We start from the raw sequence: 57,671 nt of genomic DNA, 5'->3' as shown, positions 1-57,671 counted from the left end.
CGGTCCACAGACATGGTATACTGGGTCAGGTCATTGGTGCCGATGCTGAAGAAATCCGCTTCCTTTGCAAAGATATCTGCAATCAGGGATGCAGCCGCGGTCTCCACCATGATACCTACCTGAATGTCCTTATTATACGCAATGTTCCGGCCGTCCAGTTCCTTCTTAACCTCTTCCACCAGGGCCTTTGCCTCACGCAGCTCCTCGATACAGGTTACCAGGGGAACCATGATCCTGATGTTGCCGAACGCGCTGGCGCGTAGCAGTGCACGCAGCTGCGGCTTGTAGATGTCCTCCCTGCGGTCCAGGCAGAAACGGATCGCCCTGTAGCCCAGGAATGGGTTCTCGTCCTTTTCCAGGCCCATGTAAGGGATTTCCTTGTCTCCTCCGATATCCAGGGTACGGATAATCACCGGCTTGCCCTTCATGGCGGAAGCAACCTGTTTATATGCCTCAAACTGTTCTTCCTCTGTGGGCATGGCAGTCCGGTCCATGAACAGGAATTCGGTGCGGAACAGACCGATCCCCTCTCCGTCATACTGGAGAACCTTGTCCGTATCCTCAGGCTTGCCGATATTGGCCACAATCTCCACCTGCACGTTGTCCTTTGTCACGGAAGCCTTTCCGATATACTGCTCCAGCTCTTTTTTCTCCTTTAGGAACGCTTCCCGCTTAACCTCATATTCACTCTTAACAGAGTCTTCCGGGTTTACATGTACCTCGCCGGTGCTGCCGTCCAGAACAATGGCATCCCCGTCCTTAACACTGTCCATAAAGCCTGTTACGGCTACCACTGCGGGTATCTCCAGCGCCCTTGCAAGAATGGCGCTGTGGGAGGTCCTGCCCCCCAGTTCTGTGACGATACCGGTCACATTGGCCGGATTAATGCCTGCTGTCATGGAGGGAGTCAGATCCTTTGCAACAATGATGCTCCCCTCTGCCAGTTTGGAGATATCCACGGACTGGATCCCCATCAGGGTCCTCTGCATACGTGTCTTGATGTCGCGCATGTCCGTTGCCCTCTGCTGCATCAGCTCATCTCCCATGGAAGCGAACATGTCCGCATACATATTGCACACGTTCTCAATGGCAAATTCACTGTTTACCCCATCGTTCTTAATGGAATTCTCAATCTCACCTGTAAGCATGGGATCTGCCAGCAGCATCATATGCCCCTGCATGATCTCAGCTTCCTTCTCCCCCACTCTGGTGGCCAGATCTTCAGCCAGACGCTCCGTATCCTGAATGGTCTGCTCCAGCGCTCCCTTAAAACGCTCTACCTCAGCTTCTCCATCACTCACCGACTGTCTGGTGATCACCAGCTCAGCTTCTTCCACAATTACAGCTTTTCCAATACCAATTCCTGCAGAAGCGCTTGTTCCCTTGTACATACTCTTGTACCTCCTTATTAACATTCATTTATACTCACAGCCTTCGGAAGATCAGATAGCGGTCGTTTTCCTCAGGCTGCGCCTTACTCTCCTAATCCGTCCTCCACAATCTTCACCATGGCTGCCAATGCTTCCTTCTCATCTGGTCCCTCGCAGACGAATGTGATCTCGTCTCCAGACTTCACACAGGCGCCAAGCACACTGAGGACGCTTTTGGCATTGGCCGTGGTGGTGCGTATCTTAAAAGATACCTTTGATTTATAGAGCAGCGCCTCCTTGCAGAGGATACCTGCCGGTCTCAGATGCAGACCGGACGGATTCTTTATAACTGTTGATGCACTTACCATGTTACCTCTCTCCTTGTACGCCGCACCTCTTTGTGCAGCGCCGCTTTATTCTGATACTGCCCATGGGCTTACTATGTTTCCCCCATGTCTTAAGCCCCTGTTGTCTCCTTTGGGGATTCCTCATCTTCTGTTTCCGGCTGGCTTTCCCCCTGGGTGGTTTCCCCTGTCCCGGAAGGCCCCTTTTCCGTGACCGTTACCTGGATGTTGTTGCTGCTCATGAGTTCATAGGCGTCTCCCAATACAAAGGAAACAACGCCTATGTGGATACCGGGTTCCATGCCGCTCACATCCATCTCTGCCTGTATATCGGCCGGCGTCAGCTGGTCCAGGTCCTCCTTCAGGCCCCGGATGATGACATTGACCGAATCCCTGTCATACTCATATTCATACTGGCCGGACGCCCCCACCTGTTGGATCTGGCTCACAGGAAGTTCATAGGTTCTGTTTTCCAGCGCCTCCACCTTGATCACAACCTTGATCTCATTGCTGTCCGGATCAGCCAGCGTAACCCCCTCCGGAAGATACTTATTCAGGTCGATCGTAACTTCCTTGTCGCCTGTGGCTCCGTCCATATTAAGCTCTGTCTTTGGTATGGTGACAGAATTCGCTCCCGCCAGATCAGATTTAAGGCCATTTACCTCCACGGAATTACTGCTGCTCTCAATTCCGGTATACCGATAGCCCTCGGCTACCTTTCCCTCTGTCTCAAAGATCAGGGTCAGGTTCTTTTTCTTAAGGATGGGCAGGGTATAGTCAATCTCGGAACGGCTGAAGGTGACCCTGTCGTCCAACTGGGTAAGCTCATTGTCGTTTGCGTCAAAGCAGCGCACCTGTTCCGTGCCGGAAAGGTCGCTGTTGGCTCCTTCCGCCTTGATCCTGATTCCCACTGTACTGATACGGCCCACCACGGATACAGGACCGCTCACATACACATAGGTGGGGGAAATGGTAGGTATGCCGATGTCATAACCGCTTTCAGGCTCACCCTCTACCTTGACCTCCAGATCAAACGGCTTTCTCTGCAGATCCTCCGTATCCACCCTGATCACACTGGGCTTGGCAACCACCGACTGCACCTTATTGTTCTTTACTTCCACTTTTACCGGTACGGCGCCTGTGGGTTCATACATATCGGCCAGGTCAATGTAGGCCCGGAAATCGGTGGGTTTTATATTGGCACTGTCCAGTGTCCTGACTTTATAGCTGATGGTGACCGTACTTCTGTCCCCCATCAATTCATATGTCTTACCGCTGGCTTCGAGAACATCATCATTGAGGATTTCCAATGTCACTTCCTGAGACCCGGGTTTTTCCGGATTGGATATATTCACCACCGCCAGCCATACAAAGAATGCCAGGAAAACGGAAAGTATCTTAAGCCCCAGGTTATTAGACAGCTTTTTTTCCATTCTTCAGTCTTCCCTTCCATAATTTAAAACGGTTCAATGATACACTTTCCTCCTTGATGGAAGAAAGAACATTTTTTAAACCTTCCGCGTCAGAGATCCTGGTCAGGTAACCTTCCGCCGCCACGGACACCCTTCCTGTCTCCTCTGAGACAACGATTGTCACACTGTCCGTCACCTCGCTGACGCCCACCGCCGCCCTGTGGCGTGTACCCAGGTCCTTGCTGATGGTCATATTGTCGGAGAGCGGCAGGTAACAGGTTGCCGCAGTGATACGGTTTCCGCGGATCACAACAGCCCCGTCATGAAGCGGGGTATTATGCTCGAAGATATTGATCAGAAGCTGGCTTGTAACCAGACCGTTGATCTCGATCCCCGTCCTCTCGATCTCCTTTAAGGAGGACCCTCTCTCGATCACCATCAGGGCGCCGGTCTTAACCTTGGCCATCTCAAAGGTTGCCCTTACCAATTCGTTGATGGTCTTATCGTTAAAGTTCTGGCTTTCCTTGCCCTCATCAAAGGACAGGATATTGGATAAAATATTGTGGCTTCCCAGCTGCTCAAGGGCTTTCCTAAGCTCAGGCTGGAAGATGACCAACAGGGCGGTGACTGCAATGGTTGCAGCATTTTCCATGATCCATAATATGGTTGTCAGGTGCAGCACGGCGGCAAATACCACAAATATCAGAATGACCACAAGACCCTTTAACAGGTTCCAGGCCCTGGTATTCTTAATCCAAAACAGGATTTCGTAAACCAGAAAAGAAATAATCCCGATCTCCAGTATATTTCCCAGTGATATCCTTGGCAGCAAAGACAGCCATGATGACATCTGTCCTAGCATTTCCGCCATGTCCCCACCTCCTTACATTCAATCTTTTTCATTAATACACGTTTCTCTCCCTTGTGCTGCGTTTTCTGGTACTTATTTTCTGTACCTTTACATCAGGTGTGCTCACATTCATCTTGGGCACTGCTTTTACATAATAATAATAATCATCGTCCTCAAACTGGACATGTTCCGTCCTGGTATAATCCACTGTGAAAATGAAGAAATTATATACTGCCGCAATGACGGCTGACAATAGTATGCCCAGAATCAGCTGTCCCACAGCAACGGTGACCCCAAAGACGAAATCTCCCACAAAGATCACCAGAAGCTCCGCAACGGAACCGGCTGCTATGGCCACGATCCATGAATAGTCCATGGAAAGCCTGCGGATCAGGTACACAATGATAATGCCCACCGCACAGGTAGCGATCATCACCATCATGGTCTGGTTAAAAATCACTGATTTTAAAATCTGACTGTACTTTTGTACAATGTCCACCGCGGCGTCATTGGTCAGGACGCCTGCGTTCTGTTTCACATACATGATAAGGTAATACAGGAACACGCCGCATCCAACCGGGATGAAGGATGCCAGGCTTCCCCCCAAGCCCACCAGCAGCGGAACCGCATAGGGGATCTTAAACAGAAATGCCAGGGGTGTAAGCACGATCAGGTAACTGTCCCCGGGCTTAAAGCCGTAATAGAGAATGGCAACCGTCAGGATCAGGACCAGTGTGATCAGGGCCATCTCCAGGGATACCGCGTATACATGGGCCACCAGCAGGCAGCCGGCCAGGAACACAATGGCTCCGTATGGCAGCAGGGCGCTTACCAGGCACACCAGGATCACCACCAGAGGATTCTTAAGTTTATTCATATAGCCTATGTTGGCATTCAGACTTAAGAACGTACACAGTGCGAACAGGAAGCGGATCACCGGCTGTACGGCGTAACTGTACCTGTTGTAAAAACTTTTTAAATGCTCTTTCCACAGCAGAAGACTTGTCATCGAGCTCTTCCTCCTCTGTTATCCCTCTTTCTCTCGGGCCTTTCTTTCTCGTAACGCCTCATCAGGTGCTTTAACTTGGAGGTGTACATGGTCTGCGACCGGGCCGCGTAATCATACCGCTTGGAGTACACGATCCAGGTGACGATCAGGTAAAGCACAAGGCCCGCCGCATAGATAACGCCCCACTTTTTTGCGGCATCCAGTATCTCATCAATGCTCATCTCATTGAGCAGCTCGTCCAGTTTGTAGAGGACCCACATCAGAAGAAACAAAAGGTAACAGAAGGTATACCCAAAAAATGAGCGGAACATCTGTCCGCCTACATAATCCTTTTTAAAATAGCGGTTAATGGGAAATATCTTTTTGCCCACCCTTTTTTCAAATATGGCCAGCTGCGTCATATATCTGACCTTCTCTTCATTCAGCATACAGGCACTCCTTATGAATCTCATAACATATCAATTTAGTATACCACAAGTTCTTCTGTTTTGCGACACCTTAAATGAATTTTTATGATTTTGTAAATAATAAGATGATTTTTTTTATTTTAGCATACGCAAAAACAGGCATCTGATGGACCGTCCGTCCTCCTTCATCAGATACCTGTTTTCTATATTCTTACGTCCAGTGCTTCATCAGACCGGAAACCATGGAGCACTAGCGTGTGTTTGAAAATTGCTTTCTGACAGCTGTACGTTATACTTTGTGGGAGATTTGGCCCCGATGAAGGAGGCGTAGTGGGCTACGCTGACTGAATTGGGGCCAAGTATGCCGCGAAGCGGGGCGTGCTTTGTCCTAAGGGGTACCGGGCAGAGCCTGGGGGATTCCTTAGGGCAGATGGCGGGAATGAATTTTCAAACACGCTCTAGTACAGCTTTGCGCCTGCGGGTATCCGGTCATCCACCATCAGCAGATTCAGACCCTCATGTCCGTCTTCCTCATGCACTGCGGAAATGAGCATACCGCAGGAATCAATTCCCATCATCTTCCTGGGAGGAAGATTTACAATGGCGATGGCTGTCTTTCCGATCAGCTGTTCCGGCTCATAGTACTCACGGATGCCGCTTAAGATCGTGCGGTCTGTTCCGCTTCCGTCATCCAATGTAAACTGAAGAAGCTTTTTGCTCTTAGGCACTGCAACACAGTCTTTGATCTTTACAGCGCGGTAATCGGACTTTGCAAAGGTTTCAAAATCCACCATCTCCTCAAACAGAGGCTCAATTTTAACCTTGGAAAAATCAATGGGCGCAGCTGTTTCCCCTGTCTTTGCAGACAGTTCTGCAATGGCATCGGTTTTTTCAGCCTTCTTGGAAGGCTCCCCGTTGCCGATGGTCTTCATGGTTGGGAACAGCAGCACATCCCTGATCGCCGGTGAATCGGTAAGCAGCATGACCATACGGTCAATACCGAATCCGATTCCTCCCGTAGGCGGCATACCCACTTCCAGGGCGTTCAGGAAGTCCTCGTCCGTATGGTTTGCCTCCTCGTCTCCCTGTGCCAGAAGCTCCTCCTGGGCTTTAAAGCGCTCCCTCTGGTCAATGGGATCATTAATCTCTGAGTAGGCGTTAGCCATCTCCCAGCCGTTCATAAAGAACTCAAAACGCTCCACATAATCGGGATTGCCCGGTTTTTTCTTGGTCAGAGGGGATATCTCCACCGGATGATCCAGCACAAAAGTAGGCTGTACCAGATGTTCCTCCGCAAACTCCTCAAAGAACAGGTTTAAGATATCGCCCTTCTTATGGCGGGCTTCAAACTCAACGCCCTTTTCCTTGGCAATGGCCCTTGCTTCTTCCAGGGTGTGGATCTCATCAAAGTCCACGCCCGCATACTTCTTAACAGCTTCCACCATAGTGATACGCGCAAAGGGCCGGCCCAGATCCATCTCCACACCCTTATAGGTAATGGTTGTGGTGCCCAGGACTGTCTGGGCCACATGGCGGTACAGGTTCTCCGTCAGCTCCATCATACCGTTATAGTCCGTATATGCCTGGTACAGCTCCATCAGGGTAAACTCAGGATTATGGCGGGTATCCAGCCCCTCGTTGCGGAATACGCGGCCGATCTCGTACACTCTCTCAAGTCCGCCCACGATCAGTCTCTTTAGGTAAAGCTCCAGGGAAATGCGCATCTTCAGATCCTCATCCAGCGCATTAAAGTGGGTTTCAAAGGGCCTGGCCGCAGCGCCGCCTGCATTGGCAACCAGCATGGGGGTCTCCACCTCCATAAAGCCCTGGCCGCTTAAATAGGTGCGGATCGCAGAAATGATCCTGGAACGCTTGATAAAGGTATCCTTTACCTCCGCATTCATGATCAGATCCACGTATCTCTGGCGGTAACGGGTATCCGTGTCAGTCAGTCCGTGGAACTTTTCCGGAAGCACCTGAAGGCTTTTGGTGAGAAGGGTCACCTCAGCGGCATGAATGGAGATCTCACCTGTCTTGGTTGTGAACACAGTTCCTTTAACGCCCACGATATCTCCGATATCCATCTTCTTAAAATCTTTATAAGGTTCCTCGCCTATGCTGTCCCTGGCAACATAGACCTGGATGGTTCCCTGCAAGTCCTGTACATTGCAGAAAGAAGCTTTGCCCATCACACGCTTGAACATCATACGTCCTGCGATGACTGCTTCCTTTCCTTCCCACTGCTGGTAATTATCTTTCACATCCATACTGTGGACAGTCACATCATATTTTGTAATCTGGAAAGGATCCTTTCCAGCTGCCTGAAGTTCGGCCAGTTTCTCCCGGCGCGCTTTCAGCACATGATTCAAATCCTGTTCCGTCTGGTTAACCTTCTGCTGCTCTCCCACGTTTCGCACTCCTTTGTGTTCGTCTATTCTTAAACCGTGTCCTCTATGACACTCTCTGGATCTCCAGTACCTTGTACTGGATATCTCCTGCCTGTGTCTCCACGTCAACGCAGTCTCCCACTACCTTGCCTATAAGGGCACGGCCCACCGGAGACTCATTGCTGATCTTATTCTGCAGGCTGTTGGCTTCTGTGGAACCTACAATATAGAATTCCATCTCCTCGTCATACTCCACGTCCAGAAGCTTTACCTTGCAGCCAATGTTGATCTTGTCAAGGTCAATCTCGTCCTCAACCACAACCTCTGCATTCTTAAGCAGCTTTTCCAGCTCCTCGATACGAAGCTCGATATCCCTCTGCTCATCCTTAGCCGCATCATACTCAGCATTCTCGGACAGGTCGCCCTGTTCCCTTGCTTCCTTGATCTTCTGCGCAACTTCTTTTCTCTTTACAACTTTCAGATTCTGCAGCTCATCCTCATACTGTTTGAGTCCGGCATAGGTTAATATGTGTTTCTTATCCGCCATCTTACCTGCTTCCTTCCTTTACTTCATATAATTTATGTTTGATTTCACTTAAGTATCTCTCTCAATGTCCACACATTCTGTGTATTATATAAGAAAATATGATGATTGTCAAGAATGGTTTCCATCTTTTCCCCCTGTATTTACCGGGATCCTCTGATTCAGCAGTTCGGCAAGCCCTTCCAGGGTTTCCACCTGGTTGATCTCATTTCTCAGGGCCGCGGAGTGAGGCATCCCTTTGGTGTACCATGCCATGTGTCCCCGCATCTCACGCATGGCGGTGGACTCCCCCTTATACTCCACCAGCATACGGCCATGGCGCAGGACCATTTCGCGTATCTCTTCTATAGAAGGTTCAGGCAGAAGTTCCCCTGTATCCAGGTAGTGGTTGATCCGTCTGAATATCCATGGGTTGCCCTTGGCTCCCCTGGCGACCATCAGGCCATCGCAGCCTGTTTCCTCCATCATGCGCTTGGCGTCCTGGGGAGTGAAAATGTCCCCGTTTCCGATTACAGGGATCTTCACCGCCTCCTTCACCCGGCGGATGATATCCCAGTCGGCCCTGCCTGAATAGTACTGCTCCCTGGTCCGCCCGTGGACAGCCACTGCAGCCACCCCGCAGCTCTCAGCCATCCTGGCAAACTCCACCCCGTTGACGCAGCTGTCGTTAAACCCTTTCCGGAATTTCACCGTCACCGGCTTTTTCACTGCCCTGACCATGGCTGTAAGGATCTCACCCGCCTTCTTGGGGTCCTTCATCAAGGCGGAGCCCTCCCCATTATTTACGATCTTCGGCACAGGGCATCCCATGTTCACGTCAATAAAATCATAGGGCCCGTCCTCGATCCTGGCAGCGATCTCCCCCATGATCTCCGGGTCGGAGCCAAACAGCTGTACGGCTGCCGGACGTTCCTGGGGATGGATCTGCAGCAGTTCCTTTGTATTCCTGTTATTGTAAAGGATAGCTTTGGCGCTGACCATCTCAGTCACAACACAGCCGGCTCCCTGCTCACGGCAGAGCAAACGAAATGGCAGGTCCGTCACTCCTGCCATGGGCGCCAGTATTACATTATTCTCAAGAAGGGTGTTTCCAATTCTTAATTTCATCTATTCTTCCCCATCTTCATCCGGCGTGATCTCTTCTCCCAGGAAAAATGTCCTGTAATACAGTTCCAGAGCCTTAAGCAGCTCCCTTTTTTCTTCCTGATACTGCTTGATCTTAAGGACACTTCCGATCTCGTCAAAGAGGTAGTCCTCCTCAGGAGCCGTCACCTTGAATTCCAGGCTGCCGCTGTCGTCAAACTCCATGGTCAGGATCCCGCCCACATCCTCTGTGTACAGGACGCACATGATGTGCAGCTCGTCCTGTATGGACTGTGGAAGGGAGGAAAAATCCTGGTTGAAATAATATTTCTGCTCATAGGAATTGGCTCCGCAGAGCACCTTTGTATCCATCATCTTATCTCTCCACAAAAGTCCGCTGCCCCCATAATCATTTCAGAGGCGCGGACCTTCCATTCTCAATTATTCGGTTTTTCTCATCATCATACAGACTATCTAACAAGCATCTTAGCGATCTCATACTGTTCTTCCGGGATATCCTTTGACATGTTCAGGGCTTCCTGAATATCGTAGTCCACAAACTCACCGTGCTTATATGCCACCAGACGGTTGCTCTTGCCCTCTGCCAGAAGTTCTGCCGCCTTGGCGCCCATGATGGATGCATAGACTCTGTCCTTACAGGTGGGTGTGCCGCCGCGCTGCATGTGTCCCAGGATCGTTGCCCTGGTCTCAATGCCGGTAGCTGCCTCAATGCGCTTTGCCATGGAACCGGAATGGCCGATCCCCTCCGCATTGATAATGATATTATGTTTCTTGCCCCGCCTGCGGTTGTCAATGATCCTGTTGATCAGGGCCTGCTCATCCCCGTCATAGCGTTCCGGAAGCAGAATGTCCTCAGCTCCGTTGGCAATACCGCACCACAGGGCGATATAGCCCGCGTTCCTTCCCATAACCTCCACGATACTGCACCGCTCATGGGATGTGGAAGTATCACGGATCTTATCAATGGCCTCCATGGCAGTGTTCACAGCCGTGTCAAAGCCAATGGTGTAATCTGTACACGCAATGTCCAGGTCAATGGTTCCCGGAAGCCCGATGGTATTGATCCCAAGGGAGGAAAGCTTTCCTGCGCCCCGGAAGGAACCGTCTCCGCCGATCACAACCATACCGTCAATCCCATGCTTGCGGCAGATCTCAGCCCCCTTTTGCTGACCTTCCGGTGTGGTAAATTCCTTGCATCTGGCTGTGTAAAGGATGGTACCGCCGCGGTTGATGGTATCAGATACACTTGTGGATTCCATGTCCACGATCTCTTCTTCCAGGAGTCCTGCATAACCGCGCATGATCCCCTTTACTTTAAGTCCCTTGTTGATTGCCACACGAACCACTGCGCGGATCGCCGCGTTCATACCCGGCGCATCTCCGCCGCTTGTGAGTACTCCAATGGTTTTCACTGCCTTTGCCATAGCAATTTACCTCCTTGTATTAAGCACATGCTCTCATCTGCCTGTGCAATGTCACTCTTATTCATTCTCTCATGTTATGCCCAACGCTATTCTAATGCATTTTTCCCAGCTTTTCAAGACCTTTTTCTACCACTTTGACATTTTTTTCACCAAGTTCGGTTTTAAGTTCAGCTACGAGCCGGTCCGTGACCTGGACGCTCCAGGCGGCCGGAAGCATCTTTTTCGCCCTCTCTTTTTGAAGGTAAATGATGACCCGGTCCTTTCCCTCGCTGGTCTTAAGCACATTCAAAAGCCTGGGTTCACTGGCCTGATATCCTTCCTTGTCCTCATACTGAAGCCAAAGCTCCTTGGGCGTATGTTCAAAGGGCACAACCTGTTCACACACCAGCTTTCCCACCGGGTCATCCCCGATGGATACACGGCCCCGGATAAAGAGCTTGGCATCCTCTGTGAACAGCTCCCGGTTGGCTTCGTAATCCTTGGGGAACACAATGACCTCCACCGAGCCCATGAGATCCTCCAGGGTAATGAAGGCCATCAGCTGGTTGGTCCTGGTGGTCTTCACCGTCTTTCCGGCCACCAGTCCTCCTATGACAGCCCGGGTGCCGTCCTCCACCCCGGCTTTCTCCGTCTCCTCGTCCACGATAAAATCAGCCGAGGTTGCCGATATGTTCTTACGCCACGCCTCCTCATAATCGTCCAGGGGATGGCCGCTGATGTACACGCCCAGGATCTCCTTTTCAAATGCAAGAAGTTCTTCCTTTGAGTATTCCCCCACATCGGGAAAGGTAATCTGGTATTCGCTCCTGTCCTCCTCGCCCGCTATGTCAAACAGGCTCAGCTGGCCCTCAAACATGGACTTGCGCTCCCTGGCCTTTTCATCCAGCATGGTGGGCGCCACCGCCATCTTCTGGCGCCTTGTTCCCGGCAGGGTGTCCAGCGCTCCCGACTTGATAAAGTTCTCCAGTGTCCGCTTGTTCACCTCTTTCATGGTCATCCGGCCCACAAAATCCTCCATGGAGCGGAAGGGACCATCCTTCTCCCGCTCCGCCAGGATGGCATCCACCACCGGCTTTCCCACGCTCTTAATGGCGGACAGGCCGTATCGTATGGCGTCCCCGGACACGGAAAAACCGCTCTCTCCCTCATTGATATCCGGCGGAAGCACCGGGATATTCATCATCCTGCGGCAGGTGAGGATATATTCGGAGAATTTCCCCACATTGTCCATGACCGATGTCATCAATGCCGCCATGAACTCCCGCGGATAATAATACTTAAGGTAGGCCGTCTGGTAGGAAACCACCGCATAGGCCGCTGCGTGGGACTTGTTAAATGCGTACTTGGCAAAGTCGATCATCTCGTCATAGATGTGATTGGCCGTCTTCTCGTCAATGCCGTTGTTCACGCATCCCTTTACGCCCTCCTCCTCATTGCCGTACACAAAGTTGTGGCGTTCCTTTTCCATGACCGATGTTTTCTTTTTACTCATGGCGCGGCGGACCAGGTCGCTCCGCCCCATGGTATATCCCGCCAGGTCACGCACGATCTGCATTACCTGCTCCTGGTACACGATACAGCCGTAGGTGGGGCTCAGTATATGTTCCAGCTGGGGGCACTCATAGGTGATGCTGGCCTTATCGTTCTTGCCCTTTAAGTATCTTGGGATAAAGTCCATGGGACCCGGACGGTACAGGGAGATGCCTGCAATAATATCCTCCAGGTTCTCGGCCTTAAGCTCCTTCATGAAGCTCTTCATCCCCCCGCTTTCCAGCTGGAACACGCCCTCCGTCCTGCCTGTGCCGATGGATTCCAATACCTGCCTGTCATTAAAATCAATTTGGTCAATATCTATGGAAATCCCGTAATCCTTTTCCGCCAGCCTGACCGCGTTCTGGATCACGGTCAGGGTGCGCAGGCCCAGGAAATCCATTTTAAGAAGCCCCAGCTCCTCTATGGTGGTCATGGTAAACTGGGTGGTGATGGTACCGTCCGCCGCCCTGGAAAGGGGTACGAACTCATCAATGGACCTGCTGCCGATCACCACGCCGGCCGCATGCATGGAGGTATGCCTTGGAAGCCCCTCCAGACGCTTGGACATATCGATCAGATAGCGGACCTGCTGGTCCTCATTGTACGCCTTTTTAAGGTCCGGATTCATGGTCAGGGCTTTTTCCAGTGTCATACCCAGATCATTGGGGATCATCTTGGCGATGGTGTCGCACAGGGCATACGGAAGGCCCAGGACCCTTCCCACGTCCCTGACCACACCCTTGGCAGCCAGGGTACCAAAGGTGACGATCTGCACCACCTGGTCCTTGCCGTACTTGCGCACAACATAGTCAATGACTTCCTGGCGTCTCTCGTAACAGAAGTCAATATCAATATCAGGCATGGATACCCTCTCCGGGTTAAGGAAACGCTCAAACAGAAGGCTGTAGCGCATGGGGTCGATGTTTGTAATGCCCAGTGTATATGACACCACGCTGCCGGCAGCTGAACCGCGGCCGGGCCCCACCATGATATCCTGCGAACGGGCGTAGTTGATAAAATCCCAGACGATCAGGAAATAATCCACATACCCCATGGTACGGATCACATCCAGCTCATAATCCAGGCGCTGGCTCAGGGTCCCGTCATCATCCGGGTACCTGGTCTTAAACCCCTCCCGGCACAGATGATTTAGGTATCCCCAGGAATCAAAGCCCTCAGGGACCTCATACTTGGGGAGCTTTGTTACCCCGAACTCAATGTCCACATTACAGCGCCGGGCAATCTTATGGGTATTGTCCAGGGCCTCGGGAGCGTAGGGGAACAGGGCCCGCATCTCTTCCTCGGATTTGCAGTAGAACTGCCCGCCCTCATAGCGCATCCGATCCTCATCCTCCACCTTTTTGCCGGTCTGGATGCACAGCAAAATATCATGGGCCTTCTCATCCTCGGCAAAGGTGTAATGGATATCATTGGTAGCCACCAGTTCCAGGCCTGTCTCCTTGCTCATACGCATCAAGCCCTGGTTGACCAGCCTTTGGTCCGGCAGGCCGTGGTCCTGGAGTTCCAGGAAAAAGTTATCCTTTCCAAATATCTCCACATAACGGCCGGCGGCCCGCACCGCTTCCTCATACATCCCTCTTGCAAGGTTGCGCTGCACCTCCCCTGCAAGGCAGGCGCTGAGAGCGATCACGCCTTCATGGTAGGTTGTCAGCACCTCATAGTCCACCCTGGGCTTATAGTAGAATCCATCCACAAACCCCTTGGACACGATCTTCATCAGGTTTTCATATCCTTTGTTGTTCTCAGCCAGAAGCACCAGGTGGTAATAGCGGTCCTCGCCGCTGACCGTCTCCCTGTCAAACCGGGAGCTGGGAGCCACATAGACCTCGCACCCCAAAATGGGTTTGATCCCCGCTTCCTTTGCTGCTTTATAAAAATCAATCACACCATACATCACGCCGTGGTCCGTGACAGCCATGCTGTCCATGCCCAGCTCCTTTGCCCTGGCGGTCAGCTCCTTGATCTTACAGGAGCCATCCAACAGGCTGTATTCCGTATGGACGTGTAAGTGGGTAAATGCCATCTGCCATCTTCTCCTTATCCGTAATACATGTCATATGTGTTATAGTTTAGCATAGAATCCGCCAAATGAAAAGAACCAGGCAAAAGTGATGCGCCTGGTCCTGCTGTTATCTATGATTATACTCTGTACAAAGGGATGGTCATTCCTGGTTTTTTAAATACTTCTCAATCTCAGAAACCGCCAGCTCCTCATCCGCACCCTCAGCCTCTACCGTAATGGCCTTGCCTGCAGTCAGGCACAGCGTCATCATACCCATGATGCTCTTGGCGTTCACACGCTTAGCCTCGGCTTCCAGATAAATCTTGCTCTCATACTGGCTTGCCACCTGCACCAGCATTGCTGCCGGCCTTGCTTCCAGTCCTGATGACAATTCAACTGTGATCAATTTCTTTACCATAATTATCCTCCTCATTCCTTTGAATGGTACACAGCCGGCCGGAACCATGCTACGGTTCCCACAGCTGCCATTCCGGTGCCCATACTGAATTGTACTTAATGATACATTAATGAATACACGCCGTACTACTTCCCCGGCAACTGCTGCCGCATATCATCTGCGATCTGGCTCAGTTTCCTCAGCCGGTGATTGACCCCCGACTTGCCCACGGGCGGCTCCAAAGCCTCCCCCAGCTCCTTCAGGGTCGCTTCCGGACGTTCCAGCCTTATACGGGCCATATCCTGAAGTCCTTCGGGAAGCCCCTCAAGACCTATGGTGTCCTGGATATAGCGGATATCCTCCATCTGCTTTACCGCGGCAGACACCGTCTTATTGATATTGGCAGTCTCACAGTTCACCTGACGGTTCACGTTCCCCCGCATCTCCCTGAGAATACGGATATTCTCAAACTCCATCAGTGACACAGGTGCTTCCATCACATTAAGGATGTCCACAATCTGGTTCCCCTCTTTGATATAAACCACATAGTACTTTTTCCTCAGCACGATCTTTGGTTCCATATCAAAAGCGGCTATGATGCCTTTAAGCTGCTCAGCCTTTGCCATGGAAGAGCATGTGATCTCAAAATGGTAAAATTTCTCCGGGTCGCTGATGGACCCTGACGCGAGAAATGCTCCTCTGATAAACGCCCTTCTGCAACAGGCATTCTGAACCACCACATTGCGCACCAGTGAAAGGTTCTCCCGAATCTCCCCCTGGTCATCAATGAGCTTGGCCGCCTGAAGTACCTTAAGTGCATCATCATGTTCCCTGACTGCTACAATATATGTCCGGTTTCGCGAAAGATTCCCACCTCTGCGAATTGAAACATCAGTACTTATATTAAATGTTTTTTTCAATAATGTAAAGTACTTTCTTGCAACTGCCACATTTTCCGTATGGATTTCAATGGTAAAATGGTCGGATGCCGATATTTTCACACGCCCGCAAAGGCTTAAAATTGCGGCTGTCTCAGCGATCTGGCAGTGTCTCGCTGCCGGAACCTGTCTGGAAAGCTCATCTTTTACTCTGGAAGAAAACGACATTCTATCACTGCTTCCTTTTATTGTCTTTGTCAATGTCTCTGTGTTCTATTTTGATCCCATACTCCCCAAACGCAGCAAGGTGCCCGTAAAGGGCATTGGCCATGGCAACGGAACGGTGTTTGCCCCCGGTACACCCCACCGCGATCACCAGCTGGTTCTTCCCCTCGCCAATATAATTGGGCAGCAGAAAATCCACCATATCGTACAGCTTGTCCAGAAACGCCTGTCCGGTCCCGCCCTGCATCACATAATCACGGATGACCTGGTCCTCCCCGGTAAGGGGGCGCAGTTCCTCCACATAGTAGGGATTTGGAAGGAAACGCACATCAAACACCAGATCCGCATCCTCGGGTATCCCGTACTTGAAGCCAAAGGACAGGACCGTGACAAACATGTTGCTGTACTCCCTGTCCTGAAGAAAAATCTTCTCCAGCTCCTGCCTCAGTTCCCTGGTAAGGAGTTTGCTGGTGTCAATGATAAAGTCCGCGTCCTTTTTCAGGAAAGCCAGCTTGACCCGTTCCTTCTCAATCCCCTTATCCAGCCGTCCCGTGCCTGCCAGCGGATGGCTGCGGCGGGTCTCCTTATAGCGTTTGATCAGCGTTGCGTCATTGGCGTCCAGAAACAGGACCTGGAAGTCCAGGCCCGTGTTTTTCCATCCCCGCAGGATCTCGTCCAGATGGTTCAGCTCCTCGCCGCTTCTGATATCGATCCCAAGGGCGGCCTGGGCGATATCTCCGCCCCCTGACACAAGCTGGGCAAATTTATCCACCAGGGATATGGGAAGGTTATCCACGCAGTAAAATCCCATATCCTCCAGCATCTTTAAAGCAATTGTCTTGCCTGCCCCGGACATTCCCGTTACAATCACAAGCTTCATCTTTCTACCTCAGTCATCTCATTACACTCCGGATCGTCAAAATTCACCCCAGCGCTTTACTTCCATTTCCAGCTCCACACCGGATATCTCCTTCACGGTCTTCCTGATATGGCTGCAAAGTTCCATCACATGGCCGGCTGTGGCATGATCCTTGTTGATCACAAACCCGCAGTGCTTTTCAGACACCTGGGCTCCCCCCACCTGATATCCCCTGAGTCCTGCATCCTCTATGAGCTTTCCGGCAAAATACCCCTGGGGCCGTTTAAAGGTGCTGCCAGCGCTGGGGTATTCCAGGGGCTGCTTTTCTCTTCGCCTGGCTGCCAGTTCCCTCATCCGTTCTTCAATGGCGCCCCTGTCCCCGGGCCTTAGTTCATAGACAGCTTCCAGCACAATATATCCGCGGGAAGGAATGCAGCTGGTACGGTATCCCAGTTCCAGATCCCCGGCGGGCAGGTCAAGTATACGGCCCTCACCGGTCATCACTCTGGCCGACTTCAGTATATCCTTCATCTCTGAACCATATGCCCCCGCGTTCATCACCAATGCGCCGCCTGCGCTTCCCGGTATCCCTGCGGCAAACTCCATTCCGGTCAGGGAATGCTCCAGGGCCAGATGGGCCGCCCGTCCCAGGAGCTGCCCCGCTCCTGCCCGCAGCAGATTCCCATTTACCCCAAGTCCGCTCAATTGCTCCGTGGAGATGACCACACCTTCACAGCCCTTGTCACTGACCAGAAGATTACTGCCATTTCCCAGGATCCTCCATAAGACCCGGCTCTCCCTGCATATACGCAGGACTTCAGCCAGATCCTCCTCCACGGCAGGGCACACAAACAACTCGGCCGGTCCCCCAATCCGAAAAGAGGTGTGCCTGCTCATGGGTTCCATGGGCATGCACACGGATTGTTTTGACACAAATGCGTCTTTTATTATTTGTTCCAAATTCAAATTCCAGTCCTCGCTAAACATTCATATTAATTAGTCTTCGCTGGCCTTGCCAAGATTGGCCTGCACTCTCTTGTACAGTTCCTGGGCAGCATTATAGCCCATCTTCTTCTGACGGTAGTTGACAGCCGCAGACTCCACGATAATAGCCAGGTTGCGTCCCGGACGGATCGGTATGGTATGGCACACCACCTGGTTGCCCAGGAATTCCGTATAGTTGTCTTCCAGACCCAGCCGGTCATACTCTTTATCCTTGCTCCAGTCCTCCAGCTTAATGACCATATCAATGTTCTGGGTATCCTTAACGCTCTCCACACCAAACAATGTCTTCACATCAATGATGCCGATACCGCGCAGTTCAATAAAATGCTTTGTGATATCAGGCGCGCTTCCCACCAGAGTGTCATCGCTGACCTTGCGGATCTCCACCACGTCATCTGTCACAAGGCGATGGCCTCTTTTGATCAGCTCCAGGGCAGCCTCACTCTTGCCAATGCCGCTCTCGCCCATGATCAGCACGCCTTCACCAAATACATCGATCAGCACGCCGTGAATGCTGATGCAGGGAGCCAGCTTAACATTCAGCCAGCGGATGATCTCCGCCATCAGGGCCGAAGTCGTCTTATCGGACACAAGACAGGGCACGCCGTAGTAGTTGCAGTATTCCAGCAGGTCCTCATCCGGCTCCTGGCTGCGGCTGAACACCAGACAAGGGATCTGGCTGGATGTCAGCTTATCATACATCCTGCGCTTCTGCTCCCGGTCCATAGTATTAATATATGCTTCCTCCACATATCCAATGATCTGAACCCGTTCTCTGTCAAAATGATCAAAGAATCCTGTCAGCTGCAGGGCCGGACGGTTAACATCCGGATGGGTCAGTACGATCTTGTCCGTATCAATATCCGGAGTGGTGTTGCGCAGCTTCATCTTTTCAATTAATTCCGTTATGGTTACTCCATGCATGGTAATACCCCCTTAGGCTGGTTCTATTTCTATCATACTATCACAAATTGACCTGGTTGTCATGTGTTTTCTCTCCTGCACATTTCCATATTCTGGATATTTCTATTCATCAGCAGGTTTGTGAAAAAAGTCATACACGGCCTGGGCAGAGCGCCGGTTCATCTGGGGAGCCTGCTCCAGCTCCTCCACCCCTGCCCCGCGGACAGACTCAATATCCTTAAAATGGCGCATCAATGCTTTTCTTCTGGCCGGGCCGATTCCGGGAATGTCGTCCAGGATGGATCTCACCTGCCCCTTTCCTCTCAGGCTTCTGTGGTATTCAATGGCAAACCGGTGAGCCTCATCCTGTATTCTTGTGATCAGGCGGAACCCCTCGCTGTGCCTGTCAATGGGAACTTCTATATTATTGAAATAAAGCCCTCTGGTCCTGTGGTTATCGTCCTTGACCATACCGCACACGGGAATGGAAAGACCCAGCTTGTCAAGGACCTCCAGGGCAATGTTTACCTGTCCTCTTCCGCCGTCCATCATGATCAGGTCCGGGAACCGGGTAAAGCTTCCCATACTGAGGTCGCCGCCTTTGTCCTCCAGCTCCCTGACCTCCCGCATCCCGTGGGAAAAGCGCCTGGTGAGCACCTCCTCCATGGAAGCATAATCATTGGGTCCCTGAACGGTCTTGATCTTAAATTTCCTGTAATCGCTGCGCTTTGGCTTTCCATCCTCATACACCACCATGGAACCCACGGACTCCACTCCGCTGGTGTTGGAGATATCAAACGCCTCCATACGCCGGATTCCCCCAATGCCGATCAGCTCGCCGATCTGGTTCATGGCGCCGATGGTGCGCAGCTCCTCCTTCTTGATCCGCTCCTTATCCTGGGACAATACAAGCTCCGCATTCCTTGCAGCCAGTTCCACCAGGCGCTCCTTCTCCCCCTTTTTCGGCACCACAATACGCACCTTCTGGCCCCGTCTGGCAGTTAGCCACTGGCTGATCACCTCCTCATCAGCCAAAGGATGCTGAAGCCACAGCTCCCTGGGAATAAAAGGCGTCCCTGCGTAAAACTGCTTGACAAAGCTGTCCAGGATCTCCCCCTCGTTCTCCGCCATGGTGGCTGATACATGGAAATGGTCCCTGCCGATGAGTTTGCCTTCCCTGATAAAGAACACCTGTACCACCGCATCCTTTTCGTCCTTTGCCATTGCCACAATATCCCGGTCTTCCATACTGCTGCTGGTGATCTTCTGCTTCTGGGCCACCTGCTTCACGCTGCTAAGGAGCTCCCTGTACTCAATGGCCCTCTCGAAATCCAGGTTTTCCGATGCATTCTGCATCTTTTCCTCCAGGGTTTTGATCAGGGGATCATATTTTCCGTTAAGAAAATCCAGGGCCAGGCTGAAGTTGGCCTGGTAATCTTCCCTGGAAATATAGCCCTGGCATGGGGCATCGCACTGCTTGATATGGTAGTTGAGGCAGGGCCTGTCCTTTCCGATATCTTTGGGCAGGCTTCTGCTGCAGGTGCGGATGCGGTACAGCTTGTGGATCAGGTCCAGGGTGTCCTTCACTGCGCCAGCACTTGTATAAGGCCCAAAGTATTTGCTTCTGGAATCCTTTTTCATATCCCTGGCAAATAAAAGGCGCGGATAGTCCTCCCCTGTGGTGGCCTTGATATAAGGATAACTCTTGTCATCCTTTAGCATGGTGTTGTACCTGGGCCGGTGCTCCTTGATCAGGTTGCACTCCAGCACCAGGGCCTCCAGCTCCGAGTCCGTGAGTATATATTCAAACCATGCGATATGGGAAACCATCTGTTCGATCTTGGCTGTTTTGTTGCGGCTGCTCTGGAAATACTGGCGCACCCTGTTCTTCAGGCTGATCGCCTTTCCAATATAGATGATCTCATCCCTGTCATTATGCATAAGATAAACTCCCGGGCTGGCCGGGAGTTTCTTCAGTTCTTCTTCTAAATCAAACAATGCTGTCCTTCCTCCATCTGAATCTTTTCAAAACGGTACCGCTGCCCTGTCTTCTGTTTTTACCGGGCCGCGGGATCCTGTGACGGTCCGCTTTCCGGCCCCTGTGTCTCCGTATCCGGCAAACCGGCGTTCTCCGGCGCCTTAGATGCCCTGGACTCCTCTATGGCCTGCTCCTCTGCCGCTGCCTCCTCCGGGGTCAAAAGGCCTCCGTAGTGATAGGAAACGCCTGCATCCCACAGGATCCACTCATCATATCCGGAATCATAGACTGCCTGTATCTGCTGACGCACCTCTTGATCCCCATAGTTCATATAATCCTTAAGATAGGATGCGGTAAAATCCTGGAGCCACGGGCGTACAACCGCCTGTTTCTTATGTTCCTGTCTGGATTCTGCCAGAAGCTCGATGGAATCCTTAAGCGCATGCCTGATCGTATCATACGGCTGTTTGTCCGGATTTTCAATACCAAAATTTCCCGGCCCGTAATGGGAGGGATAGATCATAGGACAGATATAATCCAAATGTTCCGCCATATCCCCATACTCCTGCCCCACAGCCGCGGCATCCTCCTCGCTTCTCATGATGGTTCCAAACACATCCGCAGACACAAAAAGTCCCTCTTTGGCCAGCTCGTCATATGCGTAGCTGACAAATTCCGTGATCGCCTGCGTCTTGTCCCGTCCCCTGGTATCCGCCTCGTCAAACACCACATCCTTCATAGTCCTGTCCACGGCAAAACGGATATAGTCAAACTGGATTTCCTTAAATCCCATTTCCCCGGCTTTTTTGCCTACCTCTACCAGGTAATCCCACACTTCCTGTTTATATGGGTTTACCCACGCAAGGCCCTTGTTATCCCGGTAAATGCTTCCATCCTCCACATGCAGGCTCCACTCAGGCTTCTGTTCAGCCAAATACGGATCCCGGAATGCAACCACCCTTGCAATGGGATAGATGTCATGTTCGTTCAGCTTCCGGACCAGCCCCGGCAGATCACCGATAAAGGGCTGACAGGCATTGATCTCATTGACCGTGGGCGAATCCATGGCAAAGGTGATCCTTCCCTGATCGTCCTTCACATCAATGACCACTGCGTTGAGCTCCGTTTTGTCGATCTCCTCAATGATCCGGTCCATCATATCGCCAGTCCCAGCCACATAAGCCGACACGTAGATGCCTTTTACCTTAACCGGATTCCTGGGAGGATAGGATGATATGGAAATCACCTCCGCCTCCGCGGGAGCCGCTTCTTCTGTGGCCTCTGTCCGTACTTCGGCTCCTGATTCCGAAGTGCTCTCCTCCACCCTTGTCATCTCTTCCGATGGTTCATATCTGGTGCACCCGGTGAGAACCAGTGCGATCATTCCTGCTGCTATCCACCTTTTCATACGTAACCTCTGTCTTTCTCTTTCCTATCTCTTTACCCCAGCTGACAAGGTGGGCTTGTGTGACCTTGTCCCCTTAGGTATCTATATGTAAAAGGCAAACGCCTGTCAATCCGGTGAAGCCGGCAAAACTTCAAGTTCGTTCCCACTATAATAGCATATCCTTTAAGTTTTGTACATAAAATATGACATTTTTGTTACGTTTTGATTAATTTCTCCCACTTTCTGTAAAAATATGAGACTAAAAATCCCGGCGGGAAGTGATCATCACTCCGGTCTGCCGGGATTTCTTTCTGGACCCTTCTATGAGCCGTTCTATGGGACATTCTCTGTCTTATTATCTATCGAACCTCTGCCAAATGCTTTTTAAGGGCTGCCCTTACGGCTCCTTTTCCTGCGATCAGTTCAGTGAATATGCTCTCCACATATTCTCCCAGGCCGGCCTCATACAGATCCACGCCGAATATTTTGGCATCGCTTAAAATGGGCTGCAGGACCATGTGCACATCGCACGCTTCTCCGATCCTGACACTGCTAAGCTTTGACGCCAGACCTTCATACATAGGATCCGGGCTTACGGTAAAGGCATTTCCTTCATCATCCACGCCCAAAAGATAGCGGCACCATCCGGCCTGCACCATGGGGATGAATTTGAGGGATCTGACATCCAGCTCAGGTCTTGCCATATATTCCTTAATGGTTTCCCCAAATCGGATGGAAAGCTTCTGTGAGGTGTCGCAGGCAATCCTCTGTGGCGTGTCAGGCATGAATGGGTTCGGCACACGGATCATCAGAACCTCATCAATAAACTTCTCAGGTGAAAGGATGCCCGGGTCTGTGACCACGGGAAGGCCCTCCTTGTATCCGATGATCTTCACCAGCTTTACCAGATCCTCGTCTTTCATTTCCTCGCTGATTTTGGTGTAGCCAAGAAGGCATCCGTACACAGCCAGGGTGGTATGCAGCGGGTTCAGGCAGGTACATACCTTCATACGCTCCACCTTTTCAACCGTATCCCTTGTGGTGAACATGACTCCGGCCTGCTCCAGAACAGGGCGTCCGTTTGGAAAAGCATCCTCGATCACCAGATATTCTGCCTCCTCCGCATTGACAAAAGGAGCCACGTATGTATTTTTGCTTGTGATAATGCTCTCCGTATCTGTAAATCCAGCTTCCTCCAGCATTTTCTTAACGCTGTCATCAGGACGAGGAGTGATCTTATCAATCATGCTCCATGGGAACGATACCTTTGCAGGATTCTCAATATATGCCAGAAATCCTTCTGCCGCCAGTCCCTTCTCATCCCATGCCTTGGCATAGGCATCCACTGCTGCCAGCAGTTTGTCGCCGTTATGGGAGCAGTTGTCCATGCTAACCAGGGCCAGGGGTGCCCCGCCGTGGGTGTATCTCCAGTGGCACAGGGATACCAGCTTGCCGATATAGCTGTCCGCCTTGTCAGGACCTGCTTCAAAATCAGACAATACATCCTGGCGGAAGGATCCATCGGCGGCAGTGATGCTGTAACCCTTTTCCGTAATAGTAAAGCTGACCATCTGGAGTGTGGGACTGGCAAAAATGTCCTTTAAACGGCTCCAGTCCGCCTCGTCCTGGCGGTCCACTGTCAGGGATTCGGCCAGACTGCCGATCACGGTCTTTTCAATGGTTCCGTTAGCCTTCAGGGTCACCAGCAGGCTTAAGTCATCCTGGGGCCTGTATGCCTTTTTAATGATCTCATAATCATATCCTTCAGCCACAATGATACCTGTCTTTTCAACGCCCTTATTCAATAGCTTCTGCTGCAGAGCTGCCGGAAATGCGCGGAAAATATTCCCCGCTCCAAAATGGATCCACTGAGGGCACTCCCTGGTTGCTGCTTTCATGGCTTCCCTGTCAAACTCCGGCAGTTGAATGCCGGCAGCTTCCCACTGTGCCCCGTTCTTCAGTTCACTGTCTAATAAATGCATGATCTTTCCCTCCTGAATGAATGATATTGCCCACTGTTGTATTGCCCACTGTTGACTTTTTAAACCTTTTTGTATTTCATGACCCTATCTTATCACCCAAAAAGCCAATAATCCATGTCCCTTTTTGCCGACTACATTGCAAAACTTGCTGTCACCGGGATAATGTCCGCTGCCCCATCCCGTGAATACCCACGATCACCTTATCAAGTATAAAAGAGACACCGCCCTCTTGACTTTCCTGAACATAAAAGGAGGCCGTGGCGTTATGACCGGTCTCCTTTTACTATGTTGCCTTTATTATGTTGTTTTTCTTGTGTTACTTTTCCTTTTGTTGCTTTCCTTCACTTAATCACTGATGAAACACTGGAATGTTCCTTCTGGTCAAACATACCCTCAGAACTGGCCGCTGCCGCATTCACCATGATCAATAGTGCCGCCAGCAATACCCATGCAAAACTGCCCAGAACCTTTCTAATCTTCATCTTACTCCGCCTCCTGGATTCGATTCATAAGCTGCATCTTCCACGCTGCTTAGTCTCAGTCCGTTATCTTATTATACAAACTTTTCGGAAAAATGCAAGTCCTATTCCTCTTACTCTGTCTTACATTTTCCTTAAAAGAGAAGATGTTTTTTTATCCATACTCAAGGGGAATCCCCATTATTTCTCCGTTCTCTATATAGAAGCTTATGAAATAAGGCTTTTTTCACCTTTTTTTGCGGTAAATTCCGCACCCTTTGAGCCAGAGGACTATTTTATACGTTAAACTTGATTATAGTTTTTTAAGCGACTATGGTCATATTTTTAGCCGTATTTTATTCTATAAATATATCACAAGAAGAGAGGATACACCGTGATTACATATGAACCTTTTTGGACCACTTTAAAACATTCTGAGGAATCTACCTACACTCTGATTTATAATCATAATCTATCAAGCTCCACCATTGACCGGCTGCGCAAGAACAAACCTCTGAGCACAACCACCATCAATGACCTGTGCCGGATTCTGGACTGTGATATCAATGACATTATTTCCTATCAGCGGTCGGAAAACGATCAGGTGCTTTAGACAGCACTTCTTTCTGCTATCTCAACCGCCATCTTTGCCGCTGAATCCACCGCATCTTTGGCATCATCCTCCCAAAGTGCATATCGGATCCCGCCATGCTCCCATGTGGCCAGAACGCCATGTATATCAGAATTTTCTATGGTAACCTCCAGGGTGATCTCAATCCTTGCCCCATCTTTTGCCGTAGCCATCCAAGTCTGCTTCTTTTGCTCATCAAACATATAATAAAAGACCGATGGATCTCCATCCTCTGTCCTGCATGCCCGGACAATGACATCTGATCTTGAAAACTCATCATAGAACATGACCTGGCGGACGCCGCCCTCCTCCGTGCTGTACACCGGATCACTGTACCAGTTTTCATTCATCGGCAGCCCAATCTTTATCTCCTGCATTTCATGGGAGGAAAGAGCCCCACTGTCATCCGCACCTGGCGCTTCGCCGGACTGTCCTGACGCTTCTTTTGGCAGATCCCATAAATCGCCGGCGGATTCCGGCTGTTTTGAGCCTGACTGGTTGGCAGACGTCTCCTCTGATGGCAAAGCAGTCTCCTCCGTTGGCAAAGCAGTCTCCTCCATTGGCATATTCCTCTCCTCCGTTGTCACCGCTGCCGGCTGCGCAGACTCGGTCTTTCCCGTCCCTGACTGGCAGGCAGTGAGCATTAAACCTGTACACAGTGCAGCGGACAGGATCCTCGTTTTTATCCGAATTTTCATTAATACCTCCTCTTTTTCCGTTTCCCGGGACCACATTATGATTCATATTTTAGCATATAGCCCGGTTAATTGCAAAAGAAAGGATATGGCCCAAAGCCATATCCCCGGAATACCTCTGCTTATAATACCTCTGCTTATAATTCTTCTGCTTGTAATACCTCAGCCCATCGCGTCTCTACTCATATATAAATCCGGATAGATCATACAGATCAACGCATCCTGAACATGCTCCATCTGCCCGGATGCTTCCCTCCATCCCATATACTCTGGTGGTAAAGACTTCCTCCCCCCCGTTGACAAACACTTCCAGGGATGAAGTGTCGGAAAACACCTGAAGTTCCCTCAGATCATCAACCATTACGCTCCTGTTTGTCCTCCCGCTGCCCTTCCCCCCCATATCCAGGGTCAGCAGACGGTTTTCATAGTTCAGGGTAACTCCGGCGCGGAGGGTCAGGGTCACCCGGTCACATGCGCCAAACTGAAAGCATGCCTCGTAGACGATCTCTTTTTCCCCGGCCTCATTCAATTGTCCCAGATCATATGTCCTCCCATGGCAGCGCATGTGTTTCAACTCCTCCACCGGGGTCTGGATCAGGCGTCCCCCGGCCCAGTGAAGGACACGGGGAATGGTCAGGGCATGCTGCCAGCCGGCCTGTGTGGTGGGGTTGGTATAATCCGCATCCGGTATCCCCATCCATCCAATGAGGATGCGTCTCCCCGTTTCATCCTCAAAGGTTTGGGGAGCATAGAAATCAAAGCCCCTGTCCACCATGGATATTTTTTCTTGGTTGTCCTCCAAGCGATTCATACGATAAGTATTTGCCCCAAAATCATAATCCAGCCCCATAACCGTACACTGGTGCACATTCCAGAAGTCCACGCCTCTAGGAGCTACTCCCTGGGGGCAGCAGATCAGGCACAGCTGGCCGTCCAGCCAAAAGAGGTCCGGGCATTCCCACATATAACCAAAGGGCGCCTCTGTGGTGATCCTGTTATAATATTCCCAGTCCTTCAGGTTCTCCGACCGGTAAAGGAGGACCATCCCTTTGCTTTCCTTATCCCTGGCTCCAAGAGCCATATAGTAAGCGGATCCGTGATAAAAAACCTTAGGGTCGCGTATATGACAGCTCATATCCGCAGGATAGTCACGGTTGGTCATCAGGACCATTTTTTCCGAAAATTCGTATCCGTCCCTGCTGCTAAAATAGATGGTATTGCTCTCCCGTCCGCTCATAATATAATCATGATCATCCCTGTCAAAGCATTTCACATTACCTGTGTAAAAATAGTGGATAGTGCCGTCCTCCACAAAGGCAGAGCCGGAATAAACTCCATGGGCATCAAAATCATGGTCAGGAAATAGTACCGGTTCCTCGCTGGTATAACGGACAAAATCCTTTGTGGTATAATGCCCCCACAGCTTGATCTCGCCGGTGGGTTCAAAGGGGGTATATTGATAATAAATATGGTACAGGCCATGGAGCTGGCACAGCCCGTTGGGATCATTGAGCCAGCCGGTCTCCGGCATCAGATGGTATGCCAGACGGTTCGGGTCAGACTTTACCCGGTCCCTGTATGCCTGATGTTCCCCATACCATTTTTCATAATCCTCTTTGTTAACCTTATGATACTTTTTCAAAGCAAACTCCTCCTGGCGCCTGTGCTCCGACTGTCTGCAGTCATTTTTATTTATATACGGCAACCGCCCTGGTATCTTTGTCTACCTGTGAATCAGCGGATCGCCGGATCCTCAGACCTGCTCCCTCAGGTAATATCATCATGGTCTGTGGATTCAGCCCTTTTTCCCGGATGAGATCCAGGTCTGCCAATATCAGCTGATCCCCCTGCTTTACAGTGTCTCCCTGAGCCACATAGGCTTCAAAGCCCTGGCCGTCCAGCTGTACGGTGTTGATCCCTATGTGAATGAGGACCTCCACACCTGATTCTGTCCTGATACCCACGGCATGCCTGGTGGGGAACAAAAGTGTGACCGTTCCGTCACAGGGAGCATACACCATGCCGTCCTCCGGGTTGATCGCCACTCCATCTCCCAGTGCCTTTGAGGCAAACACCTCATCTTCGGACCGTTCAACGGGAATCATCTCCCCTTTCATGGGCGCATAGAGTACGGCTGTCTGGGTATCCGGTGTCTCAGGTGCCGGTAACCCTGATACAGGCGCAGCCTTTGTGCTGTCCTGTTTCTCAAGCCCAAACTTTTTCCAGAATACAATGGTCAATGCAAAGGATACTCCCATGGAGAGAATGATCCCGATGGCAAAGTTCATATAATGATCCGGTTTCATGGAGATGAATCCGGGAAGGCCGGCTGCTCCCAGTGCCTGTGCCAAGGTCTTGGTCGCCGCCAGATAGGCGCTTCCCACTGCGGAACCTGCCATGGCCGCATAGAATGGATATTTTAACTTAAGGGTCACACCAAACATGGCCGGCTCCGTGATCCCCAGAAGTGCGGATATGCCGGAGGCGGAACAGATGGATTTGATCTTGTCATTCTTTGTCATCAGAAGTACGGCCAGCACAGCCGCGCCCTGAGCCACATTGTTCATGCTGGCCGTGGAGAAGATGAAACTGCCCCCGGTATGAACGCTGTCGGCAAGAAGCTGTGTCTCGATGGCAATAAAACTGTGGTGCATTCCCGTCATGGTAATGGGTGCATAGGCAAAACCGAATAAGGCTCCGCCCACAGGCCCCAAGGTATTATAAAGCCATGTGATCCCGGCCGCCAGCAGATTGCCCGCCTCCCTCAGGACCGGTCCCACGAAAATGAACGTAAGAAAGGAGGTTATAAGGATGGATAGCAGCGGCGTGGTCAGGTTATCCAGCCAGGACGGCGTCACCCTGCGCAGTCTCTTTTCAATATTTGCCAGGATCCATGAAACTGCAAGTACGGGAAGCACGGTTCCCTGGTATCCGATGGCCGCTATCTGAAATCCGAATATATTCCACATGGGAGGATCCGCGATTCCGATCTGGTAAGCGTTCAGCAGATCCGGATGGACCATGATCATTCCCATGGCGGCTCCCAGAAACGGGTTTCCCCCAAATTTCTTTGTGGCGCTGAAGCCTATGAGTACGGGCAGGAATACAAAGGGTGCATTGGCAAACGTATTAATGGCAGTGGCCAGTCCCTGCCACTGGGGAAACAGGGCAATGACCGCCTGGCCGTGGATCAGAGGTGATGTCAAAAGGTTGTTAAGGCCCATCAGCAGACCGCCTGCAACAATGGCCGGAATAATGGGTACAAAGATATCACTGAGCATTTTAATAAATCTTTGAACCGGATTTCCCTTTTCCTCATTCTTATCCTCCGGCTTTTCCTCCATGACACCCAGCTGCTTCTGTACTTCTGCGCAGACCAGGTTTACGGTGCCCGAACCGAAAATGATCTGAAACTGTGACTGTGTGAGGAATACTCCCTTCACCCCTTCAATATCACTGATGGCCTCCTCGTTGCGCAGTCCGTTATCTCTCAGCTGAAATCGCAGCCTTGTAGCGCAGTGGGCAACTGATCTGATGTTCTCTTTACCGCCTACATACTGAATTACCAGACCTGCTATTTTTGCGTAATCCATAATCTTTCCCCTTCCTTTACATTCAATCGTCCTTGGCGGATCTGCGCGGGCGTCCGTCATGCGTCCATGACATGATTCCCCTGAGGCGTTCTGCCCATCCTCCGAAGGTTTTTGGTATCGGTTCCATACTTAAATATTAATACCTTTTGCCCTATATGTCAATTGAAATTTGGCACCGGTTCCATTTTTATGTGTAAAAAAATGCAGGGCTTTTTTGTGCACATTGTACAGTCATCAATGATACGCAAAAAAGTCTCTGCACTCATTTCCTTTTTTTTACACTTCCCCCCTCAATCATATGGTAATCTACGATCTGTTTTTTCGGCACCGGTTCCTCCTTTATAATCTTAAGAAGGGTCTCCGCCCCCAGGTATCCCAGACCGTAAGAGTCAAATTTCAGGGTTGTAAGTTCCGGCTTTAAAAGGGTACTTTCATCATAACCGCCAAAGCCCACCACGGATACATCCTCCGGCACCCTGAGCCCGCGCTGGTCCAGCACCCTGTACGCGCCAAAAGCCAGACGGTCCGTGGCGCATATCAAGGCGTCAAGGGGACCCTGGTCCAAAAGCTCCTCAGTCATCCTGATTCCGCTCTCATAGCTGTAATCCCCCGACACTGCCGATACATTGTCCACGTTCCACTCTCTCAGGCCGTCCAGCACTCCTCTCTTCCTGGTAATGCCCACGGCCTCATCAGACTCATACACCCCCAGATATCCCACACGCACAGGATGTTCTCTTCCGATATAGGAGCCCATGGCCTTCCCTGCCCCATAATCATCATAGACAACACAATTTCCCTGGTCATAATCCTGGGCCAGCACCACCACCGGTATGGGACTGTTCCTGATCAGTTCCCTGTGTTCCTCTGTAATGGTAATTGCGCTGAGCAGAATGCCATCCACCTTCAGGGTGATAAGGCGCTGTATGTTCTTTAATTCCAGTTCCACACTGTGATCCGAATCTTTGATCAGCGCCTCATATCCCTGTTCCCTTAGAAAGCGGCCGATGCTTGTGACCACCCTGCTCGTGATCTTGGAGTTCAGGGTGGGGAGCACCACGCCTATTACATTGCTTTCCCTTGCCTTCAGCCTTGCAAACGCATTGGGCTCATACTTGTACTCCTCTATGATCTCCTGGATCTTTACCCTGGTGGACTCTTTTACGCTTCCTCCGTTAAAATACCTGGATACCGTACTTTTGGTGACACCTGCCATGGAGGCGATATCATCCATGGTAATCTTCCCCGGCATATCCAACACCCTCTTCCTGTCAATCTCCTGTCAATAAAGCCGGGCGGTGTGCTGCCCGGCTCCCTTCTATGTGCTAGTATAGCAGAAATGCATCTGAATGTCCTCTGTTTTTTGCCGGAAACAAAAACCGGAAGCAAAAATCATCAGTCCTTTATACGACCCGGCTACCAAAGGGCATCAGCGCCAGCTTTGCCAGCTTAAACTGCTGCAGCCCGAATGGGATCCCCACAATGGTCATGCACAGCAGTGCTCCGATGATGGCTGATTCAATAGCCAGGGGCAGACCCGATACCACCAGCCAGATAATATTGAGCAGCAGAGAACCCGCCCCTCCTCCGTATACGACTTCTTTTCCAAAGGGAAAGAAGCTTAATCCCGCGAACTTAAAGCATTGCATACCCACCGGTATTCCTATGATGCTTATGCACCACAAACACCCTGTGAGGAGCCAGCTGAGACCGCTGATGCAGCCTCCGAATATAAACCATAACACATTTCCCAGACAACCCATTATTCATCCTCTCCTTTCTGTGGATCAGCCAACGATGACTGAAGATCATACAGCTGGCCGCGTATACGTGTTACCCTGTCCACAGCCTCACGTACCTGGTCTGATGCCTCGTTGATCTTGGACTGTACCATCCAGTCAGCCACGATTCCGTCAAAGAAATAGTCTGCGAATGTCAGAAAATTCCCCACATCCAGTTTAAATTCCCCCGGAAGGTCCACATCCAGCAGTTCCCGCTTCAGCCTGCGCAGCTGCAGCCTGGCGGACTCCATGGACTGCCTTGCCTCATCCATTCTGGAATGCTTCATAAAGGTGCCAAACAATCCTCCGCCCAGCATATCCCATATGCCCCAGCCAGCTGCCTTTGACAGGTACTGCCTTGCCTCCTCCAGGCTTGCCAGCGCCCTGTTGGCCGCCGCGATCGCCTCCGGTATTTCCTTGTACATGTTCTTTTTCTCCATAACAATCTCCTTTCTGTCATCTGACACTTAAAACATGTGCGCGGCAGATGGTGTTAGGATTCGTTTACGATATTTAAAAAGACTTCTATCGTGGTCGGCATCTGCCACAATAAAAGTCTTGCACATTTCATTTTATACGGGTGCTTCTCAGCACCAAGAAGACGATTTAAAATCCACCTGTGAACATCTGCTTCCAACTGGTCATACAAAGGTGGTTCGCTACTCCCTTTTATTAGAATGTATTATAACATTGCTTTCATACGGTGTCAAATACAAAACTTTGAATATTATATTAACATTTTGTGACAGTTCAGGACAGCTTTTCCCATTGGTGGTTGGTCCGGCCGTCCACGGCAGCCCCCGCTCTCCCGTCAGCTTATATAGAGGATGGGGACCGGGCCCAGAATCCGGTTGATCTCAGCCCTTAGAAACAGTTCCGCATCCGCCCTTGCCTCATTGCGGTAACAGTACCTGCCTCTGCCGCGCCCTGTCATCATGCCGCTGTCATACAGGTCCGGGGCATTGGGAAATGCCTCGCTGTTTATGGCTCTGTGCACATAGGAGTAGGTCATCAGGATAACTTCCAGGAACATCTGCTTTTTCATGCGTTCTGTCAGCCCGGCCTCCAGTTCCTCCAGCAGGCCGGTATAAAGTTCTCTCCAGTTTTCCGTAAGGATGACCGGCGCGATCAGAAGTCCGCAGGGATACCCATGGTCACACATGCGATTGACAGCCTCTATGCGCTGGGCCAGGCTGGATGTGCCTAACTCGATCCGGCTGATGACGGACTGGGGATTCACGCTCATGCGAAAGATCACCTTTTCCCTGTGATCCAGATCCAGGATCGGATCCACCATATGAAACTTCGTGGGAAATGTAAGCTTACCTGCGCCCTCCAGTGCAAAACGGGAAATGGTATACTGCAGATTGCCCGTAATGGTATTTTCCAGCACCAGGTCGCTGTTGCTCCCTATCTCAAAGGTAAGGGGCTGCTCGCTGGTCCTGGCCCGTTTAAGGATACGGTCAAGCATCTGCTCTCTGTTTACGAACAGGCGCAGATAGGCACATTTGTTGTAATTGCACACCAGGTAGCAATACAGGCACATGGCCGTACAGCCGGAGGAAGTGTATGGCACAAGATAATCCGACACCTTGTGATTCTCCACATATTTGTGTGTCTTTCTTATACCGATTATCAGGTTGCGCTTCATATGGCCAAACTCTGCATTTGGTTTTTCCTGCATTTCTTTAATGGAATTATGGCTCTGGATGGGGATCCAGGGCAGGTCCCCAAAATCATCCTTTAACTTCTGTCCCAAAGGGTAGGAAAGACTGTCCGGTTCATAATACACTGCGTCAAATTTCATGATCTCACCTTTCATCGCATGGATTTATCCCTGTTAGTATGCTCCGGATGAATCATGATTATCTTATCTGTCGGCGATTTTATTTAAAAATCTCCGGATTCCCTTCCCATCCCCGACTGTGCGGATATCAGCCGTCCGCATGTCGTCATTTTCCCAACTCCTTTTTCAGATCCCTGATATATGCGCTCTGCTGCTTTTTCAGATACATTTTTGCAAAAGGTTTCATGACTGCCTTTTTAACAGTCACCTGTTCCGTGAAATCAACAGTTGTCTGCCCGCTGTTTTCTGAGAATATGCCTATCCAGTGCCCGCTTATGTTATCATTTTCCATATCAAATTCCCATCGCTCCATGGGTATGCATGCGGTCACTGTAAAGACAGTGGAATACCCGCTTTTTGTATGCTCTATAAAAGTCTTATCATCCTGTATCTCTATCCTGTCCAGATCTCCTCTCCATTCATAATGGTCCAGGGAGGTCACAGTGTCCCAGACCCTTTTTATATCCCGGGGCAGCACTGCTTTTATAGTTGACTCCGTCATATCGGTCGCTCCTTTCCAACTGTCACCGGCAGCCAATATTCATATTGGGCATGGTCAGGATCAGCATGTATGTAAAGTTCCACATCCGGGGCTGTTCCGTATTCATAACCGGAATTCGGAAGCCATTCCGTTACCACACGGCGCTCCAGATCCTGTAATGTGCGGTTGGTACCCTCCCCCGGAAATATGGCCCACATGGAGGAGGGGACCGTGTATTCCTCAAATCCATGGCCCGTCCGTGTGGTGGGAACCGCAATATAGTATTTCCATACCTCGCGGCTGCCGCAGGCTGTCAGCCCCAGCAATCCTCCCGGTTCCCGGTCCATGATTGAAAACATCCTGTCAATGGTACCGTCCATTACTGCCCGGTCCCACATATCCGGCACGGTCTTAAAGTTCTCCTCCATATCTCTAGCCAGCACTCTGGATATACCGGCAACCCTAAAGCAATCCCTGCGCTCGATCCTGTAATTCAGTTCCTCCGTCCCCTTTACCACCAGCTTAAAACTCAGGGGCGGATATGTCTTTAACATCACCCCCTCCTGTTTTGCCCGGGAGGGTGCCATGCCATGGACCGTACAGAAGGCGCGGGTAAAGGCCGTGGGGGAGGAATAACCGTACTTCAGGGCAATGTCAATGATCCTTCGTCCCCTCTGCAGATCCACTGCTGCCAGGGACATTTTCCTGCGGCGGATATATTCAGATAAGGGGATATCGCTCATAAACGCAAACATTCGCTGGAATTGATAGGCGGAACAGCACACGATTCTTCCAAGGGCCTCGTAGTCAGTCTCTTCTGTAATATGTTCCTCAATATACTCCATCGCCTGGTTAAACCTGCCCACCCATTCCATAAATATCCCGCTCCTCTATCATACGAAATTTTAGTTCCTTTATCCTCTCATTTCATGCACAAAATTGAGAGGCGCCCTTACCTTTGGTAACAGCCGCCTCTTAAATCATGCTCTTCTATTATAATGCATTAGATCCAAAGGGGCAAGCCGCTTTGGTATCCTGGCAAATATCCATGGATTTTAACCGTTTTCATTTGCAAACTGGCTGTTATACAGCTTTGCATAAAGACCATCCCGGGCTATCAGATCCCCATGGGTCCCCACCTCCTTAATATCCCCTTCCTGCATGTATAAGATCATGTCCGCATCCTTGATGGTGGAAAGCCTGTGGGCGATCACAAAACTGGTCCGCCCCTTCATCAGGACTGCCATGGCTTCCTGGATCAGTACTTCCGTGCGTGTATCCACGGAGCTGGTCGCCTCATCCAGAATCATGATGGGACTGTCTGACAAAATAGCCCTGGCAATGGTCAGAAGCTGCCGTTCACCCTGGGCCAGGTTCGCAGCTCCCTCCTGCAGTACAAACTGATACCCGTCCGGCAGGGTATGGATAAAGGTGTCCGCCCTGGCCGCCCTGGCCGCTTCCATCACCTCTTCATCCCCCGCATCCAGTCTGCCATAACGGATATTTTCCATGATGCTGCCTGTAAACAGCCACGTATCCTGGAGGACCAGGCCAAAAACAGCCCGAAGATCCATACGCCGCATCTTTTTGATCGGAATGCCGCTTACAAGGATCTCTCCGTCATTCACATCATAGAAACGCAGCAGCAGATTAATCAGCGTGGTTTTGCCCGCGCCGGTGGGCCCCACAATAGCGACCTTGCTTCCTGGTTCCACCCTAAGGCTCACATCATGCATCAGGGTGTGATATGGCAGATATCCGAATTTTACATGCTTAAATTCCACGGAGCCGTCCACTGATTCCAAAACCACGGGGTGTTCAGGATCCGCGACTTCCTCGGTCTCATCCATAAATTCAAACACCCTGGCCGCTGCCGCTGCCGTGGACTGGAGGACATTGGCGATCTGCACCGTCTGGTTAATGGGCTGTGAAAACTGTCTCAGGTATTGGATAAATGACTGGATCATACCGATCGTCATTCTGCCGTCAATTGCAAAGGCACCTCCCACGATTACCACAAACACATACCCAAGGTTTGCCATTCCCTGGGTAACCGGCATCATGGTGCTGGACATAAACTGGGATCTCCAGCCGCTGTCATACAAGGTCCTGTTAGTTTCCTCAAATTCATCAATGGTCTCTTCCTCCGTGCCGTAGGCGCTGACAATGGTATGACCTGTGTACATTTCCTCCACATACCCGTTCAGTTCCCCCAAGGTCTCCTGCTGGTTCTTAAAATATTTCTGTGAAGCCCCTGCTATCTTCATGGAAAAGACAAGGGCAAGGGGTACGGTCACAATACCGATCAACGTCAGGATCGGGCTGATAAAGAGCATCATGGCCAGAATACATAGGACGGACGTCACAGCTGTGACGATCTGCTCCAGACTCTGCTGCAAACTGTTGGATATGGTATCCACATCATTGGTGATGCGGCTGAGCACATCCCCGTAGGTATTTGTATCAAAATAGTTCAGGGGAAGCTTTACAAACTTCCGGTCAATGCCGTTCCTCAGATCGCGGATGGTCTTCTGGGAAACCCTCACCAGGATGACCGTACTGATATATTTAAAAACAGCGTAGAGAATATAAATGGAAGCCAGAAGGATCAGTATAACAGCAAACCTGCGTATCTCACCGTAGACCGGCTCCCCTCCTGTTACAAGTCCTGCCAGGGCATCCGTTGCCATTCCCAGCACAAATGGGCCGAAACTGTTAAAAAGGGATGAGAGGATGATAAAGACAACCGAGACGGCCAGACCTTTGCGATAGGGTCCCATAAAACGAAGAAGGCGCCTGAAAACAGCATTGGGATCCGGCTTTTTATTATGGCTGCTTGGTTTCATTTTTCCCTGCCTCCTCCTGGGTGAGCTGGGAATACACAATCTCCCGGTATACCTCGCAGCTCTTCATCAGTTTCTCATGCCTGCCCTGGCCAACACACCGGCCATCCTCCAGCACCAGGATCCTGTCCGCATTTTTAATGGTACTGACCCGCTGCGCCACCAAAATCACAGTGGCGTCACCGGCTTCTGTCAACAGAGCCGCTCTCAGGGCCGCGTCTGTCTTATAATCCAGCGCTGAAAAGCTGTCATCAAACAGATAGATCTCCGGTTTTCTGGCAATGGCCCTTGCAATGGCCAGACGCTGCCGCTGTCCGCCTGATACATTGGAACCGCCCTGGGATATGGGTGCCTCAAACCCGCCCTCCTTGGCAGTGACAAAATCATAGGACTGCGCAATGGATACCGCGTGCTCCACATCCCTCTGATCCGGATGTTCCAGGCCGTATCCCACATTTTCAGCAATGGTTCCATTGAAAAGAAATGCCTTTTGGGGCACCAGACCGATCTTACCGCGAAGTGTCCTAAGCTCCATATCCTTTACATTCACCCCGTCTACCAGCACCTCTCCCTGCTGCACATCATAAAATCTGGGAATCAGGTTCACCAGAGTGGATTTGCCGCTTCCTGTGGAACCTATGATTGCCGTAACCTCCCCGGGCGCTGAATCAAATGATATGTGCTCAATGGCCGGAGCCTCTGCGTGGGGGAAGGTGAACGTCACATCCCGAAAGGATACATATCCCCTTCTGTCCGTTTCTGTCACCCCATCATCACGTCCGGACACGGCGGGCAAGGTTTCTAACACTTCATTGATCCTGCCCGCAGAAACCGCTGCCCTGGGATACATGACAAATATCATGGACAGCATCATCACCGACATCATAATCTGCATCACATACTGGATCACAGCAATGATGTCCCCAATGGGAATCGCTGTATGAATATTGATGATCTGGTATCCCCCAAAGGCAATGAGGGCAACCATGGTCGCGTACAGGATCAGGCTCAGCCCGGGTATCATAATCCCCATGATACTGTTCATGCGGATGGTATTGAGCATAAATTCATCATTGACCCTGTGGAATCTCTGTTCCTCAAACTGTTCCGTCCCAAAGGCTCTGGCAACACGGATCCCTGTCAGCTTCTCCCTGGTGACAAGGTTGATCTCATCCAGCTTTTCCTGCATCTTTCTGGACAAAGGCGATGCAAGGCGGGCTATGATCAGGACAAAGGCGATCATGACAGGCAGGGAAATGATCAGGATCATGGACATGGTCGCACTTTTTGCCAGGGCCAGCACCACCCCGCCAATACACATGATGGGAGCCATCAGGCAAACCTTAAGAAGCATATTCATGAAAGTCTGGACCTGGACAACGTCATTGTTGGTTCTTGTGATCAGGGATGAGGTGGAAAAACCGTCAAATTCTGTCTGGGAATAGAACTGTACCTTTCGGAATATCTTACTCCGCACAATCTTCCCAAAGCCAACGGATGCAAGGGAAGCAAAAAAACCGGTTCCCACACTGCACACAACCCCCAGCAGCACAAACAACAGCATGGTTCCTCCAATTGATACCACCTGTACCTTATCCCCATTCGGAATCGCGGTATTGATCACCTCCGAGAGATACATGGGCAGGGCAAGATTGGCGGCCACGGAACCGACCACGGTGATAAAAAGCAGCAGAAGCGCCCATTTAAACAAAAACAATTCCTTATACATATGTTTCATGCCAGACCTCCAGTATATATCTGGTCACATTATGCGCTGTTTGCCTATGATCAATACCTTTTTTGCCGTGGACAAGAAAAAAGCCGCCTTTTTTGGCAGCTTCAGAAATCTTTGATGGTAAATCCCCGGTCCCGGATCAACACCTCATCCAGAATTGCCCTGATCCTCTCCACCTTCTCCACTCTCTCGGCAATGTACCTGGGGTTCTGGCCCGTCACATCGCAGCGGCGGACCTCAAGAAGCCTGCGAAACTGATCCTCTCCCATTCTCTTAAGCCAGGTCCGCACACTTTTCCTGTTTTCATGCAAGTCCACATCATGATACCTGACCAATTCCACGATCCTGTCCCTTAAAGTTCGGTCAAACTGCAGCCTGCCCAACACCTCATCCGTGATACAGGCAGAAACAGATCCATGTCCATAGAAATGTCCCACCCCCTTCTCATCCTCTGTATAGCAATGGGGTTTTCCAATATCATGAAACAGGACCACCAGCCTGACGATCAGATCACCGTTTGCCACGGACAGGGCTTCCAGCGTATGCCGCCATACGTCATAGGCATGGTATGGGTTGTTCTGTTTAAATCCCACCATGGGCTTAAGCTCCGGTAGGACCTCCATGAAAATAGGCTGGGCACATCTGATTTGATACACCAGGTCACTTATATTACCGGAGAACATCTTTATGATCTCATCCCCGACCCATGGTCCGGGAACTTTTATCAGCCTGTCCTTGTGGGCAACGGCTGAGTCCAGGGTATCTTTATCGATCCCATACCCCAGCCGGACTGCGAGGCGGACGCAGGACAGGATCTCCTCCGCCTTCCATACATCCTCCGGCTTTCCTATACACCGGATCCTCTGGTCCGCCAGATCCTGCCTACCGTCAAAGGGATCGATCAGCCCCACCCCCAGCCCATAAGCCATGGCTTCAATGGTGAAAATGCGTTGCTCCAGCTCTCTCTTCAGATCGGTCATATCACCGGCCACATCAACCCGGTCACATGGCTGGTATCTGCAGGATCCCGGGGCTTTCCGTCTGTCCCCGGGAACCATTTTCCCCTGGGAAAATATACCGGCCAGCTGTTCCTTGGGAGCTGAGGTACAGATCTCCCAATTTTCAGGACAGATTCCCAAAAGGCTGTCCCGGACACACTCCCCCACAATATATGCTTCATACCCTTTCTGCTCCAGTTCCTGTAATATACATACAACAGATGAGGGCATATCAATTTCAATTTTCAATTTTAACCTCCGGTTTACCATTTCCATGGATTATAGAAATGTTCCAGAACACCATGCTCAGATGGTGCCCCGGAAATTTGAGTTGTGAATGTGTTCCATCAACAAAATATTAATGAGTTGGACCATTTATGTGTATGGAATCTTAATATGGACCAGGTATATATTAAAATCATACAAAAGTACGGAAAGGAGATGGATCCATATGAAAAAGGATATGATAAATGACCTGAAAGGCCTTGCTGTCATGAGCGTCATTGCAGTGACTATCATAACATTGAGATTCCTTATCTGGTTCAGATAATACGATCTGAAACAATCGGTATCCGTATTCACCTGCATCAGATGGGCCCTTTGTCTAAAACTCACCCGCTAACATAAGCATACACTGTATTTTACAAATTATCAATATGCCCGGCCGCGATTGAACGAGGATTCTCCCTTGACATACATAGATAATCCAGGTATAATGCAACATATACCTGGATTATCTATGTATGTGCCTTTTATTTTCTTTCATTGGCACACCAACGATATGAATGGGAAACGGATCATAGCAGGTTACAAACAAGGAGGTCACTCTATGGACAAACGCTATATGGCTCTTGGCACTTCCATGCTGGTGCTGAGGCTTCTGGAACAGGAAAGCATGTACGGGTATCAGATCATCCGGGAGTTGGAACAGCAGAGCCGGAATGTATTTCAGCTTCAGGAGGGCACCCTCTACCCCATCCTGCACAATCTGGAGGAGCAGGGAGCTGTCAGCAGCTACCGGCAGACAGCGGACAGCGGACGGATCCGCAAATATTATGCCATTACTCCCACCGGAAGACTTTTGCTGGAAGAAAAAGCCAGAGAGTGGGAAATCTATCAGACCGCCGTCAACCAGGTGATGGGGGGTGTTGTCTTTGGATAAGAACTCCTCCCCTTCCCCTACTTCCCACTTTCTTAAAGAAGTAACTGAACAGATCTCCTACAAGCCCCTTCGGCCCTCCATCCGTCAGGAACTGGAATCACATATTCAGGACCGCATGGAGGACTACGAATCCCAGGGGCTTTCCCCCAAGGAAGCAGAAGCTCAGGCCCTGCGCTGTATGGGTGATGCAGCCGCCATCGGAACCAGACTGAACGAAGTCCACAAGCTTCAGAAAGCCCCGCTGCTCACAGCGGCCACCGCCCTGCTGCTGCTCACAGGACTTGCATTTGCCATATTCATGCAATGGCGGCCGGTCCAGATCGGAAACCGCTTTATTTATTATATCATGGGCGTTGCACTGCTGATATTGGTTGCTTTACATGGATATCCTCTTTTGATCCGATACCGGAAGATTCTTGTATTATCCGTATGCCCCCTGTATCTGGCCGCCAGGGCAGGGATCTTCCTGCTCTCAGAATATCATGGGTATGTGATAGGAAATTCCACAATCGCTTACTGTGCCATACTGCTTTCCGCGCCGGTGATCACAGTGATTTTGTATTGTTCCCGTTTACATAAAAGGCAGTTTCTCATCACCGCTTCCCTGTGTGCCGGCATCTGGATGCTTCTGGTATATACATCCTGTCTGCAATTATATGATACAGTTCCCATTATGTCACTTCTCAGCATGCTTGCCACCCTGTGTTATATGGCCCGGAACTCGGTTTTTTCCGGAAAACGCCATGCACCTTGCATCGGCTTTCTGGCCGGGCTGGTACTGATAGGAAGCCCTGTGCTCCTCACAGGCACCGGCCGGAACAATGCTGCAGCATTTCTTTCCCCGCAGTCAGCGGTTCACAGCACATGGGATGATACTTATAACGGCATCCTGATCCAGGAACTCCTGTCAAAAACGCCGCTCACCCATGGATTGGAACTGTCTGCGGAGAAAATGATGGAATACGGCTCCGGTGCATGGTACTTTGAATCCCGGGATTTCAGGCAGGTCGGACTGGATATCACCGGTACACGGACCGTACGCCGGCAGCTGGAGCTTCATGAAGTGTCCAACGCGCTTTGGGAACAGGGATATATGCCCCGTTACCTCCAGTACCACGCAGGTAATGTAACCCTGTGGGATATCCTTCCCATACACTATTACAACAACTATATAATCGCAGTGGCCATCCTCCTCTTTGGATGGATTCCAGGCCTGTTCCTTGTGGGGGGCATCGGATTATTTTATCTGATCCTTTTCTCCTGCATCGGACGCATACGCGGACTGCTGGCTTCATCCCTTGGATTTTGCTGCGGCCAGTGCCTGCTTTGGCAGGGAGTGTTTTATGTGCTGGGGAATTTTGGATATCAATACGGCCAATTTCCTAATATGCCATTGCTTTCAGAAGGACGGTTAAGCATCATGCTCAATCTTCTTTTGTTAGGTTTGATATTCTCAGCCTACCGCTTTGATCATGTAACGGAGGAACCGGTAAACTATACTCCTGTTCCCTCCCCGTGATGTTTTCTCCCCTCTCCAAAAGTGCTGACCCTATCAATCAACCTATCAATCAAACGCCATCCGTAACCGTGTGCAGCAGACATGTACGGTCACTCATTTATAACTATTGAATATACTAAATTAAAAGAACAACTAGGAAATACGATGAACCTATTTAAAACAATACCACTTACCGCTGCACAACTTACAAATGATTCGTTTGACGCCGGCTTTATGGTTGACCCAGACACTGCGGTCGATCCGGCATTTTCCGTTGACCCGGACTTTTCAGTGCCAGACTATGATGTAATGATCCCTTCGGATGATGAAGATATCGACCCGGATTTTTCAGTTATGCCACCCGTTTATCCTGACCGGCCATTTCCCGACCGGCCATTCCCCGACCGCCCGTTTCCTGACCGGCCATACCCCGATCGGCCTTATCCCGACCGCCCTATTTATCCTCCATTTGTTCCAACACCCATGCCCTGCCTTTTCTGCAATAACGATCAGTGGGTACGGGGCGCGATCCGTTTTCTGAATGCGGCAACGGGATATAATGCATTTACCATCTACATTGACAACCGCCCTGTTTATTCTAACCTTAATTTTCCTGAACTGACCCGTTATCAGCAGGTTTCACAGGGATACCATACCTTTGCGGTGGTGGGGAACGGATACACCTATGTACGGAAATCCATGTATATTGGGGATGGGATGGCTACCATTGCAATTATCAATTCCTCCACAGGGCTGGATCTGACCTTAATTGCAGATACCACCTGCCCTATGTCCAACGCGAACGCATGTTTTCGTGTATGTAACCTGGCCTATTACAGCGGTGCCGTCAATGTTGCCCTTGGAAATATCTACTTCAACTCTGTCCGGTTTAAACAGGCAACCAGCTTCAGTTCCATGATGAGCGGAAGTTATACGGTTCATGTTTCCCGTTCCGCCAGGCCGGAAACAACATTGCTCACCACAACCATCAGCATGAGGCCCAGACGTATCTACACCCTCTATGTATTAAACTGGAATCCATCTTCTGATGCGATCCAGACATTGATGGTGGAAGACCGGAGAAACTGACAAGAAAAACAATCCCTTGGTTTTTCTGGGATTACCTGTTATGTTTAGCATTTGACTCCGCATTCATGGGATAAAAAGAACTGCTGCCCCTGTACTTCACTTCATGGTCAGCAGTTCTTTTTGTGCCTGTTATTATATATCTGTTATGATGAGCATTTTACAGTTAATATTGTTTGAATATCCTCATGATTCCTCTCACAGAGGACCCTGTATTGGACCCATCCTCCATCCCGCAGGGATACCTGTTATCTATCAATTCCTGCGTATACCGGCTCACATGTCTGTATACCGACTCAAACTGTTTATTTGATAATCGGGTCATCACGGTAAACGAATTATATTCAGGAAATACATTACAGATGAGATTCTTTTTCTTCCTGTGAGCAATCCCCCAACCATATTGATTTCCATAGGGAAACACAACCTGCGGTTCTGTTTGGAAGGTTTTTTCCAACCATTCATTGAGGTAAGTAAATAATTCAGCATTTTCGCCGCAATACCCTGTCATATCAGCTACTGTGGGCTTTACCTGTTTGTTGAGCATTCTTTCATACATATTGATCACCAATACTTTACAAGTGCTTTATCCCATGGAATCCATTTATCTTCATCATTCTGGTCCATAACTTTTTTGATTTGTTCATAGGCGGCTTCTCTTTCTTTGCTCTCCCCATGTCCAACCGAACTGTCCCACTGACGGTATGCTGTCATATAGTGATCAAAAAAATCTTCCCACGAAGAAAACGACTGCTGGATCGTTGGAGCCATGGCGTACTGCATGGTCCTATACTCAACCATATCCATCCATCTGGCGCCTCTCATGGAACTGCACAGCATCATGGCCCTGCTGAAATCCCATGCTTTCACTGCTTTGTCATCCGTTGCCACCCCTTCACTAAAAAGATGGTTGACCATGGAAATCCCACCCTCTTTGTCTGTTATTCCCCAGTCCCGGGCCATAAGCGTCTCATCCGATGGCAGCTGAGTAAAATGCAGATCCGCCCACACCTCTTTTTCATCCTTATATTTTGTGTGGATTCCATAGGTCTGATCCATCCACTGCACACAGGTAGATCCGAAAAGCGCATCCTCCTGATCCATGGCAGCCAAGACTCCCCGTCCATCTGTTGTTATCACCTTATGGTCTCTCCATACGTCCGTGCCCGTGTATTTAAAAAGCTTTCCATCCGACATAAAGCTGTAAAGATACCCATCGATCAGATGATTTCCGGTGAGCATTCTTCCATCCGGGCCAAGATAATAGGTGTCACCATTTGCATTGATCCATTGATCAGCCAGCCTTTGTTCATTCTGATAATAGTACCAGCCGCCCTCCTGCTGCCGCCATCCATCCATGGCATAGGACGCAAAGGCTACCGACAGTGTCAAAGTCAGCGTTACAAAAGCCATCAACACATTTCTCATCACAAATCCTCCTTCTCCATTCATTCCCTGCGGTTCCTAACCTGACGTTCTTTGGCGCCTATGGGAATATGTTCTATATGATCAATGATATCATTTAGATGGTTTTATGGCAATCGATGGTTTGGCGTTTCCTCCCTCCGCCTCACGGATTTGCGGATCTGCTCCTGACTGCTGAAAATAAAGATAGCGCTTGGCCGCATTAACTGTAAGTATTATAGCTGCAATATGGAGTGCATTCTCACGGCATAGGATCATCCTCTTGACAGGGTTGCCGATCCGCGAAACCCTTGGCAGGATGGCAGCCATATCTTATTTTTTAAGTATTCTCTTTAAACCGGCAATATCCAATAATAAATTCACGGTCTCAAATTTACCCTTGTAAAATACTGCCCAATTATTAAAAACACAAGGCAATTCTTTTGCTTTTTGCAGCGTATCCACATAAATAAATGATACCGGAATATCATTCTGTTCACAATACTGTTCTATGATCTCTATGTTTTGACGGATATAGGGACACTGCATATCATAATAAATCGTAAGCTCTTTGTTTTCAATTTCCTGGCTTTTTACATTCTGGGCAAACCGGGGTTTTGTTCCATCCAAGGACAGTGCCAGTAATTCATATCCCTGATCCGTGGTATCAACAACCTCAAAGCCATACTTTTTGGCAAATGCCTGGTCCGAAAGCCAATGCTTTTGCTTTTTTGCTCCCAGCATACAGATACCGGATTTCCCTTTTGATTTGGCGTCATCCAGACAATACTCCATCAGAGATTTCCCATACCCCTTTCCTTTGCAGTTGCCGGAAACCCACAGGCAGTACAGATAATAATAGTTGTCACCGATTACGGGAACCCAGGCTGTTTCAAGCGGCGCATATTCAATAAAAACAGTAGCCTTCGCGTTTAGCTTTCTAAAAACATGGCCTTCCTTTAGACGGTCTGAAAGCCACTGCCGCTTTGCGTCAATACCGGGATGCGGCTTTTTGCTGCGGATAATACAGCACAAATGCTCATGGGCAAGGTTTTCTGCTGTTAAATTTATAAACTCAGTATCCATACGTACCTCCCTTTACAGGTCAATTCCCCTTGTTAAATAGGGCAGTCTATTCCTTTCCAGACTGACATAAATCATATGTATAGTCTAATCGCGATCCGGCTTAATGTCAAACAGCTGATGGGATCTTTATATACTGTCCCCTGCAGACGTCATCAATATGTCATCAAAAATGGAATGAATAGCCGCATCCGCATTCTATATCGCCCTTATTATACAATTCACCCTTCATTCTCCTGATATGAGCCATGCCGCCGCAAATGGGGCATATAAAATCCGCTTCGCCAAAACCATCTGTAACTTGCAGGGCCAGCAGGGAAGCCCTGATAAAATTATATAGGTTCTCTATGGATATATCCTCCTTATCTTTTGTTAAACTACCGTCATTCATTCTCATCCCTCCTGACTAATACCTGCAGGTGAATAGATTCCAATCTCTTCCCCTCCGTCTCTAATCTGTTATCTATGACATTATTCGCAGATCCATCCGCTGTCATTGACAAAGGGTTCTCCCATAACATTTATCCTGCATCCTTTACATATGGCATGTATCTGACCGTTTACAGCCCTTTCAGACCGCGCCCGTCCGCCGCACACCGGACATATGAACACGGCTTCATCTGATGCCTTCACTGCCATCACCGCAGCTTTCATAAATTTACGAAATCCTTCTATCTCCGCGTCCTCATCCATATACTTGTCCCCATATCAATCTGACCGATCCAATCACCCTGCCTATATCTCAGAGCGGTACGCTATTATTAGAACCATGGCCTTAACCGCAAATACAAACATACGTTCTGCTTATATGATAGCACGAACATTTGTTTGTGTCAATGATAAAAAGTATGATCCTGCCGTCCCTGGCAGATAACCCGTCCAATCCCTAAAAACAAGATATTTCATGGAATTTATTTCTAATAATAGCTTGACAACCATATAAGAAAGTTTTATAGTGAAATTAGAATTATTCTAATTTTAATTTTATCTTCTAGGAAGATGAAAATTGCAAGGCAGAACTTGATGCAGTCTTCCTTAAAGATCTTCAATTATAAAAAAACGAGGGATATAACATGACTCGCTATGGACAGAGTATATTGGAAATCGTTAATTGTACAGATGAACACATGACCGCGGAACAGATATTTTTTACACTGAAGAAGAAATTTCCCGCCGTGGTCATGGCAACCGTTTATAATAATCTGAACAGTCTTTACCAGAAGGGAATGATCCGCAAGATCAGCGTGGAAGGCCAGCCGGACCGGTATGATAAAAACACCAGGCATGACCATTTAGTCTGCCGCCGCTGCGGAAAACTGGCTGATCTAAACCTCTCAGATATGACTGCTGAACTGGAAAAGCAAGTGGGTTTCAAGATCGACATCTATGACCTGAAGATATACTATCTCTGCCCCGAATGCCGTAAAGCATAACATTCTACTGCAGATGTATTGACTGTCCGGAAGAACCATTTATCAGATGCAAGCGTATGCGGGCGCGTAACCCCGTAAATATAAATACAAAGGAGAAAATATCATGAGGAGTATTACAACATTGGATCTGCAGTACGCTCATAGGTTCTACGGTTTTAAGGGCGAGGCGCAGTATCTGCACGGACATACGGGTATTTTAACAATCGAGGTGGAGGATTCAGTGGAGCCTGGTGTTAACATGGTTTTCCCATGTAATGAAATTCAAAAAACAGCCTGGGCGCTGTTGAAGAATTTTGACCATGCCCTGATCTTAAGAGAAGACGACCCACTGCTACCCGCAATCCTTGGCGTGTATGAGGCACAGGGTATCCGCGATGGCGCTCCCAACAACCAGATGAAGGGACCGGCATTCAAGACAGAGCTTGCAACCGCATATCCGGAATGTCGGTTAGTGGTTACAAAAGAGACTATGACAGTTGAAGGAATGATCAAGATCGTCTATGATCTTCTGAAGGACAAGCTGAATATTGCAAAGATCACCTTTAGCAGCGGCGTCAATGCTGCGTCAGAGGAATTTAAACCCACCCTTAAGGTGGACCGCTGCCCGCTGTGCGGCATTGCCCTGAACGAGAACGGCGTATGTCCCAAGTGTGGATATAAGAAGAGCTGATATTGATTCGATTGCAAATAAGACGGATGCCATACAGTTGTATGGTGTCCGTCTTATTTCGTTTCGTTCGATTGACTATTTACAGGATCAGCTTATTATCATGTTGTTGACAGCCTTACCCATTACTCTGTTTGATATAACTGAACAGATCTTTATTTACACTCACTTGCCATGGTGATATACTGAATCTGCAAGACTAATATATCAATCGCCAGACCTCTCCGTCTCCTAAAGTACCACTATAGCTGCAATAAAACGGCCTGGGTAAAATACCTTCATTATATCAAAACACAACCAGTGTTATATTTTAAGAATGAGGAGAAGATAAGTTGAAAACAAATTTCGTTGTACCTTTTATAATTGCTATTTTTATTTCTGGTTGTGCTGAAGCACAATCAGGAATCAGAGGACAAAATGTTAATGATTACACAGAAGAAAAATCGGTTGTGATAGAAACAAGTGATCAAGAATTAAATGTTAATTTACCAAATGGAGATGAGAGAGTGTTTATAGATTTATCTTATTTAGAAGGTGTATATAATATAAGTTACACAATGCGTTACACTGCACTTGATCTACATCCGGATGAAGAATTTACATGGTGGAATTACTATACAGTTGATGAATTCTTATCATCAGAATACTACGATGACCGTTTTTCTGCTGAATTAGATAGGGAAAAAAATGATATAATCATTTCTTTTGGACGTAAGTTAAAATACCTTTATTATTATGAAAAAGATTATTTGTCAGATACTAGATGGCAATTAGAAGGGTATCGCGCCAGACCTGTTTTTGAGAGCGACTATCTGCATAAAAGTGCTTATATATATTTAATTAACAAAACCCATTTAACAGATAGTGAGCTTGCAAGTGATGACATGAATACCTTTTTAGAAGGAAACATCCCTTTTGAGCTTCCACCCATAGAGGAGGAAATAAGAGAATCAGAATAATTTATATACAATCCTCGATTTATTATGAGTAGTTGGAATAAAAGTAATGGGGCTTAATTATTGGGAGTCTTCTAAACTAATCTAGGGGGAAATCAGAAATTATATAATAGGTCTCCCCTAGAAGTAATAAATATAATTAATGTTTCACCGTCAAGAAAGGACGAAATTAAATATGATTAAATGCAATAAGAAAATAGGTATTATTATCGGAATTGTAATCATTGCATTGCTGATGTTTATTCATCCTCTTTTATTCAAGAAAAATTATATTGAGAAAATTGCAAAAATAGATCTTCCCAAATCAGCAAATCTGATAGATTCTAAGTTTTATGTAGACTTATATGGTGTTCAATTACCCTCAGTAGACAAGGGGATACACGCCCCAACCGCCGTCTTTTGGCGGCTGGCCGCGTTAACGTCAGCCGGCGTACGCCCAGTACGCCTCCATCCGTTGCCTTGCCAGCCACCAAAAGACGGTGATTGGGGGCCGAAGGAGTTTTGCGCCTCAGATTTGTGATTCTGCAAGGCGCTGGAACGAGGCGTACTGGACGTACGCCGAGCGACAGTAACGCCGCAGAATCGCAAATCTGTGGTGCAAAACCGTGTATCCCTTTGTCCACTGAGGGTAACGTATGCAAAGGTAGAGATAGATGACAATACATATAATTCAATGAATGTGTCTGTTGCATCATCTTTATTTGATTCTCTTCAAAATTATGTTGATAAGTCCAATTATAATTCACTAAATCTAAATAATGCAGATGAACTGAAATGTAGTGAGATAATGGATAGCAAATATTCACTAGTTGCAGGTGCTACAACAAGGGTAACATATTGTATTGCCGTAAAAGAGAATAATGAAACATATTACATTTACATTTTATCATATTAATTATGCAGCTCAACACCCAGAAGTTTAAACCAATCATTGAATGTGCATTAACAAAATAGGTAGATTGACTTTTCTATCTCTTTCATTGTTTTCAAGCAGTTCTCATACTGTACACTCACTTTATCAAACGCCTGATTGTGCATATCCCTGACAAGCATTTTAAAATGGTCCGATACCATGGCATTTATACAAAGCACCATAAACAGGAAATAATCTCCAAAAAATTGCCGATTTGCGAAGTTTTTTATAAAACAAAAAAGCAGCCTTAAACGGCTGCTTAAAATCAAAATAGTTACAGTTGGGTAGCTTTGGGTAATTTTTCATCAAATACAGATTGATGATATACAGAAGCCCCTCCTATTTATGTACTCTCTTTAATGGAGCATACGGGATTCGAACCCGTGACCTCCACACTGCCAGTGTGGCGCGCTCCCAGCTGCGCTAATGCCCCGACCAGAAGAATATATCATAAATACACTCTAAAATCAAGTATTTTTTACTATTTATACCTTTTTTCTTTCATTTTCTTATTTTGCCTCATTTTGTCAGGTCGTAACTCTCACCGATCATCCGCTTAATGTCCTTGTCAGGCACCGTGCCGTCCAGCACCACCGTGTTCCAGTATTTCTTATTCAGATGATATCCCGGCCTCACTGCAGTAAATGCATTGCGCCAGAATTCGATCCACTCCGGGGCGCATTTCAGGTTAATGCATACCTCATCATTTCTGCGGTAGATCCAGGCAAACACCTTTTTATTCTTCCTGTGGCGTATCACCGCCCACTCGTGGTCACGGAACGGATAATCCTCATAAACGTCCTTGTACGTCAGGCAATATTGGATCAGATCCTGCTTTGTCTCCATCCGTACCCTCCTCCTCCGTATATTCGTGTACTCCTGGAATCCCAGCCGCAAAGATAGGGGCCGAGGAGACTCCGGGAGTACAACATTATTCATTCTTTTAAACTATATCTGCCTCTGTCCGCTGAAGCCCTAATACCACCTCACCATAGGCAGGCTGTTGTTCACGCCCTTACTCACCAGCACCTGATGCAGGTCGATCACCCCATTATGAAAGGTAGCCGCACAGGAGCACAGATACAGGTCCCACATGCGCACAAACTCCTCGTCAAACATTTCCCTTATCTCATCCTGGTGTTCTTTAAAATTCTTCTCCCAGCACAGCAATGTCCTGTTATAGTGATTCCTCAGGTTTTCCACATCCAGGATGTGGAAATCATGCTCTGCCATCAGGGAAATAATCTCTCTCAGGCTGGGAATAACGCCTCCGGGAAATATATACTTTTTGATCCACGGATCACCTGCATGTTCCTTCTGGCTGCTGATAAAGTGAAGGAGAAAGACACCTCCCGGCTTCAGGACCTTATCCATACAGTCCAGAAATCTTCCGTAGTTTTCCCGCCCCACATGTTCCACCATGCCTACGCTGACTATACGGTCAAACTTCATGCCGCTTGAAGGAAGATCCCTGTAATCCATCAGCTTTACGGTTAACAGTTCTTCCAGCCCTTCCTCCTTAATGCGGTTTGTAAAACCTTCATACTGTTCCCTGCTCAGGGTAATACCGGTTCCATGGATGCCATATTCCTTGGCTGCACGGATCAAAAGAAAGCCCCATCCGCATCCCACGTCCAAAAGACTCATTCCTTTTTCCAGTGACAGCTTCTTCAAAATGTAATCAGTCTTGTTCACCTGTGCCTGGTACAATGTATCTTTTTCCGTCTTGAAATAGGCGCAGGAATAATTCATGGTTTCGTCCAGCCACAGCCTGTAGAAATCATTTCCAATATCATAATGGGATGAAACCTCCGCCTGCTGGTTCTTCTTGGAATTGGAGGGATGGAGCAGCTTTTTCAGCCGAGTCTGGTTGACTGAAAATTTATCCATCTGTCCCAGAAAATGGTCCAGCGCCTCATACAGGTCGCCTTCCACCTCCAGCCTCCCTTTCATATAAGCCTCCCCCAGTGCCAGGGACGTACTGTCCGTCAATTCCTTTACCGGAATATTGTCCCGGATATTAACTGCAAATATAGGGTTTCCATGACCGATCCGGTCCTCGTGTCCTTCCCATTTCAATAAAAAGGGATAATCGGTAAAACGGTTTAGAAAATGAACCATGGCTCTCTCTTCTAACATACTGGTATGACACATCCTCTCTGTCAATCTTTATTTCTTCCAGTATTATCCCCTTTTGGAAACAGAATATACAAAACCCCAGAGAGCAATATGCTCTCCGGGGCCCTGTTTTATAGAATTAACTATTCACTATCAGGATTAGTCATTACCATATAATGTAACCAGCTTCTCTAAGTAAGCGTAACGCTCCTTAGCCTCTGCCTCGTTTCGTGCGAACAGCTCAGCTGCTCTCTCAGGATTCTTCATGGTCAGGGACAGGTAACGAACCTCACCCTTCAGGAATTCCTGATAATTGTCCATCTTAGGTGGCTTGGAATCCAGGGAGAATTTCTTCTCAGCTGCTGGGTTGTAACGGAAGTTATTCCAGTAACCGCACTCTACAGCCAGCTTCTCCTCTGTCTGAGCCTTGTCCATACCCTTCTTAATACCATGGTTGATACATGGAGCATAAGCAATGATCAGGGATGGTCCCGGATAAGCCTCTGCCTCGGCAATTGCCTTAACAGTCTGAGCCATATCAGCGCCCATACAGATCTGTGCAACGTATACATAACCGTAGCTCATGGCAATACCAGCCAGATCCTTCTTCTTGGTGTCCTTACCGCCGGCAGCGAACTGTGCAACAGCACCTGTCTTGGTTGCCTTGGAGGACTGACCGCCTGTATTGGAGTAAACCTCAGTATCATAAACCATGATGTTGATGTCCTTACCGGATGCCAGCACGTGGTCTACACCGCCGAAGCCGATATCGTAAGCCCATCCGTCACCACCGAATACCCACTGGGACTTCTTAGCCAGGAAATCTTTATTCTTTACAATGTCTTTGCAGGTTGGGCAGTCAATGCCGTCCAGAGCTGCAACCAGCTTATCAGAAGCAGAGCCGTTGAGAGCACCAATACCAAATGTATCCAGGTATTCCTTGCATGCAGCCTTAACTTCATCAGAAGCCTGCTCACTTGCCATTACTTCCTCAACCTTAGCCTTTAAGCCGTCTCTGATCGCGTTCTGAGCCAGTAACATACCGTAACCAAACTCAGCGTTATCCTCGAACAGGGAGTTGTCCCATGCAGGACCCTGGCCTCTGGAGTTAACAGTGTAAGGAGTAGATGGTGAGGAGTTGCCCCAGATAGAGGAGCATCCTGTTGCGTTGGCAATGTACATTCTGTCACCGAACAGCTGGGTGATCAGTTTTGCATAAGGAGTCTCGCCACATCCTGCACAAGCACCTGAGAATTCAAGCAGAGGCTGCTTAAACTGGCTGCCCTTAACAGTGTTCTCTTTGAACTTGGCAAGAACTTCTTCCTTAACCGGCAGGGACTGACCAAAGTCAAATGCTGCTGCCTCGCCCAGGTTCTCTTCCAGGCTCTTCATCTCCAGAGCTTTGTTGCCCTTCATACCAGGACACACATTAGCACAGGAACCGCAACCGGTACAGTCTAACGGAGAGATGGTCATGGCAAACTTGTAGCCTGGCATACCAGTCATATCCTTCATCTTCATATCTGCAGGAGCCTTAGCTGCTTCATCAGCAGTCATGGCAACCGGACGGATTACTGCATGAGGACATACATAGGAACAGAAGTTACACTGGATACAGTTCTCAGGAACCCATGTAGGAACCTTAACTGCAATACCGCGCTTCTCATATGCAGAAGAACCGGATGGTGTGGAACCATCTGAATAATCTACAAATGCGGATACAGGCAGGTTGTTGCCTTCCTGAGCGTTAACCTTGGACTGGATATTGTTAACGAAATCAACTACATCCTTTCTTCCATGGCTTACAACTGCATAGTCAAGACCTTCGTCTTCACAATTCTTCCAGCTCTCCGGAACCTCTACCTTGTGAACGCCCTTAGCGCCTGCATCGATAGCTGCCCAGTTCTTCATAACCACATCTTCGCCCTTACGTCCGTAGGTTGCCTTTGCAGCAGCCTTCATCAGCTCGTTTGCCTTCTCTGCAGGAATGATACCTGTCAGTTCAAAGAATGCGGACTGAAGAATGGTGTTGATACGTGTTGGTCCCATGCCTGTCTCAATACCGATCTTAACACCATCGATGGTGTAGAAGTTGATGTTGTGATCAGCAATGAACTTCTTAACCTGGCCTGGCAGATGCTTCTCAAGGCCTTCCTTATCCCATGGGCAGTTCAAAAGGAATGTACCGCCGTCAACCAGCTCCTGAACCATGTTGTACTTGCGTACATAGGCAGGATTGTGGCAGGCAACGAAGTCAGCCTTGCGGATCAGGTAGGTAGACTTAATAGGAGTATGTCCAAAACGCAGGTGGGACATGGTTACGCCGCCTGACTTCTTGGAGTCATAGTCAAAGTATGCCTGTGCATACATGTCTGTATTATCACCAATGATCTTGATGGAGTTCTTGTTTGCACCTACGGTACCGTCAGCACCCAGACCCCAGAACTTACAGTTGGTGGTTCCTTCCGGAGTGGTTACAAGAGGTGCGCCCAGTTCCAGTGACAGATTGGTCACATCATCCACAATACCAACGGTAAATGGAGACTTGGTGGTGTTCTCATATACGGCAACGATCTGAGCAGGTGTGGTATCCTTGGAACCTAAGCCGTAACGGCCTGTAAGGATCTTAACCTGATCAAACTTAGTTCCCTTAAGAGCAGCAACAACATCCAGGTACAGAGGCTCGCCTAAAGCGCCTGGCTCTTTTGTTCTGTCTAATACGGAGATAACCTTAACGGTATCAGGGATTGCATCGATCAGTGCCTGTGCACAGAATGGCCTGTACAGACGAACCTTAACAACGCCGACTTTCTGTCCCTGCTTAGCCATGTAATCAATGGTCTCTTCAATGGTATCATTAACAGAACCCATGGAGATGATCACACGCTCAGCATCCGGAGCGCCATAGTAGTTGAACAGCTTATAGTCTGTACCGATCTTAGCATTAACCTTGTCCATGTACTCCTGAACGATTGCAGGTAACGCATCATAATATGGGTTGCAGGCCTCTCTTGCCTGGAAGAAGATGTCGGGGTTCTGGGCAGATCCTCTCTGGCAGGGATGGTTTGGATTCAGGGCATTCTTACGGAACTCGTCAATGGCATCCATATCAACCATATCCTTCAGTTCATCATAATCCCAGGTCTCGATCTTCTGGATCTCGTGGGATGTACGGAAACCGTCAAAGAAGTTGATAAAAGGAACTTTGCCCTTGATAGCTGCCATATGGGCTACTACAGTCAGGTCCATAACTTCCTGTACACTGGACTCGCACAGCATAGCACAGCCTGTCTGACGACATGCGTAAACATCGGAGTGGTCACCGAAAATAGATAATGCATGGGTTGCAAGTGCACGGGCGGAAACCTGAATCACGCCTGGAAGCTGCTCACCAGCAATTTTGTAAAGGTTTGGTATCATCAACAACAGACCCTGTGACGCTGTGTAGGTAGTTGTCAGCGCACCTGCTGCCAGAGCGCCATGTACAGAACCTGCTGCACCAGCCTCAGACTGCATCTCTGTAATCTGCACTTCACGACCGAAGATATTGGTTCTTCCGTCTGTGGCCCATTCATCTGTGGCTTCTGCCATAGGTGAGGATGGGGTAATTGGGAAAATAGCCGCAACATCGGTAAATGCATAGGAAGCATGAGCCGCTGCGTGGTTACCATCCATGGTTTTCATTTTTCTTGCCATTTTGATTTCCTCCTACAAATAGTGAATATGTATATGTAATGGTATACATGTGAGTCCGCCTCCGGGGCATAAAACCCTATGCAGACTGACCTGTCTACTATTATAGCAATTATTTAACAAATTGCAAATGCTTAATCGCAATTACTCCAAAAAATACAATATATATCATTAAAAAATTATAAACTCCCACAAAAAAGAAAGGGCTGCTGTTTGCGTGTCAATACTCGGCATGATCCTTCTATAAGCTGTCTTAATGACAGCTGGGGGGAGGAATAAATCAGGCTTTCCAACAGGCTGAAAGCGGCCCCGTCCTTCTCATCCGGGTTCTCGGGCCCCTCCATCTCTGATTTCCGAACAGGAGATGTTCTTCTTGCGGATCCGTTCTAATGGCTTCGAGCCCGTGCTCAAGGATTCGGGAATCACTTTCTTTTGATTTCATTTTCTTTTTCATAAATTGTTTATTCCCCTCCACTTATTTGGGCGCCGAACCAAAGAAAAAGGAACCAAAAATACGGTTCCTCTTTCTCATAGACACTATTTGTTAAATTTTAAATTATTCCTGTTTCAGGGGAGCAACGATCACCGCATTGTCGCCTCCCGGTCCGGCGGAACCGCTGCTCTCTGTCCCTGGCGCGGATGGTGCCGGGGATGAGGGTGCTGTGGTCGGCGCCGCCGTAGGTGCCGCGGTGGGATCCACTCCCGGTCCGTTCTCCTGCGGCGTGCTCTCAGCGGGCGGTACAACAGCATTGTCGCCTGGAACATATCCGTCAGGCATTCCGTCCACGGTTGGGATCGCTGTATCTGCCGGCGGAGTGGTCTCCTCAGGTGCAAGCACCACGCCGGTGGTGTTGCGCAGGATAACGGGAGCATGCCCTTTGTATGTGGTCTTGTGGTCCAGTTCCCTGGACACTTCCTTGCCGTCCTTGTAGATCACCTTGTACGTCTCCCAGCGGCTGCCCATGGTACCGGCGCTCTTTTGAACCTCCACCCCCGGCTGGAGTGTCTGGTCCTCCTGGTAGGTGGGGGCCGGCGGATCCAGGTCCTCCACTTTTTTGGACTCCAGGTCCAGCTTCATTCCATCCTCCAGAATGGGGATGCCATAAATGGAAACCGTCATCTTCTGGTCCCCATAACTGGCCCTGATGCCAATGGATGTGCTGGTGGTGTTCTTAAACCGGAAATCCGGCTGTTCCCAGCTCACGGTTGCATCCTGTCCCGGTGTAATGTAGTTGGGTTCAAAGGTATGGGAGCGCCTGAAGGAAATGCTCTCCTCCCCAAGTCCGGAGCGGTATACCGCATTGTACAGTGTGGTGGAAACCTGGCACACGCCGCCGCCGATCTCCTGGACTACTTCCCCGTTATTATAGGCAGCGGCCCCTTTATAGCCCTTTGCCTCTGTTCTTTGTCCCACTGCGCTGTTAAATGAAAACTCCTCCCCCGGATGGACTACGGTCCCGTTCAGGGCTTCCGCCGCCAGCCTGATGTTGGTGTTGCGGTTCTTATTGGCCGTTGTCTTAGTGGTAAATGTACTAATGGTCTTATATTTTTCCTTTGCCGCAGCGGCACTGATATCAGGTGTGGTCTCACTCCCCGTGGCCTTGATGGCAGCATCAAACTTCTTATCCTTCATTGCCTGGACAATATCCTGTGCCAGCTGTTCCTGGTTAATGGAGAATCCGTTCTCCTCTCCCTTAAACACAAATTCGCCTTTTTCCTTGTCAAAGGAATCAATGGAGCCGTTCTTTGCTTTCTTATCCCACTTGGCTGCGCAGGCGGCTGCTTCCTTGGCGGCTGCATCTTCCATCCCATCCATATCAAGGGTATAGCTTTCCTCCGGCTCCCCGCCATATATCTCTTCCAGAAGTGCGTCTACTTTTTCAGCCACCAGGTCTGTCACATCATAGGTGCTGTCACCGTATGTAACCGTCATGCTCCATGCATATTCTTTTAAGATCGCATTTCTCGCCTGGTTCCTGGACATGCCGGTGATGGTAATGCCGTCCACCTTTACTTCCTTCGTGATCTCGGTTTCCGTAGGAGCCGCCGTGCTGGTCTCATCCGGATTTCCCATCCTGCCCTTTGCCTTCAGCACCAGGGCTATACATGTGATGAGAACAAGGAGCACCACTCCAATGGCTGCTATCTTCTTATAATCAGGTCCCTTCTTTCTTCTGTGGGCACTGTTTCTCCTGGCATTCTGAGCCGCGTTCATCCTGCCGGCCTGTCCTGAGCGGTAGGAGGATGAACCGCGGGAACTTCCGCCCCCTGAACTGCTCCTGCCTGTATTTCTAGCGGAGTGTCCTCCGGTACTTCTATTATTATTAACCTTTCCCCGGCTTCTGCCAGGGTTGGAGGTTCTGCGTTCTCGGTTATTCTCTAATTGATTCATCTTATTCACCTGTCATTTCCGTCCATCAAAATATTCACAGATTGTAGTATAACATACTTTATGTAAAATGGAACCGTCTTTTTTGTTTTTTTTCCGCCAATTTTACTTATTGTGAAATTCATGTTACTATATATAAAGCAAGTATTATCAAGATGTTAAAAATTGGTTACATTTGGAGGTTTTA

At 49.2% G+C, this 57,671-nt stretch carries 51 protein-coding genes and 1 tRNA gene (1 of these 52 running past the window's edge); 8 read left to right on the top strand and 44 right to left on the bottom strand.

Annotated features, from left to right (window positions below):
* The 22 genes from ptsP to CLFS41_RS30430 all read right to left on the bottom strand — a co-directional run.
* On the bottom strand, positions 1-1,391 hold the 5' portion of the coding sequence (gene ptsP, locus CLFS41_RS13115; RefSeq protein WP_045092519.1) for a phosphoenolpyruvate--protein phosphotransferase. 331 nt of this gene lie to the left of the window's left edge; 1,391 of the gene's 1,722 nt are visible here — the first part of the coding sequence; it begins with the start codon at positions 1,389-1,391; its stop codon lies beyond the left edge, outside the window.
* Positions 1,392-1,474: 83 nt separating this feature from the next.
* Positions 1,475-1,738, bottom strand: coding sequence for an HPr family phosphocarrier protein (locus CLFS41_RS13110; RefSeq protein ID WP_045092518.1), 264 nt, complete (start codon positions 1,736-1,738; stop codon positions 1,475-1,477).
* 89 nt (positions 1,739-1,827) lie between these two features.
* Positions 1,828-3,147, bottom strand: coding sequence for a CdaR family protein (locus CLFS41_RS13105; protein ID WP_045092517.1), 1,320 nt, complete (start codon positions 3,145-3,147; stop codon positions 1,828-1,830).
* Entirely contained in the window at positions 3,128-3,997 is an 870-nt protein-coding gene (gene cdaA, locus CLFS41_RS13100; protein WP_007858288.1) for a diadenylate cyclase CdaA, read from the bottom strand. The genes CLFS41_RS13105 and cdaA overlap by 20 nt, the downstream gene beginning before the upstream one ends.
* 31 nt (positions 3,998-4,028) lie before the next feature.
* The gene (locus CLFS41_RS13095; protein WP_045092516.1) at positions 4,029-4,985 is read right to left on the bottom strand and encodes a hypothetical protein; all 957 of its coding nucleotides are present in this window, start codon (positions 4,983-4,985) and stop codon (positions 4,029-4,031) included.
* Positions 4,982-5,413, bottom strand: coding sequence for a hypothetical protein (locus tag CLFS41_RS13090; protein ID WP_007858290.1), 432 nt, complete (start codon positions 5,411-5,413; stop codon positions 4,982-4,984). Before CLFS41_RS13090 ends, CLFS41_RS13095 begins: the two co-directional genes overlap by 4 nt.
* Before the next feature lie 207 nt (positions 5,414-5,620).
* Positions 5,621-5,755, bottom strand: coding sequence for a DUF6783 domain-containing protein (locus tag CLFS41_RS31160; protein ID WP_347468434.1), 135 nt, complete (start codon positions 5,753-5,755; stop codon positions 5,621-5,623).
* 95 nt (positions 5,756-5,850) lie between these two features.
* Positions 5,851-7,800 carry a lysine--tRNA ligase gene (lysS, locus tag CLFS41_RS13085; RefSeq protein WP_045092515.1) on the bottom strand — a complete coding sequence of 650 codons (1,950 nt, stop codon included), beginning with the start codon at positions 7,798-7,800 and terminating at the stop codon, positions 5,851-5,853.
* A 43-nt stretch (positions 7,801-7,843) separates the two neighbouring features.
* Entirely contained in the window at positions 7,844-8,326 is a 483-nt protein-coding gene (greA, locus tag CLFS41_RS13080; protein ID WP_002574940.1) for a transcription elongation factor GreA, read from the bottom strand.
* A gap of 108 nt (positions 8,327-8,434) precedes the next feature.
* Positions 8,435-9,430 (bottom strand): tRNA dihydrouridine synthase DusB, encoded by a 996-nt coding sequence (gene dusB / locus CLFS41_RS13075; protein ID WP_007858470.1) that lies wholly within the window; start codon positions 9,428-9,430, stop codon positions 8,435-8,437.
* Positions 9,431-9,781 carry a DUF6145 family protein gene (locus CLFS41_RS13070; protein ID WP_007858471.1) on the bottom strand — a complete coding sequence of 117 codons (351 nt, stop codon included), beginning with the start codon at positions 9,779-9,781 and terminating at the stop codon, positions 9,431-9,433.
* Positions 9,782-9,876: 95 nt separating this feature from the next.
* Positions 9,877-10,851, bottom strand: a complete 975-nt coding sequence (gene pfkA, locus CLFS41_RS13065; RefSeq protein WP_007858472.1) for a 6-phosphofructokinase — start codon at positions 10,849-10,851, stop codon at positions 9,877-9,879.
* A 91-nt stretch (positions 10,852-10,942) separates the two neighbouring features.
* A complete protein-coding gene (locus tag CLFS41_RS13060) occupies positions 10,943-14,428 on the bottom strand; it encodes a DNA polymerase III subunit alpha (protein ID WP_045092514.1) in 3,486 nt (1,161 codons plus the stop codon).
* Between the two features lie 139 nt (positions 14,429-14,567).
* Positions 14,568-14,825: an HPr family phosphocarrier protein gene (locus CLFS41_RS13055; RefSeq protein WP_007858474.1), complete on the bottom strand. Its 258-nt coding sequence runs from the start codon at positions 14,823-14,825 to the stop codon at positions 14,568-14,570.
* Between the two features lie 125 nt (positions 14,826-14,950).
* Positions 14,951-15,910: a DNA-binding protein WhiA gene (gene whiA, locus CLFS41_RS13050; RefSeq protein WP_007858476.1), complete on the bottom strand. Its 960-nt coding sequence runs from the start codon at positions 15,908-15,910 to the stop codon at positions 14,951-14,953.
* Between the two features lie 4 nt (positions 15,911-15,914).
* Entirely contained in the window at positions 15,915-16,787 is an 873-nt protein-coding gene (rapZ, locus tag CLFS41_RS13045) for an RNase adapter RapZ (RefSeq protein WP_007858477.1), read from the bottom strand.
* 36 nt (positions 16,788-16,823) lie between these two features.
* Positions 16,824-17,732, bottom strand: coding sequence for a UDP-N-acetylmuramate dehydrogenase (gene murB, locus CLFS41_RS13040; protein WP_007858481.1), 909 nt, complete (start codon positions 17,730-17,732; stop codon positions 16,824-16,826).
* Between the two features lie 30 nt (positions 17,733-17,762).
* Complete coding sequence (gene hprK, locus CLFS41_RS13035; protein WP_007858482.1) at positions 17,763-18,695, bottom strand: HPr(Ser) kinase/phosphatase; 933 nt, start codon at positions 18,693-18,695, stop codon at positions 17,763-17,765.
* Positions 18,696-18,797: 102 nt separating this feature from the next.
* Positions 18,798-20,672 carry an excinuclease ABC subunit UvrC gene (uvrC, locus tag CLFS41_RS13030; RefSeq protein ID WP_007858484.1) on the bottom strand — a complete coding sequence of 625 codons (1,875 nt, stop codon included), beginning with the start codon at positions 20,670-20,672 and terminating at the stop codon, positions 18,798-18,800.
* A gap of 59 nt (positions 20,673-20,731) precedes the next feature.
* Positions 20,732-22,060 (bottom strand): putative glycoside hydrolase, encoded by a 1,329-nt coding sequence (locus CLFS41_RS13025; RefSeq protein ID WP_045092513.1) that lies wholly within the window; start codon positions 22,058-22,060, stop codon positions 20,732-20,734.
* 338 nt (positions 22,061-22,398) lie between these two features.
* On the bottom strand, positions 22,399-24,021 hold the full coding sequence (locus tag CLFS41_RS13020) for a mannitol dehydrogenase family protein (RefSeq protein WP_045092512.1): 1,623 nt from the start codon (positions 24,019-24,021) through the stop codon (positions 22,399-22,401).
* A 341-nt stretch (positions 24,022-24,362) separates the two neighbouring features.
* Positions 24,363-24,503 (bottom strand): hypothetical protein, encoded by a 141-nt coding sequence (locus tag CLFS41_RS30430; RefSeq protein ID WP_007858493.1) that lies wholly within the window; start codon positions 24,501-24,503, stop codon positions 24,363-24,365.
* Between the two features lie 370 nt (positions 24,504-24,873).
* On the opposite strand from CLFS41_RS30430, the gene CLFS41_RS13015 reads away from it, so the two are divergent.
* On the top strand, positions 24,874-25,092 hold the full coding sequence (locus tag CLFS41_RS13015) for a helix-turn-helix transcriptional regulator (RefSeq protein WP_045092511.1): 219 nt from the start codon (positions 24,874-24,876) through the stop codon (positions 25,090-25,092).
* On the opposite strand, the gene CLFS41_RS28985 is transcribed toward CLFS41_RS13015, so the two are convergent.
* The 12 genes from CLFS41_RS28985 to CLFS41_RS30735 form a co-directional block, all read right to left on the bottom strand.
* On the bottom strand, positions 25,089-25,808 hold the full coding sequence (locus CLFS41_RS28985; protein ID WP_052665715.1) for a hypothetical protein: 720 nt from the start codon (positions 25,806-25,808) through the stop codon (positions 25,089-25,091). The two genes, CLFS41_RS13015 and CLFS41_RS28985, sit on opposite strands and share 4 nt — an antisense overlap.
* Before the next feature lie 175 nt (positions 25,809-25,983).
* Complete coding sequence (locus CLFS41_RS13005; RefSeq protein ID WP_045092510.1) at positions 25,984-27,447, bottom strand: glycoside hydrolase family 32 protein; 1,464 nt, start codon at positions 27,445-27,447, stop codon at positions 25,984-25,986.
* Between the two features lie 46 nt (positions 27,448-27,493).
* The gene (locus tag CLFS41_RS13000) at positions 27,494-29,398 is read right to left on the bottom strand and encodes a sucrose-specific PTS transporter subunit IIBC (RefSeq protein WP_045092665.1); all 1,905 of its coding nucleotides are present in this window, start codon (positions 29,396-29,398) and stop codon (positions 27,494-27,496) included.
* Positions 29,399-29,660: 262 nt separating this feature from the next.
* Positions 29,661-30,650 carry a LacI family DNA-binding transcriptional regulator gene (locus tag CLFS41_RS12995; protein ID WP_045092509.1) on the bottom strand — a complete coding sequence of 330 codons (990 nt, stop codon included), beginning with the start codon at positions 30,648-30,650 and terminating at the stop codon, positions 29,661-29,663.
* Between the two features lie 151 nt (positions 30,651-30,801).
* A complete protein-coding gene (locus CLFS41_RS12990) occupies positions 30,802-31,161 on the bottom strand; it encodes a YccF domain-containing protein (RefSeq protein ID WP_045092508.1) in 360 nt (119 codons plus the stop codon).
* Positions 31,161-31,619, bottom strand: coding sequence for a hypothetical protein (locus tag CLFS41_RS12985; RefSeq protein WP_007858514.1), 459 nt, complete (start codon positions 31,617-31,619; stop codon positions 31,161-31,163). The genes CLFS41_RS12990 and CLFS41_RS12985 overlap by 1 nt, the downstream gene beginning before the upstream one ends.
* 371 nt (positions 31,620-31,990) lie before the next feature.
* Complete coding sequence (locus tag CLFS41_RS12980; protein WP_007858515.1) at positions 31,991-32,986, bottom strand: spore photoproduct lyase family protein; 996 nt, start codon at positions 32,984-32,986, stop codon at positions 31,991-31,993.
* Positions 32,987-33,131: 145 nt separating this feature from the next.
* Positions 33,132-33,527: an SRPBCC family protein gene (locus CLFS41_RS12975; protein ID WP_045092507.1), complete on the bottom strand. Its 396-nt coding sequence runs from the start codon at positions 33,525-33,527 to the stop codon at positions 33,132-33,134.
* Positions 33,524-34,381 carry an effector binding domain-containing protein gene (locus CLFS41_RS12970; protein ID WP_045092506.1) on the bottom strand — a complete coding sequence of 286 codons (858 nt, stop codon included), beginning with the start codon at positions 34,379-34,381 and terminating at the stop codon, positions 33,524-33,526. The genes CLFS41_RS12975 and CLFS41_RS12970 overlap by 4 nt, the downstream gene beginning before the upstream one ends.
* A 180-nt stretch (positions 34,382-34,561) precedes the next feature.
* Complete coding sequence (locus CLFS41_RS12965; protein WP_045092505.1) at positions 34,562-36,352, bottom strand: ABC transporter ATP-binding protein; 1,791 nt, start codon at positions 36,350-36,352, stop codon at positions 34,562-34,564.
* Positions 36,333-38,087, bottom strand: a complete 1,755-nt coding sequence (locus CLFS41_RS12960; RefSeq protein ID WP_045092504.1) for an ABC transporter ATP-binding protein — start codon at positions 38,085-38,087, stop codon at positions 36,333-36,335. The genes CLFS41_RS12965 and CLFS41_RS12960 overlap by 20 nt, the downstream gene beginning before the upstream one ends.
* Before the next feature lie 101 nt (positions 38,088-38,188).
* A complete protein-coding gene (locus tag CLFS41_RS30735; RefSeq protein ID WP_052665712.1) occupies positions 38,189-39,331 on the bottom strand; it encodes an HD domain-containing protein in 1,143 nt (380 codons plus the stop codon).
* 580 nt (positions 39,332-39,911) lie between these two features.
* Between CLFS41_RS30735 and CLFS41_RS12950 the strand changes: the two genes are divergently transcribed.
* The 3 genes from CLFS41_RS12950 to CLFS41_RS12940 all read left to right on the top strand — a co-directional run bounded on the left by CLFS41_RS12950 (position 39,912) and on the right by CLFS41_RS12940 (position 42,831).
* Positions 39,912-40,244, top strand: coding sequence for a helix-turn-helix transcriptional regulator (locus CLFS41_RS12950; protein ID WP_007858530.1), 333 nt, complete (start codon positions 39,912-39,914; stop codon positions 40,242-40,244).
* Positions 40,237-41,763, top strand: coding sequence for a permease prefix domain 1-containing protein (locus CLFS41_RS12945; protein ID WP_045092503.1), 1,527 nt, complete (start codon positions 40,237-40,239; stop codon positions 41,761-41,763). The genes CLFS41_RS12950 and CLFS41_RS12945 overlap by 8 nt, the downstream gene beginning before the upstream one ends.
* 144 nt (positions 41,764-41,907) lie before the next feature.
* Positions 41,908-42,831, top strand: a complete 924-nt coding sequence (locus CLFS41_RS12940; RefSeq protein ID WP_007858541.1) for a DUF4397 domain-containing protein — start codon at positions 41,908-41,910, stop codon at positions 42,829-42,831.
* A 163-nt stretch (positions 42,832-42,994) separates the two neighbouring features.
* On the opposite strand, the gene CLFS41_RS12935 is transcribed toward CLFS41_RS12940, so the two are convergent.
* From CLFS41_RS12935 to CLFS41_RS12910, 5 genes are all read right to left on the bottom strand, one after another.
* Positions 42,995-43,339, bottom strand: a complete 345-nt coding sequence (locus CLFS41_RS12935; protein WP_347468433.1) for a DUF3788 family protein — start codon at positions 43,337-43,339, stop codon at positions 42,995-42,997.
* 53 nt (positions 43,340-43,392) lie between these two features.
* Positions 43,393-44,256 (bottom strand): DUF1266 domain-containing protein, encoded by an 864-nt coding sequence (locus tag CLFS41_RS12930; RefSeq protein ID WP_045092502.1) that lies wholly within the window; start codon positions 44,254-44,256, stop codon positions 43,393-43,395.
* 309 nt (positions 44,257-44,565) lie between these two features.
* Positions 44,566-45,318, bottom strand: coding sequence for a GNAT family N-acetyltransferase (locus tag CLFS41_RS12920; protein ID WP_045092501.1), 753 nt, complete (start codon positions 45,316-45,318; stop codon positions 44,566-44,568).
* A gap of 163 nt (positions 45,319-45,481) precedes the next feature.
* Complete coding sequence (locus tag CLFS41_RS12915; RefSeq protein ID WP_045092500.1) at positions 45,482-45,706, bottom strand: hypothetical protein; 225 nt, start codon at positions 45,704-45,706, stop codon at positions 45,482-45,484.
* An 80-nt stretch (positions 45,707-45,786) separates the two neighbouring features.
* A complete protein-coding gene (locus tag CLFS41_RS12910; RefSeq protein WP_007858557.1) occupies positions 45,787-46,008 on the bottom strand; it encodes a hypothetical protein in 222 nt (73 codons plus the stop codon).
* A 380-nt stretch (positions 46,009-46,388) separates the two neighbouring features.
* Between CLFS41_RS12910 and CLFS41_RS12905 the strand changes: the two genes are divergently transcribed.
* From CLFS41_RS12905 to CLFS41_RS12890, 4 genes are all read left to right on the top strand, one after another.
* The gene (locus CLFS41_RS12905; RefSeq protein WP_007858561.1) at positions 46,389-46,748 is read left to right on the top strand and encodes a transcriptional repressor; all 360 of its coding nucleotides are present in this window, start codon (positions 46,389-46,391) and stop codon (positions 46,746-46,748) included.
* A gap of 103 nt (positions 46,749-46,851) precedes the next feature.
* Entirely contained in the window at positions 46,852-47,418 is a 567-nt protein-coding gene (locus CLFS41_RS12900; RefSeq protein ID WP_007858562.1) for a 6-carboxytetrahydropterin synthase, read from the top strand.
* A 329-nt stretch (positions 47,419-47,747) separates the two neighbouring features.
* The gene (locus CLFS41_RS12895) at positions 47,748-48,374 is read left to right on the top strand and encodes a hypothetical protein (RefSeq protein WP_045092499.1); all 627 of its coding nucleotides are present in this window, start codon (positions 47,748-47,750) and stop codon (positions 48,372-48,374) included.
* 172 nt (positions 48,375-48,546) lie between these two features.
* Positions 48,547-48,891 (top strand): hypothetical protein, encoded by a 345-nt coding sequence (locus CLFS41_RS12890; protein WP_045092498.1) that lies wholly within the window; start codon positions 48,547-48,549, stop codon positions 48,889-48,891.
* A gap of 753 nt (positions 48,892-49,644) precedes the next feature.
* Here the strand turns inward: CLFS41_RS12890 and CLFS41_RS12885 are convergent.
* From CLFS41_RS12885 to CLFS41_RS12865, 5 genes are all read right to left on the bottom strand, one after another.
* Positions 49,645-49,717, bottom strand: a tRNA-Ala gene (locus CLFS41_RS12885).
* An 86-nt stretch (positions 49,718-49,803) separates the two neighbouring features.
* Complete coding sequence (locus tag CLFS41_RS12880; protein ID WP_007858567.1) at positions 49,804-50,130, bottom strand: MmcQ/YjbR family DNA-binding protein; 327 nt, start codon at positions 50,128-50,130, stop codon at positions 49,804-49,806.
* Positions 50,131-50,259: 129 nt separating this feature from the next.
* Positions 50,260-51,438 (bottom strand): cyclopropane-fatty-acyl-phospholipid synthase family protein, encoded by a 1,179-nt coding sequence (locus tag CLFS41_RS12875; protein ID WP_045092497.1) that lies wholly within the window; start codon positions 51,436-51,438, stop codon positions 50,260-50,262.
* Between the two features lie 123 nt (positions 51,439-51,561).
* The gene (gene nifJ / locus CLFS41_RS12870) at positions 51,562-55,098 is read right to left on the bottom strand and encodes a pyruvate:ferredoxin (flavodoxin) oxidoreductase (protein ID WP_007858569.1); all 3,537 of its coding nucleotides are present in this window, start codon (positions 55,096-55,098) and stop codon (positions 51,562-51,564) included.
* Between the two features lie 553 nt (positions 55,099-55,651).
* On the bottom strand, positions 55,652-57,487 hold the full coding sequence (locus tag CLFS41_RS12865) for a VanW family protein (protein WP_045092496.1): 1,836 nt from the start codon (positions 57,485-57,487) through the stop codon (positions 55,652-55,654).
* Between the last annotated feature and the right edge of the window lie 184 nt (positions 57,488-57,671).

It is taken from the genome of Clostridium sp. FS41, from assembly GCF_000954015.1.
Taxonomy (GTDB): domain Bacteria; phylum Bacillota; class Clostridia; order Lachnospirales; family Lachnospiraceae; genus Enterocloster; species Enterocloster citroniae.
The sequence above is the reverse complement of the archived record's forward strand: the minus strand, read 5'-3'. Positions and strand labels throughout refer to the sequence as shown.

Bases quoted from the DNA above. Each gene is read 5' to 3' on its own strand.
- CLFS41_RS12960 (WP_045092504.1), bottom strand. From the start codon at position 38,087: ATGAAACATATGTATAAGGAATTGTTTTTGTTTAAATGGGCGCTTCTG.
- CLFS41_RS12890 (WP_045092498.1), top strand. From the start codon at position 48,547: ATGATTAAATGCAATAAGAAAATAGGTATTATTATCGGAATTGTAATC.
- cdaA (WP_007858288.1), bottom strand. From the start codon at position 3,997: ATGGCGGAAATGCTAGGACAGATGTCATCATGGCTGTCTTTGCTGCCA.
- whiA (WP_007858476.1), bottom strand. From the start codon at position 15,910: ATGTCGTTTTCTTCCAGAGTAAAAGATGAGCTTTCCAGACAGGTTCCG.
- CLFS41_RS12905 (WP_007858561.1), top strand. From the start codon at position 46,389: ATGACTCGCTATGGACAGAGTATATTGGAAATCGTTAATTGTACAGAT.
- CLFS41_RS13060 (WP_045092514.1), bottom strand. From the start codon at position 14,428: ATGGCATTTACCCACTTACACGTCCATACGGAATACAGCCTGTTGGAT.
- CLFS41_RS12935 (WP_347468433.1), bottom strand. From the start codon at position 43,339: ATGACAGGGTATTGCGGCGAAAATGCTGAATTATTTACTTACCTCAAT.
- CLFS41_RS12975 (WP_045092507.1), bottom strand. From the start codon at position 33,527: ATGACGGAGTCAACTATAAAAGCAGTGCTGCCCCGGGATATAAAAAGG.
- CLFS41_RS12880 (WP_007858567.1), bottom strand. From the start codon at position 50,130: ATGGAGACAAAGCAGGATCTGATCCAATATTGCCTGACGTACAAGGAC.
- CLFS41_RS12995 (WP_045092509.1), bottom strand. From the start codon at position 30,650: ATGCCGGGGAAGATTACCATGGATGATATCGCCTCCATGGCAGGTGTC.
- CLFS41_RS13025 (WP_045092513.1), bottom strand. From the start codon at position 22,060: ATGAAAAGGTGGATAGCAGCAGGAATGATCGCACTGGTTCTCACCGGG.
- CLFS41_RS12875 (WP_045092497.1), bottom strand. From the start codon at position 51,438: ATGTGTCATACCAGTATGTTAGAAGAGAGAGCCATGGTTCATTTTCTA.
- CLFS41_RS12915 (WP_045092500.1), bottom strand. From the start codon at position 45,706: ATGAATGACGGTAGTTTAACAAAAGATAAGGAGGATATATCCATAGAG.
- rapZ (WP_007858477.1), bottom strand. From the start codon at position 16,787: ATGAAGCTTGTGATTGTAACGGGAATGTCCGGGGCAGGCAAGACAATT.
- CLFS41_RS13105 (WP_045092517.1), bottom strand. From the start codon at position 3,147: ATGGAAAAAAAGCTGTCTAATAACCTGGGGCTTAAGATACTTTCCGTT.
- hprK (WP_007858482.1), bottom strand. From the start codon at position 18,695: ATGCATGGAGTAACCATAACGGAATTAATTGAAAAGATGAAGCTGCGC.
- CLFS41_RS12985 (WP_007858514.1), bottom strand. From the start codon at position 31,619: ATGGAGAAAAAGAACATGTACAAGGAAATACCGGAGGCGATCGCGGCG.
- CLFS41_RS12920 (WP_045092501.1), bottom strand. From the start codon at position 45,318: ATGGATACTGAGTTTATAAATTTAACAGCAGAAAACCTTGCCCATGAG.
- CLFS41_RS13090 (WP_007858290.1), bottom strand. From the start codon at position 5,413: ATGCTGAATGAAGAGAAGGTCAGATATATGACGCAGCTGGCCATATTT.
- greA (WP_002574940.1), bottom strand. From the start codon at position 8,326: ATGGCGGATAAGAAACACATATTAACCTATGCCGGACTCAAACAGTAT.
- CLFS41_RS12940 (WP_007858541.1), top strand. From the start codon at position 41,908: ATGAACCTATTTAAAACAATACCACTTACCGCTGCACAACTTACAAAT.
- CLFS41_RS12965 (WP_045092505.1), bottom strand. From the start codon at position 36,352: ATGAAACCAAGCAGCCATAATAAAAAGCCGGATCCCAATGCTGTTTTC.
- CLFS41_RS13055 (WP_007858474.1), bottom strand. From the start codon at position 14,825: ATGGTAAAGAAATTGATCACAGTTGAATTGTCATCAGGACTGGAAGCA.
- dusB (WP_007858470.1), bottom strand. From the start codon at position 9,430: ATGAAATTAAGAATTGGAAACACCCTTCTTGAGAATAATGTAATACTG.
- CLFS41_RS12980 (WP_007858515.1), bottom strand. From the start codon at position 32,986: ATGAAATTTGACGCAGTGTATTATGAACCGGACAGTCTTTCCTACCCT.
- CLFS41_RS13020 (WP_045092512.1), bottom strand. From the start codon at position 24,021: ATGCATTTATTAGACAGTGAACTGAAGAACGGGGCACAGTGGGAAGCT.
- CLFS41_RS12910 (WP_007858557.1), bottom strand. From the start codon at position 46,008: ATGGATGAGGACGCGGAGATAGAAGGATTTCGTAAATTTATGAAAGCT.
- CLFS41_RS13110 (WP_045092518.1), bottom strand. From the start codon at position 1,738: ATGGTAAGTGCATCAACAGTTATAAAGAATCCGTCCGGTCTGCATCTG.
- CLFS41_RS28985 (WP_052665715.1), bottom strand. From the start codon at position 25,808: ATGAAAATTCGGATAAAAACGAGGATCCTGTCCGCTGCACTGTGTACA.
- CLFS41_RS12930 (WP_045092502.1), bottom strand. From the start codon at position 44,256: ATGAGAAATGTGTTGATGGCTTTTGTAACGCTGACTTTGACACTGTCG.
- pfkA (WP_007858472.1), bottom strand. From the start codon at position 10,851: ATGGCAAAGGCAGTGAAAACCATTGGAGTACTCACAAGCGGCGGAGAT.
- CLFS41_RS13000 (WP_045092665.1), bottom strand. From the start codon at position 29,398: ATGGATTACGCAAAAATAGCAGGTCTGGTAATTCAGTATGTAGGCGGT.
- CLFS41_RS12900 (WP_007858562.1), top strand. From the start codon at position 46,852: ATGAGGAGTATTACAACATTGGATCTGCAGTACGCTCATAGGTTCTAC.
- CLFS41_RS13070 (WP_007858471.1), bottom strand. From the start codon at position 9,781: ATGATGGATACAAAGGTGCTCTGCGGAGCCAATTCCTATGAGCAGAAA.
- CLFS41_RS30430 (WP_007858493.1), bottom strand. From the start codon at position 24,503: ATGAAGATTAGAAAGGTTCTGGGCAGTTTTGCATGGGTATTGCTGGCG.
- CLFS41_RS12970 (WP_045092506.1), bottom strand. From the start codon at position 34,381: ATGGAATGGGTGGGCAGGTTTAACCAGGCGATGGAGTATATTGAGGAA.
- CLFS41_RS12990 (WP_045092508.1), bottom strand. From the start codon at position 31,161: ATGGGTTGTCTGGGAAATGTGTTATGGTTTATATTCGGAGGCTGCATC.
- CLFS41_RS12950 (WP_007858530.1), top strand. From the start codon at position 39,912: ATGGACAAACGCTATATGGCTCTTGGCACTTCCATGCTGGTGCTGAGG.
- nifJ (WP_007858569.1), bottom strand. From the start codon at position 55,098: ATGGCAAGAAAAATGAAAACCATGGATGGTAACCACGCAGCGGCTCAT.
- CLFS41_RS13095 (WP_045092516.1), bottom strand. From the start codon at position 4,985: ATGACAAGTCTTCTGCTGTGGAAAGAGCATTTAAAAAGTTTTTACAAC.
- CLFS41_RS12865 (WP_045092496.1), bottom strand. From the start codon at position 57,487: ATGAATCAATTAGAGAATAACCGAGAACGCAGAACCTCCAACCCTGGC.